Source organism: uncultured Roseobacter sp. (assembly GCF_947499265.1).
GTDB lineage: Bacteria > Pseudomonadota > Alphaproteobacteria > Rhodobacterales > Rhodobacteraceae > Roseobacter.
On sequence record NZ_CANMNK010000005.1, the window covers coordinates 219180 to 274639 of the forward strand.

A 55460-nucleotide genomic window follows, 5' to 3' on the forward strand; every position below is an offset into this window, starting at 1 on the left:
CCTCTTTACCTTCGCCCAAAAGCTTGTCCGCGTGGTTGCGCGCTAGTTTCGCGATGTTCGAGTTGAAGCCGCCACAGAGGCCGCGCTCCGACGTCATGACGATCAGCAACTGCACCTTGTCGCTGCCAGTGCCCGACAGCAATTTGGGGGCTGAATCCGATCCGCCGACCGACGCCGCCAGCCCCGCCATCACGGCGTTGAACCGTTCCGTGTAGGGGCGCGACTGCTCGGCAGCCTCCTGCGCGCGGCGCAGCTTGGCCGCTGCAACCATCTGCATGGCTTTGGTGATCTTGCGGGTCGATTTGACCGACTCGATCCTGTTTTTCAGGTCCTTAAGACTGGGCATGGGCCTACCTCTTAAGCGAAATCAGCGGCGAATTCGTTGAGAGCAGCTTTGATGCTGTCAGCGAGGTCGTCTTTCACCTTACGGTCGTTGTTGGTGATGTCGTCCAGCAGCGCCTGGTGCTTGGAGCGCAGATGCGCCAGCATACCGGCCTCAAAACGACCCACGTCCTTGACGTCAACCTTGTCGAGGAACCCGTTGGTGCCTGCGAAGATCACGCAAACGATTTCCGCGTTGGTCAGTGGCGAGTATTGCGATTGCTTCATCAACTCGGTCAGACGCGCGCCGCGTGCCAGCAGCTGTTGGGTCGAGGCGTCGAGGTCAGAGCCGAACTGCGCGAAGGCCGCCATTTCACGATACTGCGCGAGGGACAGTTTCACCGGGCCGGCCACCGAAGACATTGCCTTGGTCTGCGCCGAAGAGCCCACACGAGACACCGACAGACCGGTGTTCACGGCCGGGCGGATACCTTGGTAGAAGAGTTCGGTTTCCAGGAAGATCTGGCCGTCGGTGATCGAGATCACGTTGGTCGGAATAAAGGCCGACACGTCGCCACCTTGGGTCTCGATGATCGGCAGCGCTGTCAGCGAGCCGTTGCCCGCGTCATCGCCCAGCTTCGCGGAACGTTCCAGCAGACGGGAGTGCAGATAGAAAACGTCACCAGGATAGGCTTCACGGCCTGGTGGGCGGCGCAGCAGCAGCGACATCTGGCGATAGGACACGGCCTGTTTGGAGAGGTCATCATAGATGATCAGCGCGTGGCGGCCATTGTCGCGGAAGTGCTCGGCCATGGCGGTCGCGGCATAAGGTGCCAGGAACTGCATCGGTGCTGGTTCGGAGGCTGTCGCGGCGACCACGATGGAGTATTCAATCGCGCCGGTTTCTTCGAGCTTCTTGACCAGCTGCGCCACGGTGGAGCGCTTCTGACCCACGGCGACATAGACGCAGTAGAGCTTTTTGCTCTCGTCGTCGCCCGCACCGTCGTTGTAGGATTTCTGGTTCAGGATCGCGTCCAGCGCCACAGCGGTTTTGCCAGTCTGACGGTCGCCGATGATCAGCTCCCGCTGGCCACGGCCAATTGGGATCATGGAATCGACCGCTTTAAGGCCAGTCGCCATCGGTTCGTGGACTGATTTGCGCGGGATGATGCCCGGCGCTTTCACGTCCGCAACCGAGGAGGTCTTCGCATTGATCGGGCCTTTGCCGTCAATCGGGTTACCCAGACCGTCCACAACACGGCCCAGCAGCTCGTCACCGGTCGGTACGGACACGATGGAGTTGGTGCGCTTGACGGTATCGCCTTCTTTAATATCGCGGTCGGAGCCGAAGATCACCACACCGACGTTGTCGGATTCAAGGTTCAGCGCCATGCCCTGAATACCGCCGGGGAATTCGACCATCTCACCGGCTTGAACATTGTCCAAACCGTATACGCGCGCAATCCCGTCACCGACGGAAAGCACCCGGCCAACCTCGGCCACTTCGGCTTCTTGACCGAAATTCTTGATCTGGTCCTTCAGGATCGCAGAAATCTCTGCTGCTTGGATACCCATTTATCCGACCTCTTTCATTGCATTCTGGAGGGAATTCAGTTTCGAGCGGATCGACGTGTCGATCATGCGCGAACCAACTTTAACAATAAGACCGCCGATGAGGCTTTCATCCACGGTCGCATTGAGTGTTACGGTTTTGCCTGTCGAGGCCTTCAATGACTTGGCCAGCTTGTCGGCCTGTGTTTTCGTCAGCGCCTTGGCCGAGACGACATCCGCCGTCACTTCGCCTTTTTCCGCAGCAATAATATCGCGTAGGGTTGCGACCAGTTGCGGCAGCACGAACAAGCGGCGGTTCTGCGCCATCAGCGCCAGCGTGTTGGCAAGCGTGTCCGACAGTTTCATTTTCTTGGAAAGGGCTGCGATGGCCGCGCCCTGTTCTTCGCGAGAGTAGATCGGCGAGTGGATCAAGGCCCGGAAATCTTCGCTGTCTGCAAGGGCGCCCTGTAGCGCGTCGAGGTCGGTCTCCAGCGCTTTGATGGCTTTTCCATCGCTGGCAATTTCGTAGACTGCGGTGGCGTAACGCCCGGCAATACTCGTGGAAATCGAAGCTGGTTCTGACACATCCACCCTTTCGATAGTCGGACCCGGATATGCGAAAAAGTCGCGTCACCGAGAGTGTTGGCGCGGCTTGAATTAACTCAAGACGTCGAAATCAGCGGTGATGTAGCAGAGAGGATCACACCCCGCAACATGAGATAGTGAACCGCGATTTTGCGTCTTTTCCCATGATTTCAGCGGCTTGGCCCAGGTGCGACCGTTTGGCCCCTCAGAAAGTTTGCAAAATGGCGGCGTTATTAACGGATTTTTCGATTCCCAAGCCACAAAATGCACCGTTTTGCGCAGCCATCGCCGCCGTAGCGGTGATCGTTTAATCGCTAAACCGGCTTGGCCGTGGGTTCCAAAACGGCGCTTGCACGCAATTTGCGCAGTGGCTCAACCTTGCCCTTGGGCGGATAGACCAGTTTCGTGGCTTCGACCATGAAAGCGCCGCCTGCCATCATCGTTGGGACACGCCGCCCGAATTTTTCAAAAGCCGGGCCGAATTTCATCCACCACCGCTTGGTCGAGGGCACCTGATAAAGCGCGCCCGCATGGCGCTCCGGCAAAAACTGATGCTTGCGCAGTTGCGTTTCCAATTGTCCGGGCGAATAGGGCCTGCCATAGCCGAAGGGCGTGCGGTCCCGCCGCGCCCAAAGCCCCGCACGATTGGGGACAATGAAGAGGGCACGCCCCCCTGGCCCCAGGACGCGCCAGCATTCTTCCAACAGATCAGACGCCCGTTCAGACGTTTCCAGCCCATGCAAGACAACCAGCTTGTCCACATGCCCGGTTTCCAGCGGCCATTCCGTTTCCTCGGTCAGTACGGAGACATTGGGCTGGCCCGGCGGCCAGGGCATCACCCCCTGTGGTCCGGGCATCAGTGCAATCACGCGGCGCGCATCCTTCAGATAGGGGCGCAACAGGGGGGCCGCGAACCCGAACCCGACAACGGTTTGTCCTTTTGCTTCAGGCCATATCTCCTGCATGCGCGCCTGCAGGCTCGCTTGCGCCGCCCGTCCCAGGGCGGAGCGATAATAGAAATTGCGCAGATCCTGCACGTCCAGATGCATTGCAGCCCGCCCCGGTATCGGTCACTCTGGTCAGAGTGTCGCAAAAGCCAAGGAAAATGACCATGCCCCTCGAGATCGTGACCATCCCCTGCCTTTCGGACAATTACGCCTTTTTGGTGCATGACGATTCGACGGGCAAAACCGCCCTTGTGGATGTGCCTGAGGCCGAGCCCATCCTGCAGGCACTGTCCTCTCGGGGATGGCGGTTGGATGAGGCCTGGATCACCCACCACCACGCCGATCATGTTCAGGGATTGGACCGCGTGCTGCAGGATCACCCGGCCTCCGTCACAGGGGCCGCTGCAGATGCGCACCGCTTACCAGCGCTGAACCGCCGCGTTGGTGATGCTGAAACCTTCGATTTCGCCGGACACCAGGTTCAGGTGATGGATGTGTCTGGTCATACCGTCGGTCATATCGCCTATTACATCCCCGACGCGGCGGCCGCTTTTACCGCCGACAGCCTGATGGCGCTGGGATGCGGACGTCTCTTTGAGGGGACGGCAGATCAGATGTGGACCAGCCTGAGCAAATTTGCCGCCCTGCCGCCAGAGACGCTGATTTGTTCCGGACATGAATATACCGCGTCCAATGCTAAGTTCGCATTAACCATTGATCCTGATAATCCTAGCCTTATATCCCGGAATGAAGAGATCGTTGCGGCGCGCGCTGCAGGGGTTCCCACCGTTCCCTCGACTTTGGCGCTGGAAATGGCAACAAATCCGTTCTTGCGCGCTGACGACCCTGACATTCGCCGCCTTTTGGGGCTCCCAGATGCATCGAACGTTGAGGTTTTTGCTGAAATCCGCGCCCGAAAGGATGCATTCTAACGCCCAAATCACAGCCTTTCATGTCGTCTTCACACAATTTGTGACTGAGAAAACGAAGAAAAAACTTGAAGCCGGGCTGCGATCAACCAAACTCTAATACTATGAGGCCATGGTCGGCTTACGGATCGGCAAGAATCAGATCCTCCACCGACCCCGATCAGAAGGAGCGCTTATTGTGCCTTCATTTTCGACCACACTAGAACAGGCAATCCATTCTGCTTTGGCCCTTGCCAATGCACGACGGCATGAGTTTGCGACACTTGAGCATCTTCTGCTGGCATTGATTGATGAGCCAGATGCGACCCGCGTGATGAAAGCCTGCAGCGTCGACATCGACGATCTGCGCGCCACGCTTGTAGAGTTTGTTGACGAGGACCTGAGCAATCTGGTCACCGACGTTGACGGCTCCGAAGCGGTGCCCACGGCGGCCTTCCAGCGCGTTATCCAACGCGCAGCTATTCACGTGCAATCCTCCGGACGCACGGAGGTGACCGGCGCCAACGTGCTGGTTGCCATTTTCGCCGAGCGCGAGAGCAATGCGGCTTATTTCCTGCAAGAGCAGGATATGACGCGCTATGATGCGGTCAATTTCATCGCACACGGAGTGGCCAAGGATCCCGCGTTTGGGGAACAACGCCCCGTTTCAGGTGCCCCGGAGCATGAGGAAGAGGCGCAGGGCGTCACCGAAGGCGAGAAAAAGGAAAGTGCACTTGAGAAATACTGCGTGGATTTGAACGCCAAATCCCGCGAAGGCGATATCGACCCGCTCATCGGGCGGGATGCCGAGGTGGAGCGCTGTATTCAGGTGCTGTGCCGTCGCCGCAAAAACAACCCGCTTCTCGTGGGCGATCCCGGCGTTGGTAAGACCGCAATTGCGGAAGGGCTGGCACGCAAGATCGTCGCCGGTGAGACACCGGAGGTTTTGGAAAATACCACGATCTATTCGCTCGATATGGGCGCATTGCTGGCGGGCACACGTTACCGTGGTGATTTTGAGGAACGTCTGAAAGCTGTTGTTGCTGAGTTGGAACAACACGAAGACGCGGTGCTGTTCATCGATGAGATTCACACCGTGATTGGTGCCGGTGCAACTTCGGGTGGCGCAATGGATGCGTCAAACCTGCTGAAACCCGCTTTGGCAGGCGGAAAACTGCGGACCATGGGGTCGACGACCTACAAAGAATTCCGTCAGCACTTTGAAAAAGATCGCGCCCTCAGCCGTCGGTTCCAGAAAATCGACGTTAATGAGCCGTCTGTCGAAGATGCGGTGAAAATCCTGCGAGGTTTGAAACCCTATTTCGAGGATCATCACTCGGTCAAATACACCGCCGATGCGATCAAATCCTCGGTGGAACTTGCGTCACGCTACATCAATGACCGGAAATTGCCGGACTCAGCAATCGATGTGATCGATGAAGCAGGTGCTGCGCAGCATCTGGTGGTGGCAGCGAAGCGACGCAAAACCATTGGCACGAAGGAAATCGAGAATGTCGTGGCGAAGATTGCCCGCATTCCGCCGAAGAACGTCTCGAAAGACGATGCCGAAGTGCTCAAGGACCTTGAGAACTCGCTCAAACGGGTGGTTTTTGGTCAGGACAAAGCGATCGAGGCACTGTCATCGGCCATCAAACTGGCGCGCGCAGGGCTGCGTGAACCTGAGAAGCCGATTGGCAACTACCTCTTTGCAGGCCCGACCGGCGTCGGCAAAACCGAGGTGGCAAAGCAGCTGGCCGATACCCTGGGTGTCGAACTGCTACGGTTCGACATGTCCGAATACATGGAGAAACACGCCGTCAGCCGCCTGATCGGCGCCCCTCCGGGCTATGTTGGATTTGATCAGGGGGGCATGCTGACCGATGGTGTGGATCAGCATCCGCACTGTGTGCTGCTGCTTGATGAGATGGAGAAGGCCCATCCGGACGTCTACAATATTCTGTTGCAGGTAATGGATCACGGCAAACTGACCGATCACAACGGGCGCACGGTGGATTTCCGCAATGTCGTTCTGATCATGACCTCGAACGCGGGTGCGGCGGAGCAAGCCAAGGAAGCCATCGGTTTTGGCCGTGACCGTCGCGAGGGCGAGGATACCGCCGCTATTGAGCGCACTTTCACGCCGGAATTCCGCAACCGGCTTGATGCTGTGATCAGCTTCTCGCCTCTGCCGAAGGAGGTTATCCTCCGCGTCGTCGAGAAGTTTGTGCTGCAGCTGGAAGCCCAGCTGATGGATCGCAACGTGACCATCGAACTGACCAAACCGGCAGCGGAGTGGCTGGCCGATAAGGGCTACGATGCAAAAATGGGGGCACGACCGCTTGGCCGTGTCATTCAGGAGCATATCAAAAAGCCATTGGCCGAAGATTTGCTGTTCGGCAAGCTGGCTAAAGGTGGGATTGTCAAAGTGGGCGTCAAAGGTGGGGAAATCGATCTGAAGATCGAAGGCCCGGACAAACCGCGCCTTTCCGGCGATAAGCCACCTTTGCTGACGGCCGAATAAAGGTCATCTAAAAACAAGACAAATCCCGTTGTGCTCATTCACGGCGGGATTTTTTTTCGAGCGCCTGAAATCGCCTCACCCAGCTGGCGCAGCGTTCGACACATACACAGCAAATCGACTGACTGCGGACGCCTCGCCATCACGTCTGCACCTCCAAAACGACCGGATCTACTTTTCCGTGAACTTCAGCTCGATCCGGCGATTCAGCGCGCGAGCTTCTTCGGTATCATCTATCGCAACCGGCTGATATTGCCCAAAACCGTTTGCGGCCAGCCTGTTTGGTGGAATGCCCAAGGCGTTCACCATGTATTTCACCACGGAGAGGGCGCGTCCCTGACTGAGTTCCCAGTTATCTGAGAATTCACCAAAGCCCGACAGGGGCAGGTTGTCCGTATGACCGTCTACGCGGATGATCCAATCAATCTCTGGCGGGATGTCATCCGCGACACTCGCAATGATCCCGGCGACCTTGGCGACTTCACGCTGCCCCTCCTCGGAAAGGTCTGCACGCCCCGGCGCAAAGAGCACCTCTGAGGAAAACACAAACCGGTCGCCTTCGATGCGCACTCCTTCCTGTCGTCCCAACACGTCGCGCAATCTGCCAAAAAACTCGGAACGGTATTGCTCCAGATCCTTGGCTTCCTCCGCCAAACGGGCAGCCTCTTCCTGCAGCCTGATCCGCTCTTTTTCCTCGAGTGCTGCGCGACGACGTTCTTCAGCCGCAACGCGGGCCAGCGCCGTGTTGAGATCAGACCCCAGTGATTGGAGCCGGACTTGAGAGGCCGCGTCTCTTGCCACCGCATCATCCAGGAGGGATTGCAGATCTCCCAATTGCGTGCGCAACGCCGCAACCTGTTGGTTCAGAAGTTCCGTTTGGCGTTGCGCTTCGGCGCTGATCTCTTCCTCCTGCGACAATGCCCGGCGCGCCTCTGCCAGCAGGGCGGCGCGCCGCTCGGCATCGGTGCTGGTATCCTCGGCAAGCGTTTCCGCCGCCAGCTTTGCAGCAAGCGCAGTGGCGAGTTGTTCACGCAAGCGTTGTTGTTCCACTTTGAGATCTGCTTGCTGCGTTTGCAGCGCCTGCTGATCAGTTTCGGCCTGTGATTGAGCCGCTTCCAATTCGGCACGCAACTCAGCTTCCGCTGCGCGCAGAGCTTCCGCTTGCTCTGCAGCGGACGCGGCAGTGCCCTCCAACCCATCGATCCGGAGCAAGGCGGCCGCCAGTTGGCTATCGAGATCGTTCTCAACCGCCCGTGCCGCAGCAAGAAGCGTCAACATGTCTTCCGCCTCCTTTCGCTGCGCCTCCAGCGCCAGGGTCATCGCCGTCAACTCAGCATCCGCATCCGCCAACCGCGCGCGCAGGGCCTCTGCGGCGGCAGCTTCCGCCAGCCTTGCGGCCTCCTCTTCGCTCAGCGCTTGTTCTGCATCCCCCAATTCTGCCGTTAACTGATCAACCTCACCCTCTGTCGCGGCATTTCGGGCCCGTAAGTCAGCGACCAGCGCGTCCAGTGCTTCACGGCGCGCGGCAGCAAGACGGGCGGCTTCAGCCTGCGCATCGATTTCCGTGCGTGCGGATGCCAAGGCGAGGTTGAGCGCCTCCTGTTCGCTCAGCAATTCCGCCTGTGTCTGCTCCAACGCATCGCGGGTTTCTTCCAATGCGGCAACATCTCCGAGGGCCGTATCGCGCTGCGCGATCAGCGCCGCGACCTGTGCCTCAAAACTAGTGATCTGGGTTTGCGCTTCGCTCAAGGCCGCAGCCTGGGCGTCCCGTGTGGCGGTCAGCGTCGCGATACGGGTTTCCGCGTCGGTCAGTGACGCGCTCAATGCGCCGACGCGCGCTTCAAGATCGCTGCTGGTTTGCCGCTCAAGCCCAAGGGCCTGCGCCAAAGCAGCCACTTCCCCGGCAAGCTGGTCCAATTCGGTTTCCTGTCCGGTGATCCGTTCGGTCAACACAAATTGCACCACCATGAAGATGGTCAGCACGAACATCAGCACCAACAGCAAACCCGTCATCGCATCGACAAACCCGGGCCAGATCGAAGCCTGAAAGCGTGTGCCGGTACGTCGCGACAGCGCCATGATCAGCTATCTCCGGATCTGATCTTGACGTTGGAGCGGGTTCGGCCCGACCGGAGTGCTTCGGTCAGTCTGGACAGATCCATGCGCAGCTCGGCCACGCTTTCCTGACGCCCGGCGGAGATCTCTTCGAGAATCCGCAGCATTTGCACGTCGATCGACCGCAACCGCATGCGGCTTTCCGCGTCGATCCCATCGCCGTGTCCTTGATTTTCGATGGCAGAAATCAGCCGCTCCTGCCCTGCGGCAACACGCTCAAGAGCCGCGCTTGCGGGGTCCATCCCATCCATTTTCTGGGTCATCCGTTCGATGGAAGTCGCCAAGGTGCCCAGATTTTCATTCACCTCGGTGCGGCTGACATCCGATTGCTGGAACATCAGTTGCAGTCTTTCCATCTGCTCGACCATATGCTCCACCACATTTGCCAGCGCACCTTGATCACCCGCGGCCTCATCGCCCGAGGAGAAACCCACACGGGTGATGGAACTCAGCCATTCTTCCAATTCGCGGTAAAAACGGTTCTGACCATGCCCGGCGAACAACTCCAAAAGACCGACAATCAAGGACCCTGCGAGGCCCAACAAGGAGGATGCAAACGCCACGCCCATGCCGCCCAATTGCGCCTCAAGCCCGGTCATCAACCTGTTGAAGACTTCCACACCGCCTTCACCGTCTTGCGGCGCGAGGCTACGGATGGTGTCGACCACCGCAGGCACTGTCGTTGCCAACCCGTAGAATGTACCCAAAAGGCCCAGGAAAATCAGCATGTTGACGATGTAGCGGGTGATTTCACGCGCTTCATCGATGCGGGTGGCAACGGAATCCAGAATGGAACGCGTCGAGGTCGCACTGACCTGCATGCGCACACCGCGCGCGCGCAGCAAGGACGCCAGCGGTGCCAGAAGTTGAGGCGCCTGAATGCTGGCATCCTGCTGATCTGACGCAAAACGCTCGATCCACCTCACCGACCCGATCAGTTGAAAGACCTGATAGAAACAGGCCAGCACACCGATGAAAAAGACGAAGATGATAAACCCGTTCAGATAGGGATTGGCCTCGAACACCGGCAGCACCCGCGGTAGCGCCAGAAAGCCACCGAAGCCGCTCAGCGCCAGCACAATCAGCATGAGCGATATCTGCCGCACCGGTTGTGAAAAAACCGGTCTTGCCTCCTGGTCTGGCAATGCCATGCGCAATTGCTCCCCGCGCCTTATTGTTCTGCTCTCGCGGCAGCTTACACTGAAAACCGGCCCTAGCGCCAAGGATTTATGCGGTCAGGTGCCGGACCCGCTGGCTCAACCATTCAAGGTCAGGATCGTGCAGACCGATCTCTGTCAGATGAGCGGCGGTGTTGTAGAGGTATTCGGTGTTTGGCCCCATGCCGCCCCTGGCCCGGGCGATCACCTGAGCCTGCTCTTCCAGCGGCATCCCCCCGCAATATTGCGCATGTTCGGGGTTGATCACATAGCACAGTGCCTGAACCCGACGGCCATCGACGAGATCGATATCCAATTCCCGTTCCAGATAGGCCGAAGAGATCAGTTCCCGCTCGCGCAGATAGCTCAGCGTCTGCGCCTCTTTTCCGGCGGCAACCGCCAGACCCACACCTTCGCAGGCATGCGCGGGTTCTTCATCCAGCGCCAGCACCAGCCCCGGGTTCTCTTCTGTACCGCGGTGATGAATGGACCACATACAGAAAGAGCGCGCATAGCCGGGCAAGGTGCCCACGACCTGCTCGGCCACATCAAAACCGGGGTTCCACAACAGGCTGCCATAGCCGAATACCCACATTGTCATCGTACTGGTTCTCCTTGGCTGCATTGCGTAAACCTCAATTCAGCGGCAAGGGAAAGGGCTCTGTCATGCGACGTTTCATCTGGCTGGCGGTTCTGGCGGCGGTGGGCTGGAGTATCTGGTGGACCGTGGCGACACTGGGATTGGTACGCGGCATCGACGGCTGGTTTGCCGCGCGGCAATCCGAAGGCTGGCAGGCGGAGACCTCCGCGATTGCATTTGAGGGCTATCCTTTCGACATTCTGCTCACTCTCAAAGATCCCGCCTTGGCAGACCCCGAAACCGGGGTCGCTTTTGAAGCCTCCGCCCTGACCCTGCAGGCAAAGCTCTGGGCGCCGGGCTCGATGACGCTCGGCTTGCCGGACGATCCCATTCTGCTGGCCAATCCGGAGGATCGCTACCGCCTGCTGACGCAAAAGGGGCAGGCGCGTCTGTCGGTCAAGACCAACGCAGCACTTGAGTTGGAAGATATGATGGCCGCTGCAGATGCCTGGTTGTTGAGCAGGGATGCGGGTGATCTTCTGTCCGGTGGCGCATCAGAGGCCGCGGTACAGCAAGATGCCGAGGACCCCGCGACCTATCAGTTTGATCTGAATGTGGACGCCCTGCGCCCGGGCGAGGTGATGCGCGATACGCTGTTCATCCCCGAAGATTGGCCGGTGAATTTTGATCGGTTGACGGTGCAGGCCCGCGTGCATTTTGACCGCCCCTGGGATGTCACAGCGCTTGAAGTCTCCCGCCCGCAGCCACGCCGGATCGTCATCAACGAAGCCGAAGCAATCTGGGGCGAACTCCGATTGCGTTTTGCAGCGGGCTTGGAGGTGGACGAGGTCGGAAACGCCAGCGGGACGGTGAATGTGCAAGCGCGCAACTGGCGGGCCATGCTGACGCTGGCGGAAACCGGCGGCGTCCTCCCGTCGGCCTTGAAGCCGCAGATCGAACAGGCGCTGTCGACCTTCGCCGGGCTGTCCGGGAACCCCGAAGCCCTGGATTTGACCCTGACACTGCGCGAAGGTTTTGTCTCTCTGGGATTTTTGCCTCTGGGACAAGCCCCACGCCTGATCCTGCGCTAACGGCAATAGGATCCGCTGCGGTAGCGTGCGGTGTCGAAATGGAAATGGTCGCGGTGATGGCTGTCGGCATTCGGTCCCAGCACCGTGCCAAACGGGCCGCAGGCCCCCCGGTGCATGTCGCGCAACGCCTGACCGTAGTCCCGCGCCGTCCAGCCCGTCAAAACGGTGACCACCGATCCATCGCGCAACTGAAAACCCGAAATGTCGATCGCACGGCCCTTGCCGTGTTCGGAAATCCGCGCGCCCTTCTTGTTGTTCCGGGTCCGGCAGGCGTAGTGCGCCGCGACACGCAAGCCTTTCAGCCCGCCGCCCTTCTTGCTCAGGGCGGGTTTCGCCGCGTCGTTGATCCATGATTTCAACGCCTGCGCCGTCCCGCAATCCATAACCGCCCTTTGGCTGAGCGTCACATCGGACACCGACCGCACTCGCACCGCTTGAGTGACGCCACACCCTATGACCCCGCTGGTCACAGGGCCCACGACCTCACCCTGGATGTCCGGATCGCCGCATATGGCGCCTTTGGCTCGCAGCTTTTGATGCTTGCGGATCACACGGCGCACCGCCCGTGTCCGTTCCTGCGGGCGCAGGGAGACGCGCGGCACATCCCCGCGCACCGTTGCCGCCATGGCCTCGGGCGAGCGCTCGGGCGCTGATATCGCACCCGAACTCTCCAGGTTCAGGGGCAACGCGCCTGTCGTGGGTCGGCTGACCGGTCGTTTTGACGTATCAGGGGCATTGGCAGCGGCACTACCGGCCGCAAGCACGCAAATGAGCAGCAGAAGCCTCACGAAGACGCCTTGCCCCGTCCGAAATCCGGGGCGTCGGTATCCTGCCCCGCTTCGATGATCCCACGCCGGATCGCCCTTGTACGGGTGAAATAGTCATGCAGGTGCTCGCCATCACCGGTCCGAATGGCGCGTTGAAGGGCAAAGAGCTCTTCGGTGAACCGCCCCAGAATTTCCAGCGTCGCATCCTTGTTCGTCAAGAACACGTCGCGCCACATGGTCGGATCACTCGCGGCAATCCGTGTGAAATCGCGAAACCCGGCGGCGGAGTATTTGATCACCTCGCTGTCGGTGACACGGCGCAGATCATCGGCCACGCCCACCATGGTATAGGCGATCAAATGCGGCGCATGGCTGGTGACGGCCAGCACCAGATCATGGTGATCGGCCTCCATTTCCTCGACATTGCTGCCCATCCCTTCCCAAAGCGCGCGCAGTTGCGCCACGGCCTTCGGGTCAGACCCTTCGACAGGCACCAGCAGAAGCCAACGATTGTCAAAGAGCTCCGCAAAGCCCGCTTCCGGCCCGGAATGCTCGGTCCCGGCAATCGGGTGCCCCGGAATAAAGTGAACATGATCCGGCAGATGCGGCGAGACGTTATCAATCACATCGCGTTTGACAGAGCCTACGTCTGAAAGGGTCGCGCCCGGCTTTAAATCATCTGCGATCCCCGCCACGACACTGCCCATCACGCCCACAGGCACGCAGAGCACCACCAGATCAGCATCCTGCACCGCCTCGTTCGCGGTGTCGCACACCCGGTCACACAGGCCGATCCGTCGCGCCGTGTCCCGCGTCTCGGCGCTGCGCGCATAGCCCGTGATCTCGCCCGCGAGCCCCTTGCGTTTCATCGCCCAGAACATCGAGGAGGCAATCAATCCCAGCCCGATCAGAGCGACGCGGTTGTAAATCACGCTCATTCCGCCCCCTTGAAGGACCCAAGCGCCTCCAGCACCCGGGTCACGTCCTCTGCGCGACCCACGGTGATCCGCAATGCTTCCGGGAAGCCGTAGCCTTTGACCAATCGCACCAGAATACCCGCGGATTTCAGATGTGCATCGGCGGCGAGGGCCTCTGCTTCACTGGCAAAACGGGCCATCACGAAATTGGCGTGGCTTTCATCACAGGCGATGCCCAACTGGTGCAGACCGCCGGTCAGTCGGGCACGCTGTTCCGCGTTTTCTTGCAAACAGGTCTCGACAAAGGCGCGGTCGCGCACGGCGGTCTCAGCACCGGCCAGCGCGACGGACGACATGTTGAACGGGCCCCGTATCCGATTGAGCACATCGATGATATTTTGCGGTGCATAGCCCCAGCCAACGCGCAATCCACCAAGCCCATAGAGCTTGGAGAAGGTCCGCGTCATGACGACATTTGCGCGTGCTTCGACCAAGGATGCGCCGCCGTCATAGCCATGGAAGAACTCCGCATAGGCGCCGTCGAGCACCAGAAGGCAATGATCCGGCACCGCATCGGCCAGATGCGTCAACGCGTCTATGTCAAGCGCGGTGCCCGTGGGGTTCGCCGGGTTCGCGATGTAGATCAGACGCGTGGCATCGCTTATTCGATCGATCAGGGCATCGACATCAACACACCGATCCTTTTCCGGCGCAACCACGGGTGTCGCCCCCGCCGAGAGCGCAAAAATGCGATAAAGCGAGAACCCGTGTTCGGTATAGAGCACCTCGTCCCCTGGTCCGGCAAAGGCCATGGCCAGCAGTGTCAAAATCTCATCCGACCCGACGCCGCAGATGATGCGTTGCGCATCCAGCCCGTGCACCTCGGCGATGGCTTGCCGCAACTTCATATGATCCGTGGGCGGGTAGCGGTGCAATCCGGTTGCGGCCTGTGTGATGGCAGCAATTGTCTTGGCGCTCGTCCCAAAAGGGTTCTCGTTCGAGCTGAGCTTGAGCGGATCGGTTTGCCCCTCGATCTGCGAGGCACCACCCTGGTAAAGGGCGATGTCCATAATGCCGGGCTGGGGGCGGATAGCTTGTGTCATCGGGTCGTCTCCTGTCTGGCGGACATTAGCGAGGTGCAGCGTGGTCTGCCACCGGAAGTTTGCCGATGCGTCACGATGCCGAAAAGTGCCCTGCTTTAGGCGCATCGCCGCAATTCTGGCCGCATGCCCATGTGATGGACGCCTGAGCATCCATCCGGGCTGGAAAGCCTTCCTGAAAACCGCGCAGGTCGCCATTGCTTCCTTAACGCACAGGCACACACCGCGGCGCGGACTTGCCGCCCCGCCCACCCTGTGACAGTCTTTTGATATGCCGCATGACACCGCTTTGCTCGATCGCCGATACGCCAGTGCCGCGCCTAAATGGTCCGACCGCATGCGCCTGTTGGGCTATTACGATGGCTATCTGGGGTTTCTATCTCACCTACCCCATACTGCCCGAAAGGGCGGCCATGTCATCGACATCGGCGCAGGCACCGGCGCCATGGCCGAAGCCTGGGTGGCCGTAAACGGCGCGCCCGAACGACTTGCATTGCTTGATCCATCCGCCGCAATGCTGGCAAGCGCTGAGACAGCTTTGACGGCGCGTGGTGTAGATGCGGACTATCTGATCGAAGGTCTGAGCGCCGAGATCGCGGGGCAATTTGATGTCCTACTGGCCGCACATGTGATCGAACACTTCAAAAGCCCGCAGGAGGCGTTGAGATATATGCGACGCCTGGCGCGCCCAGGTGCCCAATTGTGGCTGTCCGTTTCCAAACCCCATTGGTGCAGCGTACTGATCTGGCTCCAATGGCGGCACCGCACGTTCAGGCCCGCAGAGATCGACCAAATGCTGCAAAGCGCCGGGTTTGTCGCGGAACAGCATTATGCCTTCCCCGCAGGCCCACCCTCGCGGACCAGCTTTGGCGTGGTCGCACGCGCGGTTTAGCGGCCATCGCAAAAAAAAGGCCGCGCCAGATTTCTCTGACACGGCCTTTTGATTAATATCGCGAAACGCTTAGTTTTTCGCGTAGAATTCGACGACGAGGTTCGGTTCCATCATGACCGGATACGGCACATCGCCCAGCGCCGGGGTGCGCACGAACTTCGCGGTCATCTTGGAGTGGTCGGCCTCGATATAGTCCGGCACATCGCGCTCCGGCAGCTGCGTTGCTTCGAGCAGCACGGCCAGTTGCTTGGAGCGGTCACGCACCTCGATCACGTCACCTTCCTGCACGCGGTAGGACGGGATGTTGACCTTCTTGCCGTTCACTTTCACGTGGCCGTGGTTCACGAACTGGCGCGCCGCAAAAACGGTGGCCACAAATTTCGAGCGGTACACAACGGCGTCTAGACGACGCTCCAGCAGACCAATCAGGTTTTCACCGGTATCGCCTTTGACACGCTCAGCCTCGGAATAGATGCGGCGGAACTGCTTCTCAGTCAGATCACCGTAGTAGCCCTTGAGCTTCTGCTTGGCGCGCAGCTGAATACCGAAATCAGACAATTTGCCTTTGCGGCGCTGACCGTGCTGGCCGGGGCCATATTCGCGCCGATTGACCGGGGATTTCGGACGCCCCCAGATGTTTTCGCCCATGCGGCGGTCAATTTTGTACTTGGCAGACGTGCGTTTGGTCACGGCTGATCTCCTTCTCAAGATGCCCTGTTGGGCGATGAAGGGCGTTGTCCTCTGGTTTACACCTGACAGGCATTCCCTTGCGGGGGCCACCAACACCAATGAAGCCGCGCTTATACGCCTGTCTCTGCGGGAGTCAACGGGTCTTTGCCAGCGCGATTTCGGCAACCTCGGCGTGGCGGTGGCAGGTCACCAAATGGTCATTGACCATCCCCACCGCCTGCATGAACGCATAGACGATTGTTGGTCCGCAGAATCGAAACCCTTCCTTTTTCAGATCCTTGGAAATCTGCGTGGAGAGCGGGGTAAAAGCAGGCACGTCTTCGAGCGTCTTCCAGCTATTCTGCAAGGGGATGCCGCCCATGTAATTCCATAAAAACTGATCAAATCCGCCTCGTGCTTCAAGGTTTTGCCAGACGCGCGCGTTGGAAATCGTGGCCTCAATCTTGCCGCGGTGCCGGATAATGCCTTTGTCCGCCAACAACCGCTCAACCTCCACCGGTCCCCACTCCGCAATGATGTCGGGCTGAAAGCCGGCAAAGGCTGATCGGAAATTTTCCCGCTTTTTCAAAATGGTGAGCCAGCTCAGCCCCGCCTGAAACCCATCCAGCACCAGCTTTTCCCAGAGCGCCCGACTGTCATATTCGGGCACACCCCAGTCCGTATCATGGTATTTCAAATAGATTTCATCGGGCCCTGCCCAGCCGCACCGCTCCATGCTCGTTGCCCCTGTTTACGTTAACTTTCAAAGCATTAAACTACGATTCAAATTGGAACAAAATAAGAATATTTACCGAGTATTAGGGGTTTTGGTCACAAAGTGGCGGCACGACTTGAGCGAGGACCAGATGCCCGGACCGAGAAAAAGAATGTTGGCGGATATTCCGGCTGGCGCGGAAAATCCGCTGTCCTTCGCCCTGTCGCGGCGCGATCAGAATGTCACGCAAATGGTTGCAGAGGCGATCAAGCACAAACAGGTCATGTTGGCCTACCAGCCGGTCATGCAATCACGCGCGCCGGATAAGGTCGCCTTTTACGAAGGCTTGATCCGCGTCCTGGATGCGACCGGACGCGTCATACCGGCCTCTGATTTCATGAATACCATCGAGAATACGGAACTTGGGCGTCAACTGGACACGCTCGCCCTGGGTATGGGGCTGCGCGCATTGCACGAAAACCCCGATCTACGTTTGTCGATCAATATGTCGGCCCGCTCCATCGGATATCGACAATGGAATCGCACGCTGGACCGGTGGCTCTCGCGCAATGGCATGATCGCTGAACGCCTTATTCTCGAAATCACGGAAAGCTCTGCGATGACCGTGCCGGAGCTTGTTGTTGATTTTATGGACCGCCTGCAGATCGAGGGTATTTGCTTTGCCCTTGACGATTTTGGTGCCGGTTACACCGCCTTGAGTTACTTCAAGGATTTCTACTTCGATGTGCTGAAAATTGACGGGCAATTCATTCAGGGCATTGCCACCGATCCCGATAATCAGGCTCTGACAGCCGCGCTTGTGTCCATTGCACGTCATTTTGACATGCTGACCGTGGCTGAATTTGTCGAAAACAAGCAGGATGCCGAAACGCTTATAGAGCTTGGTTTGGACTGCTTGCAGGGATATTATTTCGGCGCTGCGACCACCCGCCCCTATTGGTTGGGCAACGCAGCAGCCAAAAGCGCTGTTTGAAGCTCACAAGGGCGCATACATGGCGCTTGCAGCTGATGTCACATTTCCATTGGTTGCTGCTGCGCAGCGAATAAGATAAGCACTTTCCCATCATCGGTGGGGGTGCCGGGCCTTGGTTTTCAGGTGTGCGTGAAGCGTCCCTTCCCAGAAATGGCAAAGGACACATCTCTATGACGAACGTCGTTATCGCATCCGCGGCCCGCACTGCTGTTGGCAGTTTTGGCGGATCTTTCGCAACCACCCCTGCTCATGATCTTGGCGCTGCCGTGCTGAAAGAAGTCGTTGCGCGCGCAGGTGTCGATGCATCGGAAGTTTCTGAGACCATCCTCGGTCAGGTTCTGACAGCGGCTCAGGGTCAAAACCCAGCGCGCCAGGCTCATATCAACGCCGGTCTGCCACAGGAAAGTGCAGCCTGGACGATCAATCAGGTGTGCGGATCCGGCCTGCGGGCCGTCGCTCTGGCCGCCCAGCATATCCAATTGGGTGACGCCGACATCGTTGCCGCAGGCGGCCAGGAAAACATGACCTTGTCCCCCCACGCCGCTTCCCTGCGCGCCGGTCACAAAATGGGCGACATGAAATATATCGACACCATGATTCGTGACGGCCTCTGGGACGCTTTCAACGGCTACCATATGGGTCAGACCGCCGAAAACGTCGCCGAGAAATGGCAGATCAGCCGCGATCAGCAGGATGAATTCGCCGTCGCCTCGCAAAACAAAGCCGAAGCAGCTCAAAAAGCGGGTAAGTTTTCTGATGAAATCATGGCCTTCACCGTGAAGGGCCGCAAAGGCGATACCGTTGTGGATCAGGACGAATACATCCGCCATGGCGCCACCATCGACGCCATGCAAAAACTGCGCCCGGCCTTCACCAAGGACGGCTCTGTTACCGCCGCCAATGCCTCCGGTTTGAATGATGGCGCAGCTGGTGCTTTGATCATGTCCGCCGATGAGGCTGAAAAGCGCGGCATCGAACCGCTCGCGCGTATCGCGAGCTACGCCACCGTCGGCCTGGACCCTTCGATCATGGGGGCTGGTCCCATTTACGCGAGCCGCAAAGCGCTGGAAAAAGCCGGTTGGAAGGCCGAAGACCTCGATCTGGTTGAAGCCAACGAAGCCTTCGCGGCACAGGCCTGCGCGGTGAACAAGGACATGGGTTGGAACCCGGAAGTCGTTAACGTCAACGGTGGTGCCATCGCTATCGGCCACCCGATTGGCGCATCCGGTGCACGCATTCTGAATACGCTGCTTTTTGAAATGAAGCGGCGCGATGCCAAAAAAGGCCTGGCAACACTGTGCATCGGCGGCGGTATGGGTGTCGCCATGTGCCTCGAGCGCCCCTGATCAATAGCCGGGCGGCGCTTTAAAACGCCGCCCGATACATTTTTCCTACCTTCAATACGATTCCGCTGCGCAATAAAGTTGCGCAACACGAATTGAATGCGTAACAAGATTATCAGAAAATCAAAGGAGAATCCTATATGTCCCGCGTCGCACTTGTCACCGGAGGCAGCCGAGGCATCGGCGCTTCGATTTCCAATGCGCTGAAAGACGCAGGCTACTCTGTCGCCGCCACATACGCTGGCAACGACGAAGCAGCAGCGAAGTTCACCGATGAAACCGGCATCAAGACCTACAAATGGAACGTCGCGGATTACAACGCCTGCAAAGACGGCATCGCGGGCGTCGAGGCGGATCTGGGCCCGATTGATGTGGTCGTCGCCAATGCAGGCATCACGCGCGACGCACCGTTCCACAAAATGACACCGGAGCAGTGGCAAGAGGTGATCGACACCAACCTGACCGGCGTTTTCAACACCGTCCATCCGATTTGGCCCGGCATGCGCGAGCGCAAATTTGGCCGTGTCATTGTGATCAGCTCGATCAATGGCCAAAAGGGCCAGTTCGCGCAGGTCAATTACGCCGCCACCAAAGCCGGAGATTTGGGCATCGTGAAGTCGCTGGCACAAGAAGGCGCGCGCGCTGGCATCACCGCAAATGCGATCTGCCCGGGGTATATCGCAACCGAAATGGTGATGGCGGTACCCGAGAAGGTGCGCGAATCGATCATCGGTCAAATTCCCGCCGGTCGGTTGGGCGAACCAGAAGAGATCGCACGTTGCGTCGTATTCCTCGCCTCCGACGATTCCGGATTCATCAACGGCTCGACAATTTCCGCCAATGGGGCGCAATTCTTCGTCTAGGCATTTGTCGTCAGAACCAAAAAGGGCCGGTTATCTCAACCGGCCCTTTTTGCATCCCGTAAGTCGGCTGCAGTCCGTCAGCGGGAAGAGGAGAACAACCAGCTCCATGCGTCTTTCATCGCCTGTGCCCGTTCTTCGTGGGCCCGCTGCATTGCGTTGCGTATAGCGGTATCTGTTGCGGCTTCAAACATCGTTCAAGTCCTCGTAGTGGCATCAGTTGATTTGATCTGAATTTACTATGTCATTCGCAAACAAAACCGACAAACGAGACTTTTCATCTATTCAGACAAGATATACTTAAGTGAAATGATAGAACGCCTTCCACCGCTCACAGCGTTACGCGCCTTTGAGGCCGCAGCCCGGCACATGTCTTTTGCCAAGGCCGCAGACGAGCTATCCGTGACGCCCGCCGCCCTCAGCTTTCAAATCAAATCGCTCGAAGAGCATTTGGGCGCCCCACTGTTTCGCCGATTGAATCGCGCGGTCGAATTGACGGAGGCGGGGGTGGCTCTGGCGCCCGGCGCCGCCGACGGTTTTCAAACCCTCTCAAACGCTTGGCGCGCCGCGCAGCGCCTGCAGGACAATCAAACACTGACCGTCACCGCCGGGCCGGCATTTACCGCCAAATGGCTTGCGCCCCGGCTCTACGAATTTGCCCAGGCGCATCCGGACATTGAGCTGCGGTTTTCCGCGTCGCTGAAAATCATGGACTTCGGGCGCGACGCGATTGATGTCGCTATCCGCTTTGGCAGGCATGACGACGCGGGCCTCTACTCGCTGCCTCTGGCAAAGGAATGGGTCGCGCCGGTAATGACACCGGCCCTCGCGGCTCAATTCCCGGACACGGAAAGCCTCATGTCCGCGCCTTTGATATTTGATGATTCCATCAGCTTTCTGCGCCCCAGCTGCGATTGGAAAGCTTGGTTCGCCACTATGGGGTATGATTTTGACCCGCAGCACGGCCCTCATTTCAGCCAGGCTGACCATGCCGTGGATGCGGCCTTGGCGGGCGTTGGAGTGGTCTTGGGGCGCCGCGCCCTTGTGGTCAAAGACATCGACGAAGGCCGGTTGGTCGCCCCTTATGGGACCGCGCTGTCAACCGGTGCGCGGTTCCGCTTTCTTTGTCCGGAAGGCACGGAAAACCGGCCTCAGGTCAAAGCGTTTCGGGAATGGATGTTGCGCGAGATCAGCAAAACGACCTACATCACCGAAGCCATCCAAGTTGTTGACCCCATAGAAAGCCTCGCATGACCCAGCCTCAGGCCACGCTGGTCGGATTTATAGCCGTCATCCTTTGGGCGCTTCTGGCGCTCCTCACCGTGGGCTCTTCCCCAACACCGCCATTCTTGCTCAATACCATATGCTTTACCATCGGCGGGACCTGTGGATTGATCTGGACAGCGCTTTCCGGCGGTCTGCGCGTGCTCCGCACCGTGCCGCTGAAGGTATATTTTTTCGGCACGCTGGGGTTGTTTGGCTACCACGCGCTGTATTTCTCCGCGCTGCGCCTCGCCCCCGCAGCAGAGGCGGGATTGATCGCGTACCTCTGGCCATTGCTGATTGTCGTCCTGTCAGGATTGCTCCCGGGCGAAAGGGTGAAACGAGGCCACCTTCTCGGCGCAATCATCGGCTTCGCAGGCGCCGCTTTGATCATTTCGGGTGGTGGTGGTGGCTTTCAGGCCGAATTTCTCAGCGGCTACCTGCTGGCACTGATCTGCGCTCTGACCTGGTCGAGTTATTCTGTGCTGTCACGTCTGGTCGGTGAGGCGCCAACACAGTCTGTAACGGTCTTTTGCCTCGCCTCCGCGGCGCTATCGCTGCCACTGCACCTGATGTTTGAGCAAACAGCCATGCCAGTAACCGCGGTTGCCTGGGTTTCCACAATACTTCTGGGGCTCGGGCCTGTAGGGCTTGCATTCTTTGTCTGGGACATTGGCGTCAAGCACGGAGACATACAGTTATTGGGAGCGGCATCTTATGCAGCGCCGCTTTTGTCTACGTGCGTTCTTGTAGTGGCTGGTGTTGCACCATTGTCAGCGACCCTTGGGATCGCGGCCATCCTGGTGACGAGCGGTGCCGTGATTGCGGCCCGGGCCAGCCTGACGTCGGGAAACTAGCTCGACAGTCGCGTTATTTCTTCCTTGAGGCGTAGTTTTTGTTTTTTCAGGTCAGCGATTGCAAGGTCGTCGATGCCGGGTGCGCGTTGCGCCTCTTCTACGGCTTCGCTCAGTGTCTGATGTTTTTTCTTCAGCTGGTCGACATGCGCAGTAACGCTCATTCATTCCTCCTGTTTGCTACGGTACGGCACAAGTTGAACACACCTTGCGATTCAAGTCACGCCGCATTCGCAGAATGCACACACTACCCGTTAAAATTGTATTAACGGCGTTCAAAACCGCAGCGCCGCCCCTTCCCGCAGCACGGATTTGACGAGGGGAACATAGCTGTCGGCGTCCTGCAGGTGCCGCGGGCCTTCGTGGAGAATCAGTGGCGCGTGCAGTTTGAAGGCCGCACGCCCGTTTTTGCGCGCACGGATGATCACCAGCTCTGCACGGCGCCCGATACGTGGGCTGATCGGCAAAACCTCGATGCTGCCCATATGCTGCGGCAGGGCGGCCAGGATTTCAGGCAACCGCTCTGCGCGGTGAATGAAGTGAACAAACCCCTTTGGCTTCACGCGTTTGGCTGCGACCTTCACCCAGATAAGCAAAGGGGTGTCTTCACCCAATGCGGTTTCGCGCCCGGCATCATCGGCAGCGCGGCCCGCCCTACGATCAAAATAGGGTGGATTTGCAATGACATGATCGAATTGGCGGTCACGCAGATCCAGCGGCAAATCATTCAGATCCGCCACCACGACCTCCAACGCACCGCCGCCGTTGCGCTCTGCCAGCCGGGCATAATCTTGCTGCAGCTCCACGCCCGTGAGCGACAAGCCGGAAACCCGCGCGCCCAGACACAATGCCGCAGCCCCGACACCGCAACCAAGGTCCAGAATGCTCTGCCCGGACACGGCTGGCACACTCGCCGCCAGAAGGACCGGATCGACCCCCGCGCGATACCCGGTTTTGGGCTGCAACAGCTGCACCTGACCGCCCAAAAAGTCGTCCCGCGTCAGCGCATCATTCATTTGCCCAGCGGAATTTCATTGTCGCGCATTACGCGCATCGCGGCGGTGTGATCATCGGACCGGACCATCAACCGACGCGGGAATATTCCGATGCCCCCTTCGAGCACGCTCATGTTTACGTCCAATTCAAAGCAGTCTATATCCTCGCCCTGAAGAAGGGCCGTGGCAAAGGCGATGATCGTTGGGTCTGTGCTGCGCAAAAGTTCCTTCATATCAGGGATGTAAAGGCAAGCTGGCGGTCATGTCGAGCGTGCAAACGGGAAGTTGATGTTGCAGACTGAAAATTCGCAAAAACCCCATGATCGGATGGCGGCCTTTCTGGCCGATGATCTGGCCGCGGTGAACACTTTGATCCGCACGCGCATGGCATCTGAGCATGCCCCGCGCATTCCCGAAGTGACCGCGCATCTGGTTGATGCCGGCGGCAAACGTCTGCGGCCAATGCTGACGCTCGCGGCCGCGCATATGTGTGGCTATGAGGGGCCTTATCACATCAATCTTGCGGCGACTGTGGAGTTCATTCACACCGCAACGCTGCTGCACGATGATGTCGTCGACGAAAGCGGCCAGCGGCGTGGGCGTCCGACGGCGAACCTGCTGTGGGACAATAAATCGTCGGTTCTGGTGGGTGATTATCTCTTCGCACGCAGTTTTCAGTTGATGACGGAAACCGGCTCGTTGCGCGTGCTGGACATCCTGTCGAATGCCTCCGCGACGATTGCCGAAGGCGAGGTTCTGCAGCTCACGGCCAGTCAGGATCTGGGCACAACGGAAGACATCTACCTCAAGGTGGTCCGTGGCAAGACCGCGGCACTGTTTTCTGCGGCCATGGAAGTTGGCGGGGTGATCGCTGATGCACCCGAAAACCAGGTGCGGGCCCTTTTTGACTATGGCGATGCTTTGGGCGTGGCCTTTCAGATCGTTGATGATCTTCTGGATTTTCAAGGGGATGCCAGTGCAATCGGGAAAAACATCGGTGATGACTTCCGCGAACGAAAGCTGACCATGCCCTTGATCAAGGCGGTTGCGAAAGCAGATTCAGAGGAGCACGCTTTTTGGGTCCGGACCATCGAGAAAGGCAAACAAACCGATGGCGATCTGGACCACGTTCTGGCTCTTTTGCAAAAACATGATGCATTGACCGATACGGCGACTGCAGCCCGCACCTGGGCGGCGCAGGCAAAAGATGCACTTGCGCCCCTTCCCGATCACGAGGTCAAAAAGATGCTGAGCGATCTGGCCGACTATGTGGTTGAGCGGATCAATTGAGGACGCGCGCGCGCCGATTGTGACCCAAGCCGCGCGGTTTTGACCCACCAGTCTGGATGGGTCTGCGCGATGGCGAGCGCAGCACGCTCGGCGCTTTCCTGATCCAGGAACACCCCAAAACAGGTTGCGCCCGACCCTGACATGCGCGCCAGCAGGCAATTCTGCTGAGACACCAAAAGGGTTTTCACCTCGGCAATCGATGGCTCCAGCGACATTGCCGGGCCTTCCAGGTCGTTGCGCTGTTCGGCAAGCCAGGCGACCAGGTTCTGCGCATTTTTGAAGGTCGGAAGTGTCTTTGGCATGGGCGGATGGCTCTTTTGAACCAGCGCCTTGAAGACCGAGGGCGTTGATACTGCACGTCGCGGGTTTGCTAAAACCGCGTGTAGCGGGGGCAGCTCCGGCAGGGGGGCAACCTCTTCACCAATCCCCCCCACACGTGCGGCGACAGAGTGCAGGCACATCGGGATATCCGCGCCAAGCGCCAAAAGCTCAGCGGCGCGGTCGACGCCCTCGGTGATGGCTGAGAGCCCACGATAGGTCGCCGCGGCATCCGCCGATCCACCACCAATCCCCGAGGAGACCGGCAGGTTCTTGATCAGATCGAACCCTGTGCCCTCCAGCCCGTCAAACAACCGCGCGACCTGCAGGATAAGGTTATCACCACCCCTGGGCACGGCATTGGCCTCAGATCCCCCGACGGTCATCGAAAATGCATCGCCTGGGGCAATGCGCAGCCTGTCGCCGACATCTGCAAAGACCACAAGACTGTCGATCAGATGGTAGCCATCCGCGCGCTGACCGGTAACATGAAGCGTCAGATTGATCTTGGCCGGCGCAAAGACCTCAACAGCCGGACGCTGATCAGCCATGGCCTTGTGTCACTCCCTGGCGACTTCCAGAGGGGTGGCGCCCTCTTCCGCAAGCACCGCATCAAGGCCAACTTTCAGCTTGCGGCGGATGCGGTCGGGCTTGGCTTCGCTCAGAGGATCATTCTCATCCACGAAAGACAGCGCGCGCGCCCATTGGAACTCCGCTTCGCGCTTACGCCCCACCGCCCAATACACATCGCCAAGATGGTCGTTCACCACCGGATCAACCGCCATCAGTTCGACGGCACGTTCCATATGCGGCACCGCCTCTTCGTAGCGCCCCAACCGGTAAAGCGCCCACCCCAGAGAATCGATGATGTATCCGCTGTCCGGGCTTGCCGCGACCGCGCGCTCGATCATCTCCAGTGCTTCGGTTAACTGTTCTTGCCGCTCGACAAGCGAATAGCCAAGGTAATTCAGCACCTGTGGCTGGCCCGGGTTAATCTCCAGCGCGGCGCGAAAATCGGCCTCCGCCTTCTCCCAGTTTCCCTGCCGTTCGTGCGAAATTGCCCGGGCATAGAGCAGGAACCAGCTTGGCCCGCCACTGTCTTGCGCCAGTGCCGCAGCCTTGTCATAAGCGACAACGGCCTCTGCAAACCGGTCCTCGCGCCGCAGCGCATCCCCCAGCGAGGAGTGCACGCTCGCCAGTGTGCCATGACTGCGGGCAAGTTGTTCCAGCACCTCAATCGCAGCCTCGGGTTTGCCGGATTCGCGCAGTGCAGCGGCGCGCCCCAGTTCAGCCGCATGATAGGAGGGATCGTTCGCTGGCACGCGCTTGTAGATGTTGATGGCCTGGTTGTATTGCTCAAGCGATTCAAAAATCTCGGCGGTCAGCAACAGCGCGTCAACATGATCGGGCCGCAGGTTGAGCGCGACCTGCACATAGAGGATGGTGTATTCCGGGCCCGCCTCGGACATCAACGCAGCGGCCACAGAAAAGAAAACCTCCGCAAACCCGTCTTGCACGGAGTTTACATGCTGAAACGGCAGCGGTTCCTCGCTGTTCAAAGCGGCGATGATCTCTTCAATTTCAGGATCGGTGGCACCGCTGAACATACGCTGCAACAGCTCCAGGGCTTCCTGTTCTTTTTCCAGTTGCGACAGGATTTCTACACGCGCCAGAACGCCGCGTCGGGTCTGAATGATCGTACCGGTTGTGTCCGCTGCGAAAATGGCCTCTGCGCCTTCAAAGTCGCCGACAGACGCCAGCGCCATCGCCTTGTGATAAAGCGCAAAGCCCTGCAGGCCGGGCTGCGCTGAGATGGCATCAAAAGCCGCCAGCGCTTCGGAAACCTTGCCCGTGCCCATCAGGGCCCATGCCTTCACCAGACCGTCAACAAGCGGCCCGATGCCTTGTTCGTCGGTTGGCTCGAACTGCAGCAGGGCCTCATAGTCTTCCTGCAGGATCCGGTGCGCTGTCATCACCAGTTCCGCAACCTGGCTGGGGCGATCTGTCGTGAGCAGGGTTTCGGCAACCGGCATAGCGCGATCCACGCGCCCCAATGCCAATTGCGAGACCACAACGCTCTCCATCAGCTCCAGATTAAGCGGATCGCGCGCCAGTGCCTGCGTGAAATAGGAGGCGGCCTGGTCGAAATCACTCTGCATCGCGGCAGATCGCGCCGCCAGATACGCACCTGCATTCGATTGGGCGGCGAGGGGTGCCGCAACGGCCACTGACAGGGCAATTGCGGCCACAGATGTCATCAATTTATGGAACACGGATGCACGACCTCTTTGAAGACGGTGTTTCCCATAGGCTAACAGGTTCAGCCTCAAGCGCAATGCTGCGCGGCCATATCTGGCTGACGCACCCCGCCTTTCGGCGGGATGACGGATTATTGATCAAAAGGTGGCCCCGCCCAACCCTACATGTTCGGGTAATTGGGTCCGTCCCCGCCCTGCGGCGTCGTCCAGACGATGTTTTGCGCCGGGTCCTTGATGTCGCAGGTTTTGCAATGCACGCAGTTCTGGAAGTTGATCACAAAACGCGTGTCCTTGCCGTCTTCTTCGACAAATTCATACACACCCGCCGGACAGTAGCGCGCCGAGGGGCCCGCATATTTGGGCAGGTTGCTCTGCACCGGGACTTCGGCGTCTTTGAGCGTGAGATGCGCAGGCTGGCTTTCTTCGTGATTGGTGAAGGAAAATGCCACGTTGGTGAGCCGGTCAAACGACAGTTTTCCATCCGGCTTCGGATATTCGATCGGCTGATGTTTGGCGGCTTCTTCGGTCGCTTCGGCATCGGATTTGCCATGCCCCAGCGTGCCGAGGATCGAGAACCCCAAGGTGTTCGTCCACATGTCGAAGCCACCCATCACCAGGCTGGCGGTCAGACCGTATTTGGACCAGAGCGGTTTGACATTGCGCACCTTGCGCAGGTCCTGACCGATTTTGCCGCTGCGCACTTCGGTCTCATAAGCGGTCAGCTCATCGCCACCGCGCTCCGCCGCAATGGCCTCGATTGCCGCCTCTGCCGCGGCGATGCCAGAGAGCATCGCGTTGTGGTTGCCTTTGATGCGCGGCACGTTGACCATGCCCACCGAACAGCCCAGCAGCGCCACGCCGGGTGCCACCATCTTGGGCATCGACTGGAATCCACCTTCCGAGATCGCACGGGCACCGTAAGCCACGCGTTTGCCGCCCTCTAGCAGGTTCGCCACCATGGGGTGATGCTTGAAGCGCTGGAATTCCATGTAGGGAAAGAGATGCGGGTTCCTGTAATTCAGGTGCACAACGAAACCCACATAAACCTGATTGTTCTCAAGGTGGTAGATGAAGGAGCCGCCACCGGCGTTTCCACCCAGCGGCCAGCCCATCGTGTGGGTCACCGACCCTTCCTTGTGCTTGGCGGGATCAATCTCCCAGATTTCCTTCATGCCGAGGCCGAATTTTTGGGGCTCATGCTCGGCGGACAGGTCGTATTTGTCGATCACCTGTTTGGAGAGGCTGCCGCGTACGCCTTCAGACAGGAACACATATTTGCCGTGCAGCTCCATGCCGGGTTCATATCCATCGCCCTGGCTGCCGTCTGCATTCTTGCCAAACTCACCGGCCACCACGCCTTTCACTTCGCCGTTCTCGCCGTAGACAAGCTCGGAGCAGGACATGCCGGGGAAGATTTCCACGCCCAGCTCTTCCGCCTGTTCCGCCATCCAGCGACAGACGTTGCCCATGGAGACGATGTAATTGCCGTGGTTGTTCATCAGGGGTGGCATCGGCGCATTGGGAATTCGCAAATGGCCCGCTTCACCGAGCATGTAGAAGTTGTCCTCGACCACCGGCACGTTCAGCGGCGCACCTTTCTCTTTCCAGTCCGGGATCAGGGCATCCAGCCCCACCGGATCGAGCACCGCGCCAGACAGGATATGCGCGCCAACTTCGGAGCCTTTCTCCAGCACCACAACGTTGCACTCCGCGTCCAGCTGCTTGAGCCGGATCGCCGCCGACAGGCCCGCAGGACCCGCACCAACGATGACGACATCGTATTCCATCGCTTCGCGTTCAATCTCTGACATTCCCGGCTCCCTTATATTCTTCGGGGCGCGGCACCCGCCGCGCAACAATCGTTCGCGATTGGCTAAACCACGTCACACCCCAATGCAATCGCAACTGGGCGTCATATAGGTGTGAAAACGATGAATTCATCGCGGAAAAGCGCGGTTTTTAGTCACGCTTTGGCGTGTCCCCCATCAAGTAACGTGGCCCGGGCCCTTTTTCACCCGCGCGGTCGGTCGGATTATAGAGTGCGCAGTTGGGCAGGCTGAGGCATCCGCACCCGATGCAACCGTCCAGGCTGTCACGCAGGCGCGTCAGGGTTTCGATCTTTTGGTCCAACGTTTCCCGAAATCCACCGCTGATCTTTGCCCAATCCGCCTTGGTCGGGGTACGCCCGCCGGGCAGCCGGTCAAGCTCTGCTCTGATCTGCGGCAGGGTGAAGCCAAATTGCTGTGCAATCATGACAAAGCTCAGGCGCCGCAGGTCTGAGCGCTGAAACCGCCGCTGTCCCCCGGCATTGCGCCAAGGGTTAATCAACCCCTGCGCTTCGTAATATCTGATGGCAGAGACCGCCAGACCCGTACGCTCCGCCAGTGCACCAATAGAAAGGCCTTCGTTCACACGCATAAAAATCCCTTGACCTAAAGTTAGGTTTAGAAATTACAGTATCTGTGATCAAGGATTATTGAAAGGAGAAAGCCAATGGCTGCAATGCTTGAGCACGCAAATTACACGGTCTCGGACGGTGATGCGACAGCCGCATGGATGTGCGACCTCTTTGGCTGGCACATCCGTTGGAAAGGGCCATCGATCGATGGCGGCCAATCCATTCATGTGGGCACAGATACACAGTACCTGGCGCTCTACACGCCCGGAAAGGGCACCGCTGAAAAGTCCAACAGTTATCTGACCAACGGTGGGTTGAACCACATTGCCGTTGTCGTTGACGACATTGATGCAATGGAACGGGCCGTTACCGACAAAGGATTCACCGCCGGAAACCATGGGGATTATGAACCGGGACGGCGGTTTTACTTCCACGATCACGACAATATCGAATATGAGGTGGTGCAATACGACTAACCCGGCGCGTGCCTATCCGGCACGGACCCCTTGCATTTTGCCTCACCTTTAGGTCAGGTAGTTGCCAACTCTCACCTGCGGCCCCCGGCGAACCCCGGCGGGCCGCATCATTTCGTGGACGATACCGATGGATAAAATCCCCATGACCCGCAAGGGCCACGCCGATCTGGAAGCGGAACTGAAGCAGCTGAAATCTGTGGAGCGTCCCGCCATCATCAAGGCCATTGCGGAAGCCCGCGAGCACGGTGATCTGTCCGAAAACGCCGAATATCATTCCGCACGCGAAAAGCAGTCTTTCATCGAGGGCCGGATCAAGGAGATCGAAGGCGTTCTGGGGCTGGCGGAGGTGATCGATCCCGCAAAGATGAGCGGCACCATCAAGTTCGGTGCGACGGTCACGCTGGTCGATGAGGACACCGACGAGGAAAAGACCTGGCAGATCGTCGGAGAGCACGAAGCCAGCATCGAAAAAGGCCTGCTGAACATAAAATCGCCTATTGCGCGCGCCCTGATTGGCAAGGATGAAGGCGACAGCGTAGAAGTGCGCACTCCGGGCGGTGAGAAGTCCTATGAGGTGCTCAAAATCGTCTATGCCTGACAGGACCTGCAGACATGGCTGACACGACTGAACAATCTGACATGCCGGAGGCGGCGGCCCGCCCGACCCCTCTGGGCATCTACGACCGCCCCCAATCCGAAGGCATCACCAGCATCGAGGTTGTCGCTCTGGCGCTCTCAGCCATCTGGTTGCTGGCCTCCGTTATTTTCTTTTTGGTCGTGCCAAATGATGCGGATGAAAGCGGCGGCGGGCTTAAATTCCTGATGACGATGCTGGCCGTTTTCATGCCGGTTGCGATGATCTGGGTCGCGGCGACCGCAGCGCGGTCCAGCCGGGTGATGCGCGAGGAAAGCCAGCGTCTGCAGGCGGCCATCGACGCGATCCGCCAGACCTATATCGCGCAAAGTCAAAGCGGTGTCATGGGACCGGAACCGGCGACGGTCGCACGCAAACTGGATGAAATTGCCGCCGCGACCCGCAAGACCGAAACCGTTCTGGCCACCTTCACATCACGTCGCGAACAAGATCGCGCAGCGGCCCCCGCACCTGCGCCCGTGAACGACGCCCCGCGTGACGACCAGCCCGCGCTCGCATTGGGCACGCAGGCGGCGGATATCGCACCGCCCCTAGCAACAGAAGATTTCATCCGCGCGTTGAATTTTCCCGAAACGGCGGAGGACGAAGCGGGGTTTGCGTCCCTGCGCCGCGCGCTGAAAGATCGCTCCGCCGCGCAGCTTATTCAGGCGGCGCAAGATGTGCTGACGCTGCTGAGCCAGGACGGCATCTACATGGATGATCTGCAACCGGATCGCGCCAGGCCGGAGATCTGGCGCCAGTTCGGTCAGGGTGCGCGCGGTCGACCCATCGCGGCCCTGGGCGGTGTCAGGGATCGGTCCTCATTGGCGCTAACCGCCGGGCGTATGAAGCAGGATCCGATCTTTCGCGATGCCGCGCATCACTTCCTGCGCCGCTTTGATAAGACATTCGCCGAATTCGAGCACAGTGCTACAGACGGCGAGATCTCGGCACTGGCAGAAACCCGCACGGCGCGGGCCTTCATGCTGTTGGGACGCGTCGCAGGAACATTCGACTAAGCGCTTTAGGTGCAAACCTTCGCGCGGTTCTCCTGATCAAACGTCGCGTTGAGCACGGTGCCGTCGGCGAGATTGAAAACCACGCTTGCGCCTGAGATTTCCGCGCCGGTCACCCGGATCTGACCAAGATCGGATTGCGCGCGCTGGTCGTCCACATCGATGGTGAAACCAGCACGCTGCCCGGTGGACATCTCGTTCAGTTGAACCTCCAACTGCTCTGCGCCATCCGCCACATCGACATGCTGCATCTCGCCCTCCGGTACAAAGGGCTGGAAGACTTCGACGCCATTGCCGCCTGCGGCGGTATCAAAAACCAGGCCACCCGCCGAACTGCTCAAATCGATCCGCAGCCCGGTCAGAAAAACGCCCGTCGCGGTATGGATGATTTCAAACCGATCCCGGGGCGCGCTTTCTGTGAATTTCACCGTGAGCCCCTGCATGCATTCCGCCTGAGCGCCGGTTGCGAGGAGCGCTGCAAGCGCTGTTGTCAAAAAAGTCGTTCTATACATGCGGTCCACCATCATTTGTCGTCAACGAGTAATCTTAGGGCGCAACAGAGGATTGGAAAGTGGCCTACAAACCGAAGCTGCCGAAAGGAATATACCTGACCAGCGTTCCGACCTCGATTTCCGCTGCCGCTTCGGGAAGTTCCACGAAGCCATCCGCCCAGGACAAACCGCTGATCCGGCCCGATCCTTCGGAAGCAAAGACCTCCGCCTGCCCGTTTCTGATCCGGGCGCGCAGGTATTCGGTACGGCCCGCTTTCTTGCGCTTGGAGAACGCGGCGGGCACATCGAACCCCTGCGGCTCTCGCCAGCTCTGCCCGGCCAGCCGTGCCATCGCGGGGGCTGCGAAGACCAGCGCGCAGGTCATCGCGGCAACCGGATTGCCCGGGAGCCCGAAAACCGGGGTCTGCGCCCACATGCCCAGGGCCAGGGGTCGGCCGGGTTTCACCGCGATGCGCCACAGCGTCATTGCACCAGCCTCTTTCAGCAGCGCTGAGACGTGGTCTTCATCCCCCGCCGAGGCGCCGCCGCTGGTGAGGATCAGATCGGCCTGAGCCGCAGCCTTGGAGAGGCTTCCAGCCAGCAGGTCCCGGTCATCTGTAACCCGTCCCATATCGACCGGCGCATGACCAAGCGCGCGGATCAGTTCCAGCAGCATGGGCCGGTTGGCATCAAATATCTGCCCCGGCGCCGCCACGTCTCCCGCCTCCACCAGCTCAGCCCCTGTTGACAGAACAGCGACCCGCAAGATGCCGTAAACCGACACGGCCACAGTTCCGATGGCCGCCAGCACTGCGGCCTCTGCCGGGCCAATGCGGGTGCCTTTTTTGAGCGCGATGGCGCCCTCGACGACGTCTTCCCCCGCCCGTCGGGTGTTGGCGCCCGCGTTGATCGGTCCGCGAAAGGCAATAGTCGTGTCACTGACGGTCACGTCTTCCTGCAGCACCACTGTATCCACGCCTACAGGCAGGGAGGCCCCGGTCAGAATGCGCACCGCGTGGCCGTCAGGGACCGCACCTGGCACATCGCCTGCGGCAGCGCGCCCCGCTGCCAGGGGCATCTGGTGCACTCCGGCCGGTTTGCCACCCGCAAATCCGTATCCATCCACGGCAGTATTGGGCAGTGGTGGGTTGGATCGCCGCGCGACCACATCCTCGGCGAGCACACGGCCTGTCGCGTCCGAGACAGGAACAACCTCTACCGGGGTGACTGGAGCCAGGCGCGCTTCCAACATATCAAGGGTCTCACGCACCGGCGTCCAATGCACGCCGGGTGGCAGGGCAAAACAGTCGTTGGTCAGTTTCGGTGGCTGCAACGCGGCGTGCTTTAGCTGCGCCTCATGACCCAACCCGAAAATCCAGCCTTCTTCCGGCGCGTCGACCTTCAGAATGCGGTGCAGCGTTTCTACATCGAGGTTGGAGACCATGCGCGCCACCTCGCGCACTTGCCAGGCATCCTTGATCTCACCTTCGGGGCCTGCGCCAAGCGTCAGGGACGGCCAGATTTCGACAAAGGCAATTTCCCGGTCCAGAGGTTCGAACGGCCAGATCGCCGCGTCAAAGCGTTTTCTCAGCCGTGACAGGACGGGCAACCCCATCAAGACCTGCGAACCGACCGCGCCCGTGCCGCCCAATTGCCAGCAGGAAAATGACCCCTTTGCCGCTGTTTCGGCGACCCGCTTCTCCGGAAAGGGGTTTTCATACAGGTCCTTGCGCCGGGGCAGTCCGGCGATATCCCGTTTGAGACCGTTGAACCAAAACGGCCCCTGTCCGCCAAATTGCAGGTTGATGGATGCCGCAAGATCAAACCGGTTATTGGCTTGCGGGCTGTCCTCAACGCGGGTCTCCAGCCAATCCCAGACGGCGAAAGGGTCATCGCTTCCGGTCAGCGCCCTGGCGAAACCTGTGGGATAACCAAAGGGAAAATCGAACCCGGCGAGGACGCGGCGACCTGCCCGCCGTTCGGCCTCAAAAAGCACCGCAAGCCAGGTTTCTGCCTCGGTGCGGTTGCGCAGGTAAACCGGGTCTTCCGCCCGCCCCAACCGGGCGACACAGGCCCAGATCGCATCCTGTCGCGGGGATTTGCCTGTGTCATTGCCGCCCGACCAATCGACCATGACGATTGTGTCAAAGCCGCTCACAAACCGACCTCAGCAAGGATGAAATCTGCGATCCGCGCAGTATCATTCAAGTCAAACACGGGTCGGTCGAGTGTCAGATCCGTATCGCTGGCGACGGCACGGATGGTGCTGTCCTCGGTCGCGATCAACGGGTTTCCCGTCTCCGCACGGTGCGCCTCGATCTTGTGATGTGTGTCGCGTTTGTACCCCTCGATCAGCACCAGATCGACCGGTGACAGCCTGGAGAGCAAATCCTCCAACGTCGGCTCCGAGGCCTCGCGCAGCTCATGCATCAGGGCAAATCGCTTGGCCGACGCCAAAAGCACCTCCGTCGCACCCGCTTGCCGGTGCCGATAGCTGTCCTTGCCGGGCTGATCCACATCGAACACGTGATGCGCGTGCTTGACGGTTGAGACGGAATAGCCACGGCTGCAAATCTCACTCACCAACCGCTCCATCAGCCCGGTTTTGCCCGCGTTTTTCCACCCCACGATCCCATAGAGCTTCATATCAGCGTCTCCGCTCTGGCCAGGTCCTCGGGTGTATTTACATTGAAAAACGGATCAAAGCCGGAGACGGGAAAGAGAGCCTCGCCCGCCTTGTGTTTGTCTGTCCAGATCACCACTTTGCGCAACCCGTCCTGCAAGGCGGCCCGCAGGTCCTCCCGCAGGGCCACCGGCCAGAGGCCAAACGTCGGGTGTCGGACACGACCACGATCAGGGTCAGGCGTGGCCGCAAGCGCAAGGGGATGGCGCATCCCGTCAGCCGCCAGCAAAAGCTGCGGCACCAGATCGCCCGGGAAAAAAGGTGTGTCCGCCGCTGCCGTGACAATTGTATCCGCGCCGCGCGCTGCCGCCCAGTCGAGCCCAGCCAGCACACCGGCAAGCGGGCCGGCAAAACCCTCGATGCTATCGGCCATAACCGGCAGGCCAAAGCCTGCGAAGCGCGCGGGATCACCATTGGCGTTCAGGGCCAAACCCGCAACCTGCGGGGCAAGGCGATCGATCACGCGGGCGAGCAGCGTCTGCCCCTTGAGGTGCAAAAGCCCCTTGTCGCCACCGCCCATCCGCGTGGCCTGCCCACCCGCGAGGATCACACCCAATGGCTGTTTCATTCCGCGCCTTTCCGGCCTGCGTGCCGGGGTTCTTGCGGCACTGTCGAGGGGTCCGTGTCACGGAGCAGGCGGTCTTCTCCGGACAGGCACAAAAACCGTTGCCCCTTCATGCGACCAATCAGGGTCAGCCCGACCTGTTGCGCGATCTCAACGCCCCAGGCGGTGAACCCGGAGCGTGATGCAAGCACCGGAATGCCCATCATCGCGGTCTTGATCACCATCTCCGACGTCAGGCGGCCCGTCGTGTAGAGGAGCTTATCCGCTGCGGGAACGCCTTCGGCCAGCATCCACCCGGCGATCTTGTCCACCGCGTTATGGCGGCCGACATCTTCCATATAAACCAACGGCTTATCCTCATGACACAGAACCGTACCATGGATCGCCCCCGCTTCGAGATAGAGTGACGGTGTGCGGTTTATCTTGGCACTCAGCGCATAGAGCCATGAGGTTTTCACCGGTGAGGGCGGCAGGCTGACCCCTTCCAGCCCGGCCATCATGTCTCCGAATACCGTACCCACAGCGCAGCCGCTGGTCCGGGTTTTCTTGCGCATTTTTTCCTCGTAGTCGGTCTTGCGCGCGGTGCGGACAACGACGGTTTCCAACTCCTCGTCATAGTCCACGCCGGTGATCTCATCGGAGGCGCGCAACATCCCCTGATTGCGCAAAAATCCCAAGGCCAGGTAGTCGGGATAGTCGCCAATCGTCATGGCTGTCACAATCTCCTGCCCGTTCAGGAAAATCGTCAACGGTCGCTCTTCCACCACATTCGTCTGAATGCGCGTGCCCTCATGGTCGAACCCCGCCACCGTCCGCGTCAGCCTAGGCGCGCGCGGATCGGGGGCGATCAGATACTCGCTGGTGGTATCCAGTTTGGCCAATTGCATCCTCTTTTCGGTTGGGGTACCGGTTGGGGCAACTGTAGAAGCATCTTATGCCCTCCACCACACCGAAAAAACGCACCAGGGCCGGGGCCTTTTGGAAAGGCGCTGCAGATGGCGCACCCTTCCTGCTGGTCGTCGCGCCTTTTGCGATGTTGTTTGGCGTTCTGGCAACAGAAGCCGGATTGGATGTGTTGGAAACACTGATGTTTTCCGCCGTTGTCTTTGCCGGTGCGGCACAGTTCACCGCCTTGCAGCTGATGCAGGAAAACGCCCCAACCGCCATCGTTCTGGCATCCGCCCTGGCGGTGAACCTGCGGGTGGCGATGTATTCCGCCTCGCTGACCCCGTGGATCGGTGCTGCCCCGCTCTGGCAACGCGCGATTGCGGCCTATTTCACCGTGGATCAGTCCTACGCCTGTTCGGTCGTACAATTCGAGAAAGAGCCGCAAATGACCGTGCCGCAGCGCATGGCCTATTTTTCCGGCGTTCTCAGCCCCATCGTGCCCACATGGTACATCAGCACCCTGTTCGGCGCCTTGGTCGGCACACAGGTGCCGGACACCTGGGCCTTGGATTTTGCGCTGCCGATCACTTTTCTGGCGCTGGTTGCGCCGATGCTGCGGACACCGGCGCATGTGATCGCGGCGGTGGTCGCCATCATCACCAGCCTGCTGACCGCCTGGGTACCCTATTCGCTGGGGCTCATCATCGCGGGCACATTGGGCATGATGGCCGGTGCGCAGACCGAACTCGTGCTTGAGCGCAGAAAGGCCAATGCATGATCGACAAACCCGAACTCTGGACCGTGATTATTGGCCTCGGGATCGGCAGCTATGCGCTGCGATTTGCCTTCCTCGGGATCGTGGGGGACCGCCCGATGCCGCCTTGGCTGCTGCGTCATTTACGTTACACGGCGGTGGCAATGCTGCCCGCGCTGGTTGCCCCGCAGGTCGTCTGGCCAGCCGCCACAGATGGCGCCGCTGACCTGCCGCGCATGTCCGCAGCAACAGTGACCCTGGTGGTCGGGTTGCTGACAAAAAGCGTGTTGACTGCGGTATTTTCGGGCGCTGCCACGCTCTTTGGCCTGCTGTACCTTTTAGGCTGATGGCACAGCCTAGCCCTGTGCCGCGACAATCCCGTCACGCACTTCACCCTCGTCATTCTCGTAATACCTGTCCGTCACGACACCAGAGCGTTGTTCAAGCTGTTCCATCAACCGGATCGGAAAGAATGTGCTGTCGACGTCTTCAAAACCGGGCACCTGTTGCAGAATTGACGACGTCGCACTGGTACAGAACGCCCCCGGCACGCCGCCATTGCTGCGCACCAGTTGCAAAGCACGCTCCGCCTGTTCCGGGGTCACCACAAATTCCTGACTGACCACATGGTAGGTGCTGCGCGCGTGGGCGCTTTTATAGGCCTGCACCCAGCCCGGTGAGATGCCATAAAGCACATCACCACGCTCCGGCACATCCGCGTGATAGAAGGATCCCGCCGGATCAAAGATGACACGCTGTGATCCGGACACCATCAAGGCCGTGTGACCACCCGACCCGGACCGGTTGTTGACCATGGTAAAAACGGTCAACTTGGGCGGACCCTCATCGACATAGGCGCTTGCGGCAATCTTTTCCTGCGAGGCTTCAAAAGGCGATGTAATCGCGCAACCCGTCAAAGCCGCGAAAACCGCCAGCATCATTAATGCGCGCATCATGCGGCTCCCAAAAACACGGGTTCAGGTGATGAAAATCGCCATCCAAACAATAATCACAATGATCGCAATCACGATCCGGGTGGTCCAACGCATGAACCCGTCAAATGTCTTTTCTTGAGTGGTGACGTTCATCTCACCGTGTTTGTGATCTGCCATTGCCGCAGCCCTTTTTAGTGGTGTTGCCGTCAGCCCTACTGGATTCGTCCACCGATGTCACCCATCCCCGAACCTTCTGCGGTGAAATCACAGATCACAGCGCCAACATCCGCGCGTCTCTGCCAAAGGCAGAGCGCGTGGGCATGTCGTGCGGCGCAGCCGCTCCGCTCAACAGATGTTTCAGGCGCTGTCTTCGATGTCCTGCGCCAGCCGAAACCCAATCCGGCGCGCTTCGGCCTTCTCTTCCGGCTTGGGCAAGGCCCGCAGCATCACGTTCAACTGGCTCACATGCTGGATCAGCTGCGTTTTGCCACCCGCCCCGTCCGAGCCGTAAAACGTTACGATATCGGGATCGAAATACCCCATACCCTCGATCCGCAGAACGCCGACATCGCCGCCGGTGAACCCCATCGCAACCTCATGCGAATTGTCCAGCTGCTCTTCGAAATGCTTGAGATAGAGGATGATGCGTTCATAGGCCCATTGCGCCGGTGATTTTTGTGCCGCGGGTTTCGATTTTATAGCATCCGGCAAATCTGTGGCTTTGGGGGCCGGCGTATCGGGGTCGCAATGCACCTCGTGGACCCGCGGCAAGGCGTCCGCTTCGATGGCTTCGGCTGCGGTTGCGATGTTTTCGCCCATGGTTCATCCTTTGCGTTGGTAGACCCAAGCACCATCTTCGCGTCTGGACCGCATGGCAAGCCCATCCTGATACAGATGGCTCAAATGAGCCACAGCCTCCACCAGCGCCAACCCGTATTCCCCCGGCCCAATCGTGCGCTTGAAAAGCGGTGCAAAGCATTCCGCGGCCGATTTCGGCGTGTCCAGATAGGCCAGCAACCGTTTCAGCGCTCCGTGATGGTTATCAATCAACTGCCGCATCCGCATCGGCAGTCCGGTAAAGGGTAACTTGTGCCCCCCCAGCACCAGGTGATCGGGTCGCGCCAACGTCGACAGCCGCCCGCAGGCCTCCAGCCACTCCGCAATCGGGTCGGCCATCGGTTCGGTCGCATAGACGCCGATGTTGGGGCTGATCGATGGCAATATCTGATCCCCGGCCAGCACCAGATTGTCGTCCCGGCTCCAGAAGGTTGCGTGTTCTGGTGCGTGGCCGTTGCCAATGTGAACATCCCACAGACGGCCACCCATCTTGAGAGTGTCCCCCTGCTTGATGCGGGTAAACCCAAGCGGCAGCTGCGTGACAACGTCCGAAAAGTTAAAAGGCCGCTCTTGTGCCCGTTGCGCGTAGATCTCGGCATCCATGCCCGCCGACCGATAGAAGGCCAGGTTTTCCGCAGAGGGCACGGCTTGTTCATCCAAGGTCAGCATCCGCGCCATCAGCCACGCCGTCCGCGTAGTGATCAGCTCCGCACCATGCTCCGACTGCAGCCACCCAGCCAGACCGATGTGATCGGGGTGGTGATGCGTCACGACAACCCGGCCAATGGGTTTGCCCTGCAACGGTCCGGCCATCAGCTGCTGCCAGATCGCCTTGCTGCGGTTGGACGCAAAGCCGCTGTCGATAACCGTCCAGCTATCGCCGTCATCCAGCGCATAGACATTCACATGGTCGAGCTTCATCGGCAGCGGCAGACGCATCCACAAGACGCCCGTTGCGACCTCAATCGCCGCGCCTTCCGACGGGGGGTCTTCCCAAGGGTAGCGCAATCCCTCTGGCGGTTGATCTTTCATCAGGCCGCCAAATCATCTGCGCTGAGCGCATAGAGGTCTTCCGCACCTGCCTGCGCCTGCGCCAGCAGCCCTGCGTGCTCAGGCAACAGTCGTTTAATGTAGAACCGCGCCAATGCTTCGCGTTTGCCCCCCTGATCCGCCAGCGCCGCCTTGAGGTGCAGATACCCGCCCATCACCCGTGCAAAAGCCCGCAGGTAAGGCACCGCACCGGCAAAACGGGTGGTCATGTCCTGCTGCGCCGCCATCCATTCGGTTACTTCTCGCAGAGTTTCCGTGGCTTGCCAAACCGGTTCTGCCAGATCGGGCAGCGCCGCCCGGGCTTCTTCGGCGCAGGACTCGATCTCGTCCAGCAGTCGGGCGGCAGCATCGCCCCCATCCATCATCTTGCGGGCAACAAGATCCATGGCCTGAACCCCGTTTGTCCCCTCGTAAATCGCGGTGACTCGCACGTCTCGGCTGAACTGAGCCGCCCCGGTCTCTTCGATGAACCCCATGCCGCCGTGCACTTGCACACCCATTTCGGCAACGGCAATGCCGGTATCGGTGCCAAAGGCCTTGGCAATCGGCGTCAGAAACGCGGCACGGGCGCGCCAATCGGTATCGGAGGTTGCGTGTTCCATGTCGATCGCCATCGCACAGCTCAGCGCGATGGCCCGTGCGGCAAAAATATCGGCTTTCATGGTCATAAGCATGCGCCGCACATCTGCATGATCCATGATCGTGCCGGTGCCTGCCTCCAAAGTGCTGCGCCCCTGCTTGCGCTCCAGCGCATAGGCCAGCGCGTGCTGATAGGCCGCCTCGGCAACACCAATCCCCTGACCGCCGACACCCAGACGGGCGTTGTTCATCATCGTGAACATCGCTGCCATGCCGCCCTCTTCCGACCCGACCAGCCATCCAGTGGCCGCATCAAACTGCATAACTGCGGTTGGGGATCCGTGCAGGCCCAGCTTGTGCTCCAGGCTGACCACATTCACACCATTGCGCGCGCCCAGGGTACCATCGGCGTTCGGGATGAATTTCGGCACGAGGAACAGGCTGATGCCCTTGGTCCCTGCAGGCGCGCCGGGGATGCGGGCCAGGACAAGATGACAGACGTTTTCGGCCACATCATGATCGCCCCAGCTGATGTAAATCTTCTGTCCGGTGACCGCAAACGTCCCATTGCCGTTGTTTTCAGCTTTGGTTGACAGCGCGCCGACATCGGAGCCCGCCTGTGGCTCCGTCAGGTTCATGGTGCCCGTCCAGTCGCCCGCTGTCAGCTTCGGCAGATAAAGCGCCTTGATGGCATCGCTCGCGTGATGCTCCAGCGCTTCAATCTGGCCCTGGCTCATCAAAGGGGCCAGTTGCAGCGACAAACACGCGCTGCTCATCATTTCGTTCACCGCTGATGTTAGGGTCATCGGCAGGCCCATCCCGCCGTATTCCGGATCTGCGGCCATCCCGACCCAGCCGCCTTCGGCAATCGCGGCCCAACCTTCTGCAAACCCGGGCGAGGTGCGCACAACGCCGTTTTCCAATCGCGCAGGGTGCAGATCACCGGCGCGTTGCAATGGCGCCAGCACCTCTTCGGTCAGCTTGCCCGCCTCCGTCAGGATCGCCCGCGTCACATCATCGGTCGCCTCAGCAAATCGATCTGTTGCGCGCAACCCGGCGTAGCCTACCACATGGTCAAACAAGAAAGCATAGTCATCCACGGGCGCATGGTAAGGCATCGGTCGGTCTCCGGTTGGCGGTGCGGCTGTCTTGGCAAGCAAGACACCACCCTATAAGGGTCTACGCCATTGAACATGTGCCGCATCGCCCCGCCCGGCAACCAAAACGCGGCGTCACGGAGCGTGATGACTGAGACCTCACCTTTGATCCTGCAAGCCGACGCAAGCGGCATTGCAACTGCGGCCGCACTTTTGACAAAAGGTGCACTTGTCGCCTTTCCAACCGAAACCGTCTATGGCCTTGGCGCAGATGCCCGTGACGGGGGTGCCGTTGCCGCCATCTACGCCGCCAAGGAACGCCCCAGTTTCAACCCGCTCATCGTGCATGTTCCTGATGTGGCAACCGCGCGGCGCTATGTCGCGTGGCCGGAAACCGCAGATATTCTGGCGCAGGCATTTTGGCCCGGGCCGCTGACGCTGGTCCTGCCGCTGCTGCCGGATCATAGCCTGTCCTCACTGGTAACCGCTGGTCTGCCGACACTTGCCGTGCGCGTGCCTGCCCAAGCCTCGGCCAAGGCGTTGTTGGAAGCTTTCGGCGGGCCGGTTGCCGCGCCTTCTGCAAATCCATCAGGCAGGATCAGCCCGACCTCTGCAGACCACGTATTGCAGGGTCTGGGGGGGCGGGTCGCGGCCATCGTCGATGACGGGCCCTGCTCGGTTGGTGTAGAAAGCACGATCATCGGGTTGGATCCCGATCCGGTTCTGTTGCGAGCGGGTGGGCTGCCGTCTGAGGCCATCGAAGCCGCACTCGGCGGGCCGCTCCACACGATGGCTTCTCCAGCAGAGAACGAGCAGGTCACTGCACCCGGTCAATTGGTCTCGCATTACGCGCCTGCTGCGACTCTGAGGATGAACGCCCAGACCGCCAGAGCGGGCGAGGTACTATTGGGGTTTGGGCCGATGACCTGCGATCTCAACCTTTCAGAGACTGGCGATTTGCATGAAGCAGCGGCAAACCTCTTTGACTGCCTGCATCAGTTGGACAGGTTGCAACGCCCCATCGCTGTTTCCCCGATCCCAACCCATGGTCTGGGTCGCGCGATCAATGACAGGTTGGCCCGCGCCGCCGCGCCGCGCCCATAGCGGTCGCTGCATGGCTCTGGTTTTGAGCTCAAGCGTGCCCGGCAGTTGCGGAGAGGCCCAAGGGATCGATGCCCAGACTTTTGATTGTATCTGACCACTTACGATCGGCAGGCGTGCCAAACACCAGCTTTTTCGTGGCATCCGCCGTCAGCCACCCATTACGCGCAATCTCGTTTTCCAACTGGCCCGGCCCCCAGCCAGCATAGCCCAGCATCATCAACGCCCGTTCCGGCCCGCTGTCACGCGCAATCTCTTCGAGAATATCCAGCGTCGCCGTCATACCGTACCCGCCGGGCACAGACAGGGTATGCAGACTGGATTCGTAGTCGTCCGAATGCAGCACAAACCCACGCCCGGTCTCCACCGGTCCGCCAAAATGCACCGGCATGGCCGCTGCCTTCTGGGTCGGTTGAATCTCCAACTGGTCAAGCACATCGCTCATCCGGACATCGGCGCTTTGCTTGTTCAGGATCAGCCCCATCGCGCCCTTGTCGGAATAGGCGCAGAGCAGGATCACCGCACGTTCAAAGTGGATATCGCCCATGGACGGCATCGCCACCAGAAGTGAACCGGTCAGATCGAGCTTTTCAGACTGAGAAACAGCAGACGCCATGGGATCAGAATGGCCTGCTCACCCGGCTGGTGCAAGAGGGTTGCATGCCCGCTTGGCGAAACATGGCTAACCGGATCGTGACTTGGCATTTCAATGGCTCTGAACCATATCGGTGCTATGAAAAGTTCATTTGCTGCCGCCGCCCTTGCCTGCCTCACTGCCCTGCCCGCCGCTGCGCAGGATCGCTTTGCGATTCCGGTGACGGCACAGGTGCTGCCTGGCTGGGTGCGGGACGACGGCGCGCGTGTGGCCGCGGTGCACATGTCGCTTGAGCCCGGCTGGAAAACCTATTGGCGCGCGCCCGGCGATGCCGGCATTCCGCCAAGCTTCGATTGGTCGGGGTCGCGCAACCTGCATTCCGTCGCCATAACCTGGCCAACCCCGCAAGTGTTTGATCAAAACGGGATGCGCTCTATCGGATACGAAGATGAATTGGTGATCCCCCTCGTTCTGGCGCCTACCGCCCCCGGTGAACCGATCCGCGTCAGATTGGATATGGAGATCGGCATCTGTTCGGACATCTGCATCCCGCACAGCCTGAATTTCGACGAAACGCTAGCAGGCGGCGGCAGCAAACCGACACCGGCCATTGCGGCGGCACTTGCGCAAAGCCCTTATTCGGCCCAAGAGGCCGGGGTCACGGCGGCGACCTGCCGGATTGAGCCAACCAAGGATGGCCTTCGGATCGAAGCGCGGGTAACAGCACCCTCTGCCGGCGCGCGCGAGGTGATGGTGATCGAACCCGGCCTCGGCGATGTCTGGGTCAGCGAGGCGCAAACCCACCGAACGGGCGGCGATGTCATTGCGGTTTCTGAAATGATCCACGTCGAAGGGGGCGCCATCGCCGTGGATCGCTCCGCCATTCGCCTGACGGTCCTGGGCAGCAGCCACGCGATTGACATTCGGGGGTGCAGCGCGGGCTAGGCCACCCTGCCGCGACGTACCAACATCACCGTTGCCGCGACGCAATAGGCCGCGAAAACAACCAGCGCCGCTCCCGCAACAAACAGCGCAAAGGCAGCTGGCATATGCGGCCAGGCCTGCACAAGCGGGACGGCCTGTGTGATCGCGGCGGGCAATGCGCCCTTCCAGATCGTCGCGCCCAATGTGACCACGCCCCAGCCCATCAGAACCGCCCAGATGAAGGCAAAGCCGATGCGCAGGCTGGTCACTGGCGCGCTTGCACTGCGTCGCATTGCCTGCACCTGCCGCGAGACATCATGCGAGACTGCGATCAATGCGGGCACCATCAGCAGAACCAGCACAACACCGAAGCCCAGGCCATAGACCAGCGTGATCACGGTGGGTTTGAGGAACTGGGCCTGACGGCTGCTTTCATAAAGCAGTGGCGTCATTCCCAAAACCGTCGTCATTGTCGTCAGCATGACCGGGCGCAACCGGTCAGCGGCGCCATCGATGATGGAGGGGATCAGGCCCCGTTCCTCGGCGTATTCGTCGATTGTCGTGATCAAAACGATGGAATCGTTGATGATAATACCGGTCATGCCCAGCAGACCCACCACGGTGAACATGCTCAGCGGTATTTCCCAGACCACGTGCCCGTAGATCGTGCCCACCAGTCCGAAGGGGATGATCGACATGATCACAACTGGGCGCGACCAACTGCCAAAGATCCAGGCCAGCACCAAATAGATGCCCAGGAGGCACAGAATCAGCCCGCTGGCGGCATCGCTGAGAAAATTGCGCTCCTGCTCCGCCAGACCGGACAGGTACCACGACACCTGCCGTTCGCTGGCGATCTGCGGCAGGATTTCCTCGGACAGGGCCCGCTGGATTTCGCTGGCCTGCTCGGGATCATCCTCGGAGATATCCCCGGTGACCGAGATCACCCGCGTGCCGTTCCTGCGTTTGACCGATAGAAATCCTTCCAGGCTTTGCACGGTCACGATATCCGCCAAAGGCACGTAGACGCCTTCAGGCGTGCGCATCTGGGTCCGCTCCAGGAAATCCGACGTCAGCTCGCTTTCGGGCAACTCTACATAGATCGTGGCGCTGCGCAGCCCCTGAGGGTATTTAGCCGCCTCAATCCCGCCCAGCCGGTCGCTGAGCACACTTCCCAAGGCATCTGTCGTGAACCCCAGCGCCTGACCTTTGGCGGTCAGATCCAGGATCAGCTCCTCCTTGTCATAGGACAGATCGTCCTGAACAGCGAGCACCTCGGGGTACCGCATGAGCGCATCCTGCAGGTCCAGGCTGGCCTTTTTGAGCGTATGCGTATCACTGCCGGAAAACTGAACGCTCAAGGCATCGTCCCCTTGCCCGGACCGCCAGCCGCGAAAAGACAAGGTCTCAACCAGCGGATGGTTGACGATCCGGTCGCGCAGATCGGCGACAAAGGCAAAGCTGGAGTAGGGCCGGAGATCCGCATCAATCAATTCGATCGAAATCCCACCGAGCAGGTCGCGATCCTTCAGCCCGACGCCCTCCAGCCCGCGGCCCGCGTTGCCGCCCACCTCTGACAGCACGAATTTGATCGGGTTGGTGCCATATTCCTCGGCGTATTCCGCGCCGAGCTCTTCCGTTGCGCGCTGTAGCTCCCGCATCATCGCGAGGGAATCCTCACGTGTCGCACCCTCGGTCATCGCAAAGTTACCGGTCACCGACCCGCGTTCTGGCGAATTGAAAAACCGCCATTGTACATCCCCGCGGATGAAAACCGCCGCCTGGCTGGCAAGCACTGCGATCAACCCGGCGATGACCACATAACGTGCGACGATCACCCCTGCCATGAAAGGGCGGAAGATTTTCTCGCGAAACCAGTTTAAGCCGCGATTGACGAGCGTCGATGGCCAATCGATGCCCAGCGTGCCGACCCAACCCACAACGGCGGCCTTGCGGTCGCGCTTCAGCAGCAGAAAGACGGCCGCAATCACCGCAAGCGCAATGGCGCCGGTGACCACATCGCTCGCAAAAGGCACCTGCGCAAAAAATCTGTCCTCCGGCGCCAGCCACAATCTGCGCACAAATGCAGCGCCGCCCCCGACAAGCAGCACCAGAACGGCCAAAGCACCCGCCAGTTTGCCCCGCGAGAACTCGGGCGCTTTCGCACGCGACAGCGAATGCGCCATGTGGTTGGGCAGGATCAGGAAACACTCGACCAGAGAGGCGATCAAAACGGCGATCACTGTCAGTGGGATGTCGTGAATGATGGTGCCAAACCGGCCCCCCACCGCCAGCAGGCCAAAGAAGGCAATCACCGTGGTCAGTGTGGCCGCAAACACCGGCATGGCCATCCTTCGGGCGGCGGTTTCGGCGGCAATGAAGGGTTCTTCCTTCAAATGCCGGGCGCGGTAATCTGCGTGTTCACCGACCACAATCGCGTCATCCACGACGATGCCAAGGGTGATGATCAGGCCGAAAAGCGAGACCATATTGATCGTGATCCCCCCCGCATACATCAGGGCAATCGCCGCCATCATCGCAGCAGGGATGCCTGCCGCGACCCAGAAGGCGGTGCGGGCGTTCAAGAACAAAAACAACAGCCCCAGGACCAACCCAAGGCCGACCAGACCGTTATCCATCAGGATATCAAGACGCCCGGAAATCGCGGCGGCCCGGGTACGGATGAGCTCCACCGTCGAGCCTGCTGGCAGGGTCGCTTGCAGCTCCGCCGCGACTTTTTCAACGGTGGCCTGAATTTCGATCGCATCGCCTTTGGCGGATCGATCGACACGGACCGAAATCGCCGGGTCCTCGCCAACAAAATAAGCGCGCGCGCGGTCGTTGCTCTCTTGCGTCACCGTTGCCACATCGCCGATTGTCAGCTTTGACCCGTCTGGGTTTGAGCGCAGCACGATCCCGGCAATCTGGTCCGGTTCCCGCTTTTCGGTACCGGTGCGCACCCGGGCATTTGCGCCGGTCACATCGCCCGCAGGCGTGGTATCGACCTCCGCCGCGATGGCCGATGCAATTTCGGCCATGGTGACATCGTGGGAAATCAACTGCGCGGTGGGCACTTCAACGGTCAAGCGCGGTGCCGCCACCCCCCGAATGGTTGCGCGGGTGATCCCCGCCGAAAAGAGCCGGTTGACGAATTCGTCGGCAAAAATCCCCAACTGCTGTGGTCCGACCGGCCCGCTGATCACAACGTCCGTCACGCGGTCACGCCAGGCGGCGCGCCGCACGGTGGAGATCTCCGCGCTATCCGGCAGATCGGTGACCGAATCCACCGCATCCTGCACCTCACCCACTGCGCGTGACATGTCCCAATTCGGTTCAAAATTCAGCCTGATCTGGCTGCGCCCCTGCCGTGCGGTGGAATTTGTGCTCTCGACGCCTTCCACGGCGCGCAAGGTCGGTTCCAGCACCTGAACAATCGCCCGGTCCACGTCTTCGGCCCCGGCGTTTTTCCAGACCGTCGTGACCGTGACCCTGTCCAGAATGGTATCGGGAAAGAATTGCGTGCGCATGTTGGGCAGCGCGGCCAATCCTGCAACCACCATCGTCACAAGCACAAGGTTCGCGATGGTCCGGTGCCGGGTGAAATAGGAGAGGATACCGCTCGCAGTTCCGGGGAAATGCCGCGCCATATCCCCTAGCCCCCGATGCGGCTTTCGAGGCGCGCGACGACTTTTGCCGAAACCTCATGCTCCGCCAGTTTCGCCAGGACGCGTGCCTTGGCTTCCTTTGACATGGCATTGCTGCTTTCCACAAATGCCACCAGGCGCGCCCGGCGCTCCTCGCTCAATTCGAGCATATCCGGTGGCATGACTGGCGCCTCGCTGGCGCGGCGCGTGGCGCGCACAGAAATTCCCGGCCCCAACAGCGGGGTTTGCGCGCTGACCACATCGCGCCCGATCAGATCCTCGCCGCGCACCAGCACGTCATCGCGTTGGCGTCTGACCAGCGTCACGATGATGGCTTCAAGCCTGTTGTCATCCCCCAGAACCAGAACCTCGCCCTGTGAATTTAGGGCGGAAGCCGGCAGGCGGACCACGTTTTCAACCGGTGGCTCGACCACGCTCAACGACACGAAATCGCCCGGTCGAAACCCGGGCGCCTTGGTCAGCCGTGCAAAGATAAGACGCCCGGTCTGGATTTCATTGGTGGCGGCACTCACACGGCTCAGCGTGCCCGTCGCTTGCAAATCAACCCCTGTGACATCGAGTGTCGCGGTCACCGGCGCGGCGATCAGATCGCCCTGCGCATCCAGCAGCCGGGCATATTGCGCCGTGGAGACCCGAAACGAGACCTCCAGATCCTCGGCGTCAATCAAATCGGCCAGACGTTCGTTGGAAGCCACCAGCCGACCTTCGACCACCGAGGTGTCGCTGAGGGTGCCGTCAAAGGGCGCGCGGACGGTTGTGTCCTTCAGATTGCGCTGCGCCTCTTCCAGGGCAATGCGCGCGCGTGTCAGCCGAGTGGCGCCAAGATCGATGCGCGCCTCTGCCTGCGTGATCGCCTGACGCCGCGCCAGCACGGTCGCGCGGGCCGCCGCGGCGTCCAGTTCCGCCGTTTCGATCGCAGCTGCGGTGCCCACACCGCGCTCCTCCAGATCAACCTGCCGCCGGTAGGCTCTTTGCCGCAGGTCAGCCTGTTCCACTGCTGCTGCTTCTTCGTCACGGGCCAAATCGAGCGCGCGCGCGGCATCGCTGACCTCGGCCTGCGCATCAGCCAGATCCGCCTTTGCTCGGTCCAATACCGATTGCATATCTGCAGGATTGATCCGCGCCAGGACATCACCCTTACGCACGGTCCCGCCCTCTTCGAAGGTTTCCGCCAGATAGATCACGCGACCGGAAACCGCCGCCCGCAATTCCAGCGTGCGACGCGACTTCACCTCGCCAAAGGTTTCGAGCAACGGGTTGAGCGTCTGGGCTTCGGCACGGATCAGATTGACGGCAAACACGCGCTCCTTGGCCTCGGGCTTAAAACCCTGATCGGCCAGACGAAGCTGAATAGCCGTCCCAACCAGCTGCCCCGCATAGGCCAGTAGCCCAAGCGTCACAGCCGCTAAAAAAAGACCAATCATACTTTGGCGTAAAAACCGCATTTCGCCGTTATCCTAATAACTTACTGCAGCGCAGTATAACCTAGTCAAACTGCGATGCATACCAACTCTAAAGGGTGATACGCACCAGATTGTTACTTCCGTCGGTGATGTTCATCCAGACGCGGGAAAATCTCCACGAAATTACAGGGCCGGTGGCGATAATCAAGCTGACGGACAAGAATCTCATCCCAGGCGTCCTTGCAGGCGCCCGGACTGCCGGGCAGAGCAAAGAGGTAGGTGCCATTTGCAACCCCGCCCGTTGCCCGGCTTTGCACCGCGCTGGTGCCTATTTTCTTCATCGAGACAATGGTGAAAACCGTGCCGAAGGCGTCGATTTCCTTTTCATAGACATCGCGATGCGCCTCTACGGTGACATCGCGCCCGGTCAGCCCGGTGCCGCCGGTGGAAATGACCACATCGACGCCGCTGTCCTTGCACCAGGCACGCAATTGCGCCGCAATTTCATCGCGTTCATCGCGCAGGATACGCCGGTCCGCCAACTCGTGCCCCGCCGCCAGAAGCCGTTCGACCAGCACATCCCCGGACCGGTCCTCCGATAGCTCGCGGGTGTCAGACACGGTCAAGACTGCGATGCGCACCGGCACGAAGTCCTTGCTCTCGTCGATACGGCTCATCTTATGCTTTCTCCAAAACGGCAAGGCGCGCAGCCAATGCGGTAAAGATCCCCGCCGTGATCCAGTCCAACACGCGGCTGCCGCGGGCAAGCCGGTGGCCCAGTGACCCGGCGAACACGCCGACCAGCCCATTAATCACAAAACCGCCAAGGCCAATGACCGCACCAAAAACGGCAAATTGCGCCAAAACCGGCCCGGCGCTGGGGTCAACGAACTGCGGCACGAATGCCAGGACAAACAGGATCACCTTGGGGTTTGTGAGGTTGACCAGCAACCCCGCGCGAAACGCGTGTCCCCTGGGTGGCACCATCGCGTCGTCAGTTTGGGGCGCCCCGCGCAACGCGCCAAAGGCCAGCCAGAGCAGATAGGCCACGCCGACCCAGCGGATGACGTCAAAGGCCAGCGGCATCGACGCCACCACCGCGCTGAGCCCGGCGCCCGCCAGCAATACGTGGATCATGCCGCCCGTCGCGATGCCCGCGCTGGCCAGCCAGGCAGCACGCGGCCCGGACTTCACCCCTTGCCCGAGACAGAACATCATATCCGCGCCCGGCGTGAGGTTCAGCGCCAAAGCCGCAGGCACGAAGGCCATAAGAGTGATCGGATCAACCATTGGCAATCCGCGTCTTGAGGCTCAACAAATCTGCCCAGGCGTCGCGTTTGGCTGCGGGTTGTCGCAGCAAATAGGCCGGATGGAACATCGGCAGCGCTGGCAAGCCGAAACACTCCGTCCAGGTGCCGCGCAGCCGCGTGATGCCACGTTTGCCCAGCAAGGCCTGCGCACTGATATTGCCCATGATGACAAGGGCCTGCGGTTTTGCCAGGGCGATATGACGTTCCAGAAACGGACGCATCATGGCAATCTCCTGCGGCAGCGGATCGCGGTTTTGCGGCGGCCGCCACGGCAAAACGTTGGTGATGTAGACCGGCGCCGACGCGTGGTCGCGGCCCATATCAATTGCCGCCAGCATCTTGTCCAGCAACTGGCCCGCGCGTCCGACGAAGGGGCGGCCTTCGCGGTCCTCATCCCGCTCCGGCGCCTCACCGATGATCATCACGGACGCCCCCGGCACACCGTCGGAGAACACCAGATTGCGCGCGCCACGCTTCAACTCGCAATGCTCAAAAGCGCCCAGCGCCGCCTTGAGGCTCTCCAGATCCTGCGCTGCGGTGGCACTGCGCTGCGCTTCGGCAACGGGATCAACCTGCGGCGGTGGGGGAGCCGTTCCTGCAGCTACCTGCGCGGCCTTCTGCGTCTTCGGTTTTGCCAGCGTTTCGGGCAATTCGTAGCAATTGACCGGCGCATCGCAGATCGCCTCGGTCGCGCCCAGTTCGACCTGCCAATCCAAAAGCGCCAAGGCGTTGTGAAACTCTGCTGATTCCATGCAGGCATACTACGCTGGCCTGGCGCCGAACTGAACCACCCCTGCACATCGAAGCCCAGCTTGCCCGTGCCGCGCACCCTCCCTATAAGGTGGCAAATCACGATAGGTTGCCGCTCATGACGTTTCCGCACCGCCACCTGCTTGGGATCGAGGCCCTGCGCCCCGAAGAAATCACCACATTGCTGGATCTGGCGGATCAATATGCAGCCCTGAACCGGCAATCCGACAAACACGCCGACGTGCTGGCAGGGCTTACCCAGATCAACATGTTTTTTGAAAACTCGACCCGCACGCAGGCGAGTTTCGAGATTGCAGGCAAGCGCCTTGGCGCAGATGTGATGAACATGGCGATGCAGGCCAGTTCGGTCAAAAAGGGCGAAACGCTGATCGACACGGCGCTGACGCTCAATGCGATGCATCCGGATCTGCTGGTCGTCCGTCATCCGCATTCGGGCGCGGTGGACCTGCTGGCGCAAAAGGTCAATTGCGCGGTGCTGAACGCAGGCGACGGGCGGCATGAACACCCCACTCAGGCGCTGCTGGACGCCCTCACCATCCGTCGCGCCAAGGGGCGTTTGCAACGTCTGTCCATCGCGATTTGCGGCGATATCGCGCATTCCCGCGTCGCACGGTCCAACATCATGTTACTGGGCAAGATGGAAAATCGCCTGCGCCTGATTGGTCCACCCACTCTGATGCCCGCCGGCATTGCGGAATTTGGCGTCGAGGTCTTTGACGATATGCACGAAGGGCTGCGGGACGTGGATGTGGTGATGATGCTGCGCCTGCAAAAGGAGCGGATGGATGGCGGGTTCATCCCCTCCGAACGCGAATATTACCACCGCTACGGGCTTGATGAAGACAAGCTCAAATCCGCCAAACCCGACGCCATCGTCATGCACCCGGGCCCGATGAACCGCGGCGTGGAAATCGATGGGACGCTCGCCGATGACATCAACCGCAGCGTCATTCAGGATCAGGTCGAAATGGGGGTGGCGGTGCGCATGGCCGCCATGGACCTGCTGGCGCAGAACCTGCGGCTGACCCGCGCGGCCCCCGCATGACGACACAGATTGAGATCAAGGCGCAGGAGCGCGGCGCGATCCGGGTTTTCGCGGTCAACAAGGCCCCTGGCGAGGTGGCGGAGGCGTTAAAGACCCTGCCGAAACCCGATCTGGCGCGAAGATTGCTGGGCAACCCACATCTTGACACCTCCACCACCGAAATCTTCCCCATGTCGGATCTGGCGGGCATGGGGTTGAGCGCCTATCTGACCGAAGGCTACGCGGTCGAAGACACCCAGATAGCGCCGGATCGCAGCAAACTGGATGCCCTGGAGGGATATGTCCTTTTACTCTTTTTAGACAGTTTCGCCGGAACGGATGTGACCCTGAAACCCGGTGGCGATCTGACGCTGATCGGAACCTACACCGAATACACCCCTCCCGCAGCAGGCGGATCGATCGCGACTGAAAGCGCCAAACCCTACAGCGGCGCGACCGGAAAATCGCCCCAACCGGGTGGTGGCAAAGGGTCCGGAAGCGCCGTGATCGTATTGGGCATCATTGCGCTGCTTGCGCTTGGTCTTTGGTGGATTTTGGGATGAAGATGCGGGGATTCCATCATGAATGATCCAAAAGACCCGAAAATGTCGGGGCGCATTGCGATGATCGCCTTGCTGGTCGCCTTTGGCGTTGTCGGCCTGATGATCTGGGTCGGCTCATGAGCGTGACCGTGTCGGATATGAGAGTGATGCCCCTACGAAAACCCACCCGGAGCGTGGTGACATGACAAAAACAACTTTTTTGAACGCCCGTCTGATCGATCCGGAAAAGGACGAGATCGCGATTGGCGGACTGGTGGTCGAGGACGGGCGTATCACCAAGCTCCTGCCCAAAGATGCCCCACGCCTGACATCAGGGCGCGTCATCGACTGCCATCTGAAATACCTCGCACCAGGGCTTGTCGACCTCGGCGTGAAAGTTTGCGAACCCGGGGATCGCCACAAGGAAAGCTATCGTTCAGCAGGCCTTGCCGCGGCGGCGGGCGGCGTGACCACAATGATCACGCGCCCCGATACGGAACCGGCCATCGACAGCCCCGAAACCCTGGAATTCGTGACGCGCCGCGCCAATGAAGCCGCCCCGGTGAACGTCATGCCCATGGCCGCGCTGACCAAAGGCCGTGAGGGTCGCGAGATGACCGAGATCGGGTTCCTGATGGATGCGGGCGCTGTGGCCTTCACCGACTGCGATCGGGTCGTCACCGACACCAAGGTCTTCTCGCGGGCGCTGACCTACGCGCGCAGTCTGGGCGCGCTGGTGATTGCGCATCCGCAGGACCCCGGGCTCAGCAAAGGGGCCGCCGCGACCTCCGGCAAATTCGCATCCCTGCGCGGGCTGCCCGCCGTGTCCCCCATGGCCGAGCGCATGGCACTGGACCGTGACCTGGCCCTGATCGAGATGACCGGCGCACGCTATCACGCGGACCAGATCACCTGCGCCCGCGCCTTGCCCGCGCTGGAACGCGCCAAGGCGAACGGGTTGGATGTGACCGCGGGCACCTCCATCCACCACCTGACGCTGAATGCGCTGGACGTCGCGGATTACCGGACGTTCTTCAAGCTCAAACCGCCCCTGCGCGATGAACAGGACCGGCTGGCCGTGGCTGAGGCGGTGAAAACCGGGCTGATCGATGTGATCTCTTCGATGCACACCCCGCAGGATGAGGAAAGCAAGCGCCTTCCCTTTGAGGAAGCGGCCTCCGGGGCCGTGGCGCTCGAAACGCTTTTGCCCGCGGCCATGCGTCTTTATCACGCCGGGCTGATTGATCTACCTGTGCTGTGGCGGGCGATGTCGCTGAACCCGGCAAAACGTCTGGGGTTGGAGAGCGGGAGGTTGAGTGTTGGCGCCCCGGCAGATCTGGTGCTGTTTGACCCTGACGCGCCGTTTCTGATGGACCGTGCGACGCTGCGCTCCAAATCGCGCAACACCCCGTTTGACGGGGCCCGGATGCAGGGTAAGGTCCTGTCAACCTACGTCGCCGGCACTTGCGTTTTTGAGAGGACCTGATGCCCCTCATCGAACATGCCACCAGCATTCTGCTGCTCTGGGCCCTGATTGGCTACCTGCTGGGGTCGATCCCCTTTGGCATGGTTCTGGCCAACGTGATGGGTCTCGGTAACCTGCGCGACATCGGGTCAGGCAACATCGGTGCCACCAATGTGCTGCGCACCGGCAACAAGACCGCCGCGGCGCTCACGCTCGTCCTGGATGGCGGCAAAGGGGCGGCTGCGGTCTTGCTGGCACGCGCCTTTGGCGGCGAGGACACCGCCCAGATCGCCGGGCTGATGGCCATGATCGGGCATTGCTACCCGGTCTGGCTGCGGTTCGCCGGCGGCAAGGGGGTTGCGACGTTTCTGGGCATCATGCTCGCGCTCAGCCTGCCTGTCGGGATCGGGTGCTGTATCGCCTGGCTGATCGGCGCGCTGCTCTGGCGCATCTCTTCCATGGGAGCGCTTGTCTCTGCCGCCGCCTCGACATTTCTATTGGTCTTCCTCGGAAAGGGCGAAGCGGTGGTTCTGGGGGGACTGCTGACGGTGATCGTTCTATGGCGGCACCGCGCCAACATCGCTCGCCTGCGCGCAGGCACCGAGCCAAAAATCGGCCAGAAATCGTGACACCCGCCCCGCACGCGGGGGTTGAAGCCGCCCTGCTGGCCCTTCCAACCGGTGTGTTCAGGGGTCAGACGGGAAACCGCAGATATGTTGTGTCCAAGACCCTGTTCAACAGCGGAAAGTCCCTCAAGCTGGTCGCCGAAGAACTGGGTGGAAACGACTATATCAGCCTGAATTTCTACCGGCTGCACAAGGGTGCGCGGCTTTACCCTTGCGAAATGAGCGCGCAAAAAGTGAGCGATTTCATCCTGAACCTGCGGCCCCAAACGGATCAGGACGACGCGTAACTGCCGTCGGGTCCGTGCACCTCATCGCCCTGCAGCGCGGGTGAGAACACGCAGATCAGGTGGAAGGGTTCCGTCCCATCGTTGCGCACCTCATGCCGGTCATGCGCGTCCGGGGCATAGAGGACGCCCGGCGTGATGTGGTGCACGGTGCCACTGTCAAGCTCGGTGACCGTGCCCGCGCCGCCAATGCAATAGCAGGCCTCGACGTGGTTCTTGTATTCCAGCGTCAATACCGCCCCCGGAAGCACCCGCGTCTCGGTCATGGAAAACCCCATACCGTCCGATTTGACCAGCAGACGCAGGCTGGTCCAGCCGGGCCCCGATGCGTCACGCGAT

The 55460-nt window shown here is 60.2% G+C and carries 58 protein-coding genes (2 of these 58 cut by a window edge); 22 read left to right on the plus strand and 36 right to left on the minus strand.

Annotated elements, in window-relative coordinates; genetic code table 11:
- The 4 genes from Q1A63_RS15200 to Q1A63_RS15215 all read right to left on the minus strand — a co-directional run.
- Positions 1-346: the start of a F0F1 ATP synthase subunit gamma gene (locus Q1A63_RS15200; protein WP_298973925.1), read on the minus strand. It extends 530 nt beyond the left edge of the window; the window shows 346 of its 876 coding nt (coding positions 1-346); its start codon is at positions 344-346; its stop codon lies off the left edge, out of view.
- A gap of 11 nt (positions 347-357) precedes the next feature.
- The gene (atpA, locus tag Q1A63_RS15205; RefSeq protein WP_298973926.1) at positions 358-1896 is read right to left on the minus strand and encodes a F0F1 ATP synthase subunit alpha; all 1539 of its coding nucleotides are present in this window, start codon (positions 1894-1896) and stop codon (positions 358-360) included.
- Positions 1897-2457 carry a F0F1 ATP synthase subunit delta gene (locus Q1A63_RS15210; RefSeq protein ID WP_298973927.1) on the minus strand — a complete coding sequence of 187 codons (561 nt, stop codon included), beginning with the start codon at positions 2455-2457 and terminating at the stop codon, positions 1897-1899.
- 314 nt (positions 2458-2771) lie between these two features.
- Positions 2772-3506 carry a class I SAM-dependent methyltransferase gene (locus tag Q1A63_RS15215; protein ID WP_298973928.1) on the minus strand — a complete coding sequence of 245 codons (735 nt, stop codon included), beginning with the start codon at positions 3504-3506 and terminating at the stop codon, positions 2772-2774.
- Positions 3507-3568: 62 nt separating this feature from the next.
- Between Q1A63_RS15215 and gloB the strand changes: the two genes are divergently transcribed.
- Both gloB and clpA read left to right on the plus strand, forming a co-directional pair.
- Positions 3569-4336 (plus strand): hydroxyacylglutathione hydrolase, encoded by a 768-nt coding sequence (gene gloB / locus Q1A63_RS15220; protein WP_298974377.1) that lies wholly within the window; start codon positions 3569-3571, stop codon positions 4334-4336.
- Between the two features lie 175 nt (positions 4337-4511).
- Complete coding sequence (clpA, locus tag Q1A63_RS15225) at positions 4512-6833, plus strand: ATP-dependent Clp protease ATP-binding subunit ClpA (RefSeq protein ID WP_298973929.1); 2322 nt, start codon at positions 4512-4514, stop codon at positions 6831-6833.
- Positions 6834-7001: 168 nt separating this feature from the next.
- On the opposite strand, the gene Q1A63_RS15230 is transcribed toward clpA, so the two are convergent.
- The 3 genes from Q1A63_RS15230 to Q1A63_RS15240 all read right to left on the minus strand — a co-directional run bounded on the left by Q1A63_RS15230 (position 7002) and on the right by Q1A63_RS15240 (position 10703).
- Positions 7002-8909, minus strand: coding sequence for a peptidoglycan -binding protein (locus tag Q1A63_RS15230; RefSeq protein WP_298973933.1), 1908 nt, complete (start codon positions 8907-8909; stop codon positions 7002-7004).
- A gap of 2 nt (positions 8910-8911) precedes the next feature.
- Positions 8912-10096: a biopolymer transporter ExbB gene (locus Q1A63_RS15235; RefSeq protein ID WP_298973936.1), complete on the minus strand. Its 1185-nt coding sequence runs from the start codon at positions 10094-10096 to the stop codon at positions 8912-8914.
- 76 nt (positions 10097-10172) lie between these two features.
- The gene (locus Q1A63_RS15240; RefSeq protein WP_298973938.1) at positions 10173-10703 is read right to left on the minus strand and encodes a gamma-glutamylcyclotransferase; all 531 of its coding nucleotides are present in this window, start codon (positions 10701-10703) and stop codon (positions 10173-10175) included.
- Between the two features lie 65 nt (positions 10704-10768).
- Here Q1A63_RS15240 and Q1A63_RS15245 point away from each other — a divergent pair, with 65 nt between their 5' ends.
- Positions 10769-11773, plus strand: a complete 1005-nt coding sequence (locus tag Q1A63_RS15245) for a DUF2125 domain-containing protein (RefSeq protein WP_298973939.1) — start codon at positions 10769-10771, stop codon at positions 11771-11773.
- On the opposite strand, the gene Q1A63_RS15250 is transcribed toward Q1A63_RS15245, so the two are convergent.
- Genes Q1A63_RS15250 through hisC form a run of 3 tightly spaced genes read right to left on the minus strand, consistent with a single transcriptional unit; the run spans position 11770 to position 14560 of the window.
- Positions 11770-12561 (minus strand): extensin family protein, encoded by a 792-nt coding sequence (locus Q1A63_RS15250; RefSeq protein WP_298973941.1) that lies wholly within the window; start codon positions 12559-12561, stop codon positions 11770-11772. The genes Q1A63_RS15245 and Q1A63_RS15250 overlap by 4 nt on opposite strands.
- The gene (locus Q1A63_RS15255; protein WP_298973943.1) at positions 12558-13478 is read right to left on the minus strand and encodes a prephenate/arogenate dehydrogenase family protein; all 921 of its coding nucleotides are present in this window, start codon (positions 13476-13478) and stop codon (positions 12558-12560) included. Before Q1A63_RS15255 ends, Q1A63_RS15250 begins: the two co-directional genes overlap by 4 nt.
- Positions 13475-14560, minus strand: a complete 1086-nt coding sequence (gene hisC, locus Q1A63_RS15260) for a histidinol-phosphate transaminase (protein WP_298973945.1) — start codon at positions 14558-14560, stop codon at positions 13475-13477. The genes Q1A63_RS15255 and hisC overlap by 4 nt, the downstream gene beginning before the upstream one ends.
- 268 nt (positions 14561-14828) lie before the next feature.
- On the opposite strand from hisC, the gene Q1A63_RS15265 reads away from it, so the two are divergent.
- Positions 14829-15449 carry a methyltransferase domain-containing protein gene (locus Q1A63_RS15265; RefSeq protein WP_298973947.1) on the plus strand — a complete coding sequence of 207 codons (621 nt, stop codon included), beginning with the start codon at positions 14829-14831 and terminating at the stop codon, positions 15447-15449.
- Positions 15450-15518: 69 nt separating this feature from the next.
- On the opposite strand, the gene rpsD is transcribed toward Q1A63_RS15265, so the two are convergent.
- Positions 15519-16139, minus strand: coding sequence for a 30S ribosomal protein S4 (gene rpsD / locus Q1A63_RS15270; RefSeq protein ID WP_298973950.1), 621 nt, complete (start codon positions 16137-16139; stop codon positions 15519-15521).
- 133 nt (positions 16140-16272) lie between these two features.
- Positions 16273-16854 (minus strand): DNA-3-methyladenine glycosylase I, encoded by a 582-nt coding sequence (locus Q1A63_RS15275; protein ID WP_298973951.1) that lies wholly within the window; start codon positions 16852-16854, stop codon positions 16273-16275.
- Between the two features lie 151 nt (positions 16855-17005).
- Between Q1A63_RS15275 and Q1A63_RS15280 the strand changes: the two genes are divergently transcribed.
- The 5 genes from Q1A63_RS15280 (at position 17006) to Q1A63_RS15300 (ending at position 22150) form a co-directional block, all read left to right on the plus strand.
- Positions 17006-17827, plus strand: a complete 822-nt coding sequence (locus tag Q1A63_RS15280; protein WP_298973953.1) for an EAL domain-containing protein — start codon at positions 17006-17008, stop codon at positions 17825-17827.
- A gap of 170 nt (positions 17828-17997) precedes the next feature.
- Positions 17998-19173: an acetyl-CoA C-acetyltransferase gene (locus Q1A63_RS15285; protein WP_298973955.1), complete on the plus strand. Its 1176-nt coding sequence runs from the start codon at positions 17998-18000 to the stop codon at positions 19171-19173.
- A 137-nt stretch (positions 19174-19310) separates the two neighbouring features.
- Entirely contained in the window at positions 19311-20033 is a 723-nt protein-coding gene (phbB, locus tag Q1A63_RS15290) for an acetoacetyl-CoA reductase (protein ID WP_298973956.1), read from the plus strand.
- Positions 20034-20339: 306 nt separating this feature from the next.
- The gene (locus tag Q1A63_RS15295; protein ID WP_298973957.1) at positions 20340-21284 is read left to right on the plus strand and encodes a transcriptional regulator GcvA; all 945 of its coding nucleotides are present in this window, start codon (positions 20340-20342) and stop codon (positions 21282-21284) included.
- A complete protein-coding gene (locus Q1A63_RS15300; RefSeq protein WP_298973959.1) occupies positions 21281-22150 on the plus strand; it encodes an EamA family transporter in 870 nt (289 codons plus the stop codon). Before Q1A63_RS15295 ends, Q1A63_RS15300 begins: the two co-directional genes overlap by 4 nt.
- On the opposite strand, the gene Q1A63_RS15305 is transcribed toward Q1A63_RS15300, so the two are convergent.
- The 3 genes from Q1A63_RS15305 to Q1A63_RS15315 all read right to left on the minus strand — a co-directional run bounded on the left by Q1A63_RS15305 (position 22147) and on the right by Q1A63_RS15315 (position 23375).
- Complete coding sequence (locus tag Q1A63_RS15305; RefSeq protein ID WP_298973961.1) at positions 22147-22311, minus strand: DUF465 domain-containing protein; 165 nt, start codon at positions 22309-22311, stop codon at positions 22147-22149. The genes Q1A63_RS15300 and Q1A63_RS15305 overlap by 4 nt on opposite strands.
- A 111-nt stretch (positions 22312-22422) precedes the next feature.
- Complete coding sequence (locus Q1A63_RS15310) at positions 22423-23163, minus strand: methyltransferase domain-containing protein (protein WP_298973962.1); 741 nt, start codon at positions 23161-23163, stop codon at positions 22423-22425.
- The gene (locus Q1A63_RS15315; RefSeq protein ID WP_298973964.1) at positions 23160-23375 is read right to left on the minus strand and encodes a DUF2007 domain-containing protein; all 216 of its coding nucleotides are present in this window, start codon (positions 23373-23375) and stop codon (positions 23160-23162) included. Before Q1A63_RS15315 ends, Q1A63_RS15310 begins: the two co-directional genes overlap by 4 nt.
- A gap of 55 nt (positions 23376-23430) precedes the next feature.
- On the opposite strand from Q1A63_RS15315, the gene Q1A63_RS15320 reads away from it, so the two are divergent.
- Positions 23431-24432, plus strand: coding sequence for a polyprenyl synthetase family protein (locus Q1A63_RS15320; protein ID WP_298973965.1), 1002 nt, complete (start codon positions 23431-23433; stop codon positions 24430-24432).
- On the opposite strand, the gene Q1A63_RS15325 is transcribed toward Q1A63_RS15320, so the two are convergent.
- The 4 genes from Q1A63_RS15325 to soxR all read right to left on the minus strand — a co-directional run bounded on the left by Q1A63_RS15325 (position 24408) and on the right by soxR (position 29426).
- Positions 24408-25301, minus strand: coding sequence for a 4-(cytidine 5'-diphospho)-2-C-methyl-D-erythritol kinase (locus Q1A63_RS15325; protein WP_298973966.1), 894 nt, complete (start codon positions 25299-25301; stop codon positions 24408-24410). The genes Q1A63_RS15320 and Q1A63_RS15325 overlap by 25 nt on opposite strands.
- 9 nt (positions 25302-25310) lie before the next feature.
- Positions 25311-27008, minus strand: coding sequence for a tetratricopeptide repeat protein (locus Q1A63_RS15330; protein ID WP_298973967.1), 1698 nt, complete (start codon positions 27006-27008; stop codon positions 25311-25313).
- A gap of 161 nt (positions 27009-27169) precedes the next feature.
- Positions 27170-28819: an electron transfer flavoprotein-ubiquinone oxidoreductase gene (locus Q1A63_RS15335; RefSeq protein WP_298973968.1), complete on the minus strand. Its 1650-nt coding sequence runs from the start codon at positions 28817-28819 to the stop codon at positions 27170-27172.
- Positions 28820-28967: 148 nt separating this feature from the next.
- Positions 28968-29426, minus strand: a complete 459-nt coding sequence (gene soxR, locus Q1A63_RS15340) for a redox-sensitive transcriptional activator SoxR (protein ID WP_298973969.1) — start codon at positions 29424-29426, stop codon at positions 28968-28970.
- Between the two features lie 75 nt (positions 29427-29501).
- On the opposite strand from soxR, the gene Q1A63_RS15345 reads away from it, so the two are divergent.
- The 3 genes from Q1A63_RS15345 (at position 29502) to Q1A63_RS15355 (ending at position 31535) form a co-directional block, all read left to right on the plus strand.
- Positions 29502-29882: a VOC family protein gene (locus Q1A63_RS15345; protein ID WP_298973971.1), complete on the plus strand. Its 381-nt coding sequence runs from the start codon at positions 29502-29504 to the stop codon at positions 29880-29882.
- Positions 29883-30009: 127 nt separating this feature from the next.
- A complete protein-coding gene (gene greA, locus Q1A63_RS15350) occupies positions 30010-30480 on the plus strand; it encodes a transcription elongation factor GreA (protein ID WP_298973973.1) in 471 nt (156 codons plus the stop codon).
- Between the two features lie 14 nt (positions 30481-30494).
- Positions 30495-31535, plus strand: coding sequence for a hypothetical protein (locus tag Q1A63_RS15355; protein WP_298973975.1), 1041 nt, complete (start codon positions 30495-30497; stop codon positions 31533-31535).
- A gap of 5 nt (positions 31536-31540) precedes the next feature.
- Here Q1A63_RS15355 and Q1A63_RS15360 read toward each other — a convergent pair whose 3' ends face one another.
- The 5 genes from Q1A63_RS15360 to Q1A63_RS15380 all read right to left on the minus strand — a co-directional run bounded on the left by Q1A63_RS15360 (position 31541) and on the right by Q1A63_RS15380 (position 36158).
- Positions 31541-32044, minus strand: a complete 504-nt coding sequence (locus tag Q1A63_RS15360) for an aggregation factor core (RefSeq protein ID WP_298973977.1) — start codon at positions 32042-32044, stop codon at positions 31541-31543.
- 64 nt (positions 32045-32108) lie between these two features.
- Positions 32109-34181, minus strand: a complete 2073-nt coding sequence (gene glp, locus Q1A63_RS15365) for a gephyrin-like molybdotransferase Glp (RefSeq protein WP_298973978.1) — start codon at positions 34179-34181, stop codon at positions 32109-32111.
- Positions 34178-34669 (minus strand): molybdopterin-guanine dinucleotide biosynthesis protein B, encoded by a 492-nt coding sequence (gene mobB / locus Q1A63_RS15370; RefSeq protein ID WP_298973980.1) that lies wholly within the window; start codon positions 34667-34669, stop codon positions 34178-34180. Before mobB ends, glp begins: the two co-directional genes overlap by 4 nt.
- Positions 34666-35274, minus strand: coding sequence for a molybdenum cofactor guanylyltransferase MobA (gene mobA / locus Q1A63_RS15375; protein ID WP_298973982.1), 609 nt, complete (start codon positions 35272-35274; stop codon positions 34666-34668). The genes mobB and mobA overlap by 4 nt, the downstream gene beginning before the upstream one ends.
- Positions 35271-36158: a formate dehydrogenase accessory sulfurtransferase FdhD gene (locus Q1A63_RS15380; protein WP_298973984.1), complete on the minus strand. Its 888-nt coding sequence runs from the start codon at positions 36156-36158 to the stop codon at positions 35271-35273. The genes mobA and Q1A63_RS15380 overlap by 4 nt, the downstream gene beginning before the upstream one ends.
- 47 nt (positions 36159-36205) lie before the next feature.
- Between Q1A63_RS15380 and Q1A63_RS15385 the strand changes: the two genes are divergently transcribed.
- Together Q1A63_RS15385 and Q1A63_RS15390 are read left to right on the plus strand one after the other, a co-directional pair.
- Positions 36206-36937 carry an AzlC family ABC transporter permease gene (locus tag Q1A63_RS15385; protein WP_298973987.1) on the plus strand — a complete coding sequence of 244 codons (732 nt, stop codon included), beginning with the start codon at positions 36206-36208 and terminating at the stop codon, positions 36935-36937.
- A complete protein-coding gene (locus tag Q1A63_RS15390; protein WP_298973990.1) occupies positions 36934-37260 on the plus strand; it encodes an AzlD domain-containing protein in 327 nt (108 codons plus the stop codon). Before Q1A63_RS15385 ends, Q1A63_RS15390 begins: the two co-directional genes overlap by 4 nt.
- Before the next feature lie 9 nt (positions 37261-37269).
- Here Q1A63_RS15390 and Q1A63_RS15395 read toward each other — a convergent pair whose 3' ends face one another.
- The 5 genes from Q1A63_RS15395 to Q1A63_RS15415 all read right to left on the minus strand — a co-directional run bounded on the left by Q1A63_RS15395 (position 37270) and on the right by Q1A63_RS15415 (position 41432).
- Complete coding sequence (locus tag Q1A63_RS15395) at positions 37270-37869, minus strand: hypothetical protein (RefSeq protein ID WP_298973993.1); 600 nt, start codon at positions 37867-37869, stop codon at positions 37270-37272.
- A 21-nt stretch (positions 37870-37890) separates the two neighbouring features.
- Entirely contained in the window at positions 37891-38025 is a 135-nt protein-coding gene (locus tag Q1A63_RS15400) for an aa3-type cytochrome c oxidase subunit IV (protein ID WP_298973995.1), read from the minus strand.
- 180 nt (positions 38026-38205) lie between these two features.
- Positions 38206-38667: a DUF6173 family protein gene (locus Q1A63_RS15405; protein WP_298973998.1), complete on the minus strand. Its 462-nt coding sequence runs from the start codon at positions 38665-38667 to the stop codon at positions 38206-38208.
- Positions 38668-38670: 3 nt separating this feature from the next.
- Positions 38671-39717 carry an MBL fold metallo-hydrolase gene (locus Q1A63_RS15410; protein WP_299632205.1) on the minus strand — a complete coding sequence of 349 codons (1047 nt, stop codon included), beginning with the start codon at positions 39715-39717 and terminating at the stop codon, positions 38671-38673.
- Positions 39717-41432 carry an acyl-CoA dehydrogenase gene (locus Q1A63_RS15415; RefSeq protein ID WP_298974003.1) on the minus strand — a complete coding sequence of 572 codons (1716 nt, stop codon included), beginning with the start codon at positions 41430-41432 and terminating at the stop codon, positions 39717-39719. Before Q1A63_RS15415 ends, Q1A63_RS15410 begins: the two co-directional genes overlap by 1 nt.
- Positions 41433-41558: 126 nt before the next feature.
- Here Q1A63_RS15415 and Q1A63_RS15420 point away from each other — a divergent pair, with 126 nt between their 5' ends.
- On the plus strand, positions 41559-42515 hold the full coding sequence (locus Q1A63_RS15420; protein WP_298974006.1) for an L-threonylcarbamoyladenylate synthase: 957 nt from the start codon (positions 41559-41561) through the stop codon (positions 42513-42515).
- A gap of 28 nt (positions 42516-42543) precedes the next feature.
- Here Q1A63_RS15420 and Q1A63_RS15425 read toward each other — a convergent pair whose 3' ends face one another.
- The gene (locus Q1A63_RS15425; protein ID WP_298974008.1) at positions 42544-43128 is read right to left on the minus strand and encodes a YqgE/AlgH family protein; all 585 of its coding nucleotides are present in this window, start codon (positions 43126-43128) and stop codon (positions 42544-42546) included.
- 117 nt (positions 43129-43245) lie between these two features.
- Between Q1A63_RS15425 and Q1A63_RS15430 the strand changes: the two genes are divergently transcribed.
- On the plus strand, positions 43246-44052 hold the full coding sequence (locus tag Q1A63_RS15430) for a protein-disulfide reductase DsbD domain-containing protein (RefSeq protein ID WP_298974010.1): 807 nt from the start codon (positions 43246-43248) through the stop codon (positions 44050-44052).
- On the opposite strand, the gene Q1A63_RS15435 is transcribed toward Q1A63_RS15430, so the two are convergent.
- The 5 genes from Q1A63_RS15435 to Q1A63_RS15455 all read right to left on the minus strand — a co-directional run bounded on the left by Q1A63_RS15435 (position 44049) and on the right by Q1A63_RS15455 (position 51161).
- Complete coding sequence (locus tag Q1A63_RS15435; RefSeq protein WP_298974013.1) at positions 44049-47678, minus strand: efflux RND transporter permease subunit; 3630 nt, start codon at positions 47676-47678, stop codon at positions 44049-44051. The two genes, Q1A63_RS15430 and Q1A63_RS15435, sit on opposite strands and share 4 nt — an antisense overlap.
- A gap of 5 nt (positions 47679-47683) precedes the next feature.
- Positions 47684-49141, minus strand: coding sequence for an HlyD family efflux transporter periplasmic adaptor subunit (locus Q1A63_RS15440; protein WP_298974015.1), 1458 nt, complete (start codon positions 49139-49141; stop codon positions 47684-47686).
- A gap of 92 nt (positions 49142-49233) precedes the next feature.
- Complete coding sequence (gene moaB / locus Q1A63_RS15445) at positions 49234-49776, minus strand: molybdenum cofactor biosynthesis protein B (RefSeq protein ID WP_298974017.1); 543 nt, start codon at positions 49774-49776, stop codon at positions 49234-49236.
- Between the two features lies 1 nt (position 49777).
- Entirely contained in the window at positions 49778-50389 is a 612-nt protein-coding gene (locus Q1A63_RS15450; protein ID WP_298974020.1) for a LysE family translocator, read from the minus strand.
- Positions 50382-51161, minus strand: coding sequence for a uracil-DNA glycosylase (locus Q1A63_RS15455; RefSeq protein ID WP_299632206.1), 780 nt, complete (start codon positions 51159-51161; stop codon positions 50382-50384). Before Q1A63_RS15455 ends, Q1A63_RS15450 begins: the two co-directional genes overlap by 8 nt.
- 116 nt (positions 51162-51277) lie before the next feature.
- On the opposite strand from Q1A63_RS15455, the gene Q1A63_RS15460 reads away from it, so the two are divergent.
- The 5 genes from Q1A63_RS15460 (at position 51278) to Q1A63_RS15480 (ending at position 55124) form a co-directional block, all read left to right on the plus strand.
- The gene (locus Q1A63_RS15460; RefSeq protein ID WP_298974025.1) at positions 51278-52225 is read left to right on the plus strand and encodes an aspartate carbamoyltransferase catalytic subunit; all 948 of its coding nucleotides are present in this window, start codon (positions 51278-51280) and stop codon (positions 52223-52225) included.
- Complete coding sequence (locus Q1A63_RS15465; protein WP_298974028.1) at positions 52222-52767, plus strand: hypothetical protein; 546 nt, start codon at positions 52222-52224, stop codon at positions 52765-52767. Before Q1A63_RS15460 ends, Q1A63_RS15465 begins: the two co-directional genes overlap by 4 nt.
- A 181-nt stretch (positions 52768-52948) precedes the next feature.
- On the plus strand, positions 52949-54232 hold the full coding sequence (pyrC, locus tag Q1A63_RS15470; protein WP_298974030.1) for a dihydroorotase: 1284 nt from the start codon (positions 52949-52951) through the stop codon (positions 54230-54232).
- Entirely contained in the window at positions 54232-54840 is a 609-nt protein-coding gene (plsY, locus tag Q1A63_RS15475) for a glycerol-3-phosphate 1-O-acyltransferase PlsY (RefSeq protein WP_298974032.1), read from the plus strand. Before pyrC ends, plsY begins: the two co-directional genes overlap by 1 nt.
- A gap of 32 nt (positions 54841-54872) precedes the next feature.
- Positions 54873-55124 (plus strand): hypothetical protein, encoded by a 252-nt coding sequence (locus Q1A63_RS15480; RefSeq protein WP_298974379.1) that lies wholly within the window; start codon positions 54873-54875, stop codon positions 55122-55124.
- On the opposite strand, the gene Q1A63_RS15485 is transcribed toward Q1A63_RS15480, so the two are convergent.
- Positions 55109-55460, minus strand: partial view of an ectoine synthase gene (locus tag Q1A63_RS15485; RefSeq protein ID WP_298974033.1) — the 3' portion only. It continues 35 nt past the right edge of the window; the window shows 352 of its 387 coding nt (coding positions 36-387); the start codon falls outside the window, past its right edge; its stop codon occupies positions 55109-55111. The two genes, Q1A63_RS15480 and Q1A63_RS15485, sit on opposite strands and share 16 nt — an antisense overlap.

Coding starts and splice junctions, on each gene's coding strand:
- moaB (WP_298974017.1), bottom strand. CDS start 49,776: ATGAGCCGTATCGACGAGAGCAAGGACTTCGTGCCGGTGCGCATCGCA.
- Q1A63_RS15300 (WP_298973959.1), top strand. CDS start 21,281: ATGACCCAGCCTCAGGCCACGCTGGTCGGATTTATAGCCGTCATCCTT.
- greA (WP_298973973.1), top strand. CDS start 30,010: ATGGATAAAATCCCCATGACCCGCAAGGGCCACGCCGATCTGGAAGCG.
- Q1A63_RS15230 (WP_298973933.1), bottom strand. CDS start 8,909: ATGGCGCTGTCGCGACGTACCGGCACACGCTTTCAGGCTTCGATCTGG.
- mobB (WP_298973980.1), bottom strand. CDS start 34,669: ATGAAGCTCTATGGGATCGTGGGGTGGAAAAACGCGGGCAAAACCGGG.
- mobA (WP_298973982.1), bottom strand. CDS start 35,274: ATGAAACAGCCATTGGGTGTGATCCTCGCGGGTGGGCAGGCCACGCGG.
- Q1A63_RS15245 (WP_298973939.1), top strand. CDS start 10,769: ATGCGACGTTTCATCTGGCTGGCGGTTCTGGCGGCGGTGGGCTGGAGT.
- Q1A63_RS15465 (WP_298974028.1), top strand. CDS start 52,222: ATGACGACACAGATTGAGATCAAGGCGCAGGAGCGCGGCGCGATCCGG.
- Q1A63_RS15325 (WP_298973966.1), bottom strand. CDS start 25,301: ATGGCTGATCAGCGTCCGGCTGTTGAGGTCTTTGCGCCGGCCAAGATC.
- Q1A63_RS15460 (WP_298974025.1), top strand. CDS start 51,278: ATGACGTTTCCGCACCGCCACCTGCTTGGGATCGAGGCCCTGCGCCCC.
- Q1A63_RS15240 (WP_298973938.1), bottom strand. CDS start 10,703: ATGACAATGTGGGTATTCGGCTATGGCAGCCTGTTGTGGAACCCCGGT.
- Q1A63_RS15265 (WP_298973947.1), top strand. CDS start 14,829: ATGCCGCATGACACCGCTTTGCTCGATCGCCGATACGCCAGTGCCGCG.
- Q1A63_RS15285 (WP_298973955.1), top strand. CDS start 17,998: ATGACGAACGTCGTTATCGCATCCGCGGCCCGCACTGCTGTTGGCAGT.
- Q1A63_RS15405 (WP_298973998.1), bottom strand. CDS start 38,667: ATGGGCGAAAACATCGCAACCGCAGCCGAAGCCATCGAAGCGGACGCC.
- Q1A63_RS15275 (WP_298973951.1), bottom strand. CDS start 16,854: ATGGAGCGGTGCGGCTGGGCAGGGCCCGATGAAATCTATTTGAAATAC.
- Q1A63_RS15390 (WP_298973990.1), top strand. CDS start 36,934: ATGATCGACAAACCCGAACTCTGGACCGTGATTATTGGCCTCGGGATC.
- Q1A63_RS15280 (WP_298973953.1), top strand. CDS start 17,006: ATGTTGGCGGATATTCCGGCTGGCGCGGAAAATCCGCTGTCCTTCGCC.
- Q1A63_RS15310 (WP_298973962.1), bottom strand. CDS start 23,163: ATGAATGATGCGCTGACGCGGGACGACTTTTTGGGCGGTCAGGTGCAG.
- gloB (WP_298974377.1), top strand. CDS start 3,569: ATGCCCCTCGAGATCGTGACCATCCCCTGCCTTTCGGACAATTACGCC.
- Q1A63_RS15380 (WP_298973984.1), bottom strand. CDS start 36,158: ATGCAATTGGCCAAACTGGATACCACCAGCGAGTATCTGATCGCCCCC.
- Q1A63_RS15440 (WP_298974015.1), bottom strand. CDS start 49,141: ATGCGGTTTTTACGCCAAAGTATGATTGGTCTTTTTTTAGCGGCTGTG.
- Q1A63_RS15305 (WP_298973961.1), bottom strand. CDS start 22,311: ATGAGCGTTACTGCGCATGTCGACCAGCTGAAGAAAAAACATCAGACA.
- Q1A63_RS15320 (WP_298973965.1), top strand. CDS start 23,431: ATGTTGCAGACTGAAAATTCGCAAAAACCCCATGATCGGATGGCGGCC.
- hisC (WP_298973945.1), bottom strand. CDS start 14,560: ATGACACAAGCTATCCGCCCCCAGCCCGGCATTATGGACATCGCCCTT.
- soxR (WP_298973969.1), bottom strand. CDS start 29,426: ATGCGTGTGAACGAAGGCCTTTCTATTGGTGCACTGGCGGAGCGTACG.
- atpA (WP_298973926.1), bottom strand. CDS start 1,896: ATGGGTATCCAAGCAGCAGAGATTTCTGCGATCCTGAAGGACCAGATC.
- Q1A63_RS15330 (WP_298973967.1), bottom strand. CDS start 27,008: ATGACATCTGTGGCCGCAATTGCCCTGTCAGTGGCCGTTGCGGCACCC.
- Q1A63_RS15450 (WP_298974020.1), bottom strand. CDS start 50,389: ATGGTTGATCCGATCACTCTTATGGCCTTCGTGCCTGCGGCTTTGGCG.
- Q1A63_RS15315 (WP_298973964.1), bottom strand. CDS start 23,375: ATGAAGGAACTTTTGCGCAGCACAGACCCAACGATCATCGCCTTTGCC.
- Q1A63_RS15215 (WP_298973928.1), bottom strand. CDS start 3,506: ATGCATCTGGACGTGCAGGATCTGCGCAATTTCTATTATCGCTCCGCC.
- plsY (WP_298974032.1), top strand. CDS start 54,232: ATGCCCCTCATCGAACATGCCACCAGCATTCTGCTGCTCTGGGCCCTG.
- Q1A63_RS15255 (WP_298973943.1), bottom strand. CDS start 13,478: ATGAGCGTGATTTACAACCGCGTCGCTCTGATCGGGCTGGGATTGATT.
- Q1A63_RS15420 (WP_298974006.1), top strand. CDS start 41,559: ATGACTGAGACCTCACCTTTGATCCTGCAAGCCGACGCAAGCGGCATT.
- Q1A63_RS15355 (WP_298973975.1), top strand. CDS start 30,495: ATGGCTGACACGACTGAACAATCTGACATGCCGGAGGCGGCGGCCCGC.
- Q1A63_RS15360 (WP_298973977.1), bottom strand. CDS start 32,044: ATGTATAGAACGACTTTTTTGACAACAGCGCTTGCAGCGCTCCTCGCA.
- Q1A63_RS15435 (WP_298974013.1), bottom strand. CDS start 47,678: ATGGCGCGGCATTTCCCCGGAACTGCGAGCGGTATCCTCTCCTATTTC.
- Q1A63_RS15430 (WP_298974010.1), top strand. CDS start 43,246: ATGAAAAGTTCATTTGCTGCCGCCGCCCTTGCCTGCCTCACTGCCCTG.
- Q1A63_RS15295 (WP_298973957.1), top strand. CDS start 20,340: ATGATAGAACGCCTTCCACCGCTCACAGCGTTACGCGCCTTTGAGGCC.
- Q1A63_RS15385 (WP_298973987.1), top strand. CDS start 36,206: ATGCCCTCCACCACACCGAAAAAACGCACCAGGGCCGGGGCCTTTTGG.
- Q1A63_RS15335 (WP_298973968.1), bottom strand. CDS start 28,819: ATGTCAGAGATTGAACGCGAAGCGATGGAATACGATGTCGTCATCGTT.
- pyrC (WP_298974030.1), top strand. CDS start 52,949: ATGACAAAAACAACTTTTTTGAACGCCCGTCTGATCGATCCGGAAAAG.
- Q1A63_RS15425 (WP_298974008.1), bottom strand. CDS start 43,128: ATGGCGTCTGCTGTTTCTCAGTCTGAAAAGCTCGATCTGACCGGTTCA.
- Q1A63_RS15395 (WP_298973993.1), bottom strand. CDS start 37,869: ATGATGCGCGCATTAATGATGCTGGCGGTTTTCGCGGCTTTGACGGGT.
- Q1A63_RS15400 (WP_298973995.1), bottom strand. CDS start 38,025: ATGGCAGATCACAAACACGGTGAGATGAACGTCACCACTCAAGAAAAG.
- Q1A63_RS15345 (WP_298973971.1), top strand. CDS start 29,502: ATGGCTGCAATGCTTGAGCACGCAAATTACACGGTCTCGGACGGTGAT.
- Q1A63_RS15415 (WP_298974003.1), bottom strand. CDS start 41,432: ATGCCTTACCATGCGCCCGTGGATGACTATGCTTTCTTGTTTGACCAT.
- Q1A63_RS15235 (WP_298973936.1), bottom strand. CDS start 10,096: ATGGCATTGCCAGACCAGGAGGCAAGACCGGTTTTTTCACAACCGGTG.
- Q1A63_RS15410 (WP_299632205.1), bottom strand. CDS start 39,717: ATGAAAGATCAACCGCCAGAGGGATTGCGCTACCCTTGGGAAGACCCC.
- Q1A63_RS15455 (WP_299632206.1), bottom strand. CDS start 51,161: ATGGAATCAGCAGAGTTTCACAACGCCTTGGCGCTTTTGGATTGGCAG.
- phbB (WP_298973956.1), top strand. CDS start 19,311: ATGTCCCGCGTCGCACTTGTCACCGGAGGCAGCCGAGGCATCGGCGCT.